Source organism: Pseudomonas fluorescens, from assembly GCF_902497775.2.
Lineage (GTDB): Bacteria > Pseudomonadota > Gammaproteobacteria > Pseudomonadales > Pseudomonadaceae > Aquipseudomonas > Aquipseudomonas putida_F.
In genome coordinates this window covers 3,849,849-3,907,519 of sequence record NZ_OZ024668.1, presented here as the reverse complement: position 1 = coordinate 3,907,519, position 57,671 = coordinate 3,849,849, and the positions used below count along the sequence as shown (strand labels likewise).

At 62.7% G+C, this 57,671-nt stretch carries 45 protein-coding genes and 3 pseudogenes (2 of these 48 cut by a window edge); 26 read left to right on the top strand and 22 right to left on the bottom strand.

All coding sequences use genetic code 11. The features are described from left to right. A protein-coding gene (fadD2, locus tag F8N82_RS17895; protein WP_150776990.1) for a long-chain-fatty-acid--CoA ligase FadD2 crosses the window boundary here: on the top strand, positions 1–68 show its end. The gene continues 1,621 nt to the left of window position 1, outside the view; the window shows 68 of its 1,689 coding nt (coding positions 1,622–1,689); the start codon falls outside the window, past its left edge; it ends in the stop codon at positions 66–68. A gap of 270 nt (positions 69–338) precedes the next feature. Beyond that, entirely contained in the window at positions 339–2,036 is a 1,698-nt protein-coding gene (gene fadD1 / locus F8N82_RS17890; RefSeq protein ID WP_038996530.1) for a long-chain-fatty-acid--CoA ligase FadD1, read from the top strand. Between the two features lie 95 nt (positions 2,037–2,131). Here fadD1 and F8N82_RS17885 read toward each other — a convergent pair whose 3' ends face one another. From F8N82_RS17885 to F8N82_RS17875, 3 genes are all read right to left on the bottom strand, one after another. Next, positions 2,132–3,439, bottom strand: a complete 1,308-nt coding sequence (locus F8N82_RS17885; protein ID WP_038996529.1) for an NAD(P)/FAD-dependent oxidoreductase — start codon at positions 3,437–3,439, stop codon at positions 2,132–2,134. A 29-nt stretch (positions 3,440–3,468) separates the two neighbouring features. Further along, positions 3,469–4,833: a glutamine synthetase family protein gene (locus tag F8N82_RS17880; protein WP_038996528.1), complete on the bottom strand. Its 1,365-nt coding sequence runs from the start codon at positions 4,831–4,833 to the stop codon at positions 3,469–3,471. 96 nt (positions 4,834–4,929) lie between these two features. Continuing rightward, entirely contained in the window at positions 4,930–5,094 is a 165-nt protein-coding gene (locus F8N82_RS17875) for a hypothetical protein (protein ID WP_167336594.1), read from the bottom strand. Positions 5,095–5,280: 186 nt separating this feature from the next. Here F8N82_RS17875 and hrpA point away from each other — a divergent pair, with 186 nt between their 5' ends. The 6 genes from hrpA (at position 5,281) to F8N82_RS17845 (ending at position 14,182) form a co-directional block, all read left to right on the top strand. Further along, positions 5,281–9,186 carry an ATP-dependent RNA helicase HrpA gene (hrpA, locus tag F8N82_RS17870; protein ID WP_038996527.1) on the top strand — a complete coding sequence of 1,302 codons (3,906 nt, stop codon included), beginning with the start codon at positions 5,281–5,283 and terminating at the stop codon, positions 9,184–9,186. A gap of 206 nt (positions 9,187–9,392) precedes the next feature. Continuing rightward, complete coding sequence (locus F8N82_RS17865) at positions 9,393–10,514, top strand: beta-ketoacyl-ACP synthase III (RefSeq protein ID WP_038996526.1); 1,122 nt, start codon at positions 9,393–9,395, stop codon at positions 10,512–10,514. 111 nt (positions 10,515–10,625) lie between these two features. Further along, entirely contained in the window at positions 10,626–11,237 is a 612-nt protein-coding gene (locus F8N82_RS17860; RefSeq protein WP_038996525.1) for an RNA polymerase sigma factor, read from the top strand. Continuing rightward, complete coding sequence (locus F8N82_RS17855) at positions 11,231–11,461, top strand: anti-sigma factor family protein (RefSeq protein WP_038996524.1); 231 nt, start codon at positions 11,231–11,233, stop codon at positions 11,459–11,461. Before F8N82_RS17860 ends, F8N82_RS17855 begins: the two co-directional genes overlap by 7 nt. A gap of 198 nt (positions 11,462–11,659) precedes the next feature. Continuing rightward, positions 11,660–12,973, top strand: a complete 1,314-nt coding sequence (locus F8N82_RS17850; RefSeq protein ID WP_038996523.1) for an OprO/OprP family phosphate-selective porin — start codon at positions 11,660–11,662, stop codon at positions 12,971–12,973. An 84-nt stretch (positions 12,974–13,057) separates the two neighbouring features. Continuing rightward, positions 13,058–14,182 (top strand): GNAT family N-acetyltransferase, encoded by a 1,125-nt coding sequence (locus tag F8N82_RS17845; RefSeq protein WP_038996522.1) that lies wholly within the window; start codon positions 13,058–13,060, stop codon positions 14,180–14,182. Between the two features lie 68 nt (positions 14,183–14,250). Here the strand turns inward: F8N82_RS17845 and F8N82_RS17840 are convergent, their stop codons facing one another. The 4 genes from F8N82_RS17840 to F8N82_RS17825 all read right to left on the bottom strand — a co-directional run bounded on the left by F8N82_RS17840 (position 14,251) and on the right by F8N82_RS17825 (position 18,448). Next, positions 14,251–16,083 carry an ABC transporter ATP-binding protein gene (locus tag F8N82_RS17840; protein ID WP_038996521.1) on the bottom strand — a complete coding sequence of 611 codons (1,833 nt, stop codon included), beginning with the start codon at positions 16,081–16,083 and terminating at the stop codon, positions 14,251–14,253. 63 nt (positions 16,084–16,146) lie between these two features. Next, positions 16,147–16,704, bottom strand: a complete 558-nt coding sequence (locus F8N82_RS17835) for a peptidylprolyl isomerase (protein WP_038996520.1) — start codon at positions 16,702–16,704, stop codon at positions 16,147–16,149. After that, a complete protein-coding gene (locus F8N82_RS17830) occupies positions 16,698–17,510 on the bottom strand; it encodes an alpha/beta fold hydrolase (protein ID WP_038996519.1) in 813 nt (270 codons plus the stop codon). Before F8N82_RS17830 ends, F8N82_RS17835 begins: the two co-directional genes overlap by 7 nt. A 14-nt stretch (positions 17,511–17,524) precedes the next feature. Beyond that, the gene (locus F8N82_RS17825; RefSeq protein ID WP_038996518.1) at positions 17,525–18,448 is read right to left on the bottom strand and encodes a LysR family transcriptional regulator; all 924 of its coding nucleotides are present in this window, start codon (positions 18,446–18,448) and stop codon (positions 17,525–17,527) included. Positions 18,449–18,497: 49 nt separating this feature from the next. Between F8N82_RS17825 and F8N82_RS17820 the strand changes: the two genes are divergently transcribed. The 3 genes from F8N82_RS17820 to F8N82_RS17810 all read left to right on the top strand — a co-directional run bounded on the left by F8N82_RS17820 (position 18,498) and on the right by F8N82_RS17810 (position 20,711). Then, positions 18,498–18,812 (top strand): hypothetical protein, encoded by a 315-nt coding sequence (locus F8N82_RS17820; RefSeq protein WP_038996517.1) that lies wholly within the window; start codon positions 18,498–18,500, stop codon positions 18,810–18,812. 109 nt (positions 18,813–18,921) lie between these two features. Next, complete coding sequence (locus F8N82_RS17815; RefSeq protein WP_038996516.1) at positions 18,922–19,521, top strand: FMN-dependent NADH-azoreductase; 600 nt, start codon at positions 18,922–18,924, stop codon at positions 19,519–19,521. Between the two features lie 311 nt (positions 19,522–19,832). Then, positions 19,833–20,711 carry a carboxylate/amino acid/amine transporter gene (locus tag F8N82_RS17810; protein ID WP_038996515.1) on the top strand — a complete coding sequence of 293 codons (879 nt, stop codon included), beginning with the start codon at positions 19,833–19,835 and terminating at the stop codon, positions 20,709–20,711. Here F8N82_RS17810 and F8N82_RS17805 read toward each other — a convergent pair. Continuing rightward, positions 20,652–21,953, bottom strand: a complete 1,302-nt coding sequence (locus tag F8N82_RS17805; protein ID WP_038996514.1) for a mechanosensitive ion channel family protein — start codon at positions 21,951–21,953, stop codon at positions 20,652–20,654. The two genes, F8N82_RS17810 and F8N82_RS17805, sit on opposite strands and share 60 nt — an antisense overlap. Positions 21,954–22,096: 143 nt before the next feature. Between F8N82_RS17805 and F8N82_RS17800 the strand changes: the two genes are divergently transcribed. Then, the gene (locus tag F8N82_RS17800; protein ID WP_038996513.1) at positions 22,097–23,422 is read left to right on the top strand and encodes a DEAD/DEAH box helicase; all 1,326 of its coding nucleotides are present in this window, start codon (positions 22,097–22,099) and stop codon (positions 23,420–23,422) included. A 91-nt stretch (positions 23,423–23,513) separates the two neighbouring features. Here F8N82_RS17800 and F8N82_RS17795 read toward each other — a convergent pair whose 3' ends face one another. Beyond that, on the bottom strand, positions 23,514–23,783 hold the full coding sequence (locus F8N82_RS17795) for a hypothetical protein (protein WP_038996512.1): 270 nt from the start codon (positions 23,781–23,783) through the stop codon (positions 23,514–23,516). A 126-nt stretch (positions 23,784–23,909) separates the two neighbouring features. Between F8N82_RS17795 and F8N82_RS17790 the strand changes: the two genes are divergently transcribed. From F8N82_RS17790 to F8N82_RS17775, 4 genes and pseudogenes are all read left to right on the top strand, one after another. Continuing rightward, on the top strand, positions 23,910–24,302 hold the full coding sequence (locus F8N82_RS17790) for a hypothetical protein (RefSeq protein ID WP_038996510.1): 393 nt from the start codon (positions 23,910–23,912) through the stop codon (positions 24,300–24,302). 109 nt (positions 24,303–24,411) lie between these two features. Further along, positions 24,412–25,338, top strand: coding sequence for a DMT family transporter (locus F8N82_RS17785; protein WP_038996509.1), 927 nt, complete (start codon positions 24,412–24,414; stop codon positions 25,336–25,338). Then, a pseudogene (locus tag F8N82_RS17780) lies at positions 25,328–25,639 on the top strand (LysR substrate-binding domain-containing protein); the annotation flags it as partial. The gene F8N82_RS17785 and the pseudogene F8N82_RS17780, both read left to right, overlap by 11 nt. Before the next feature lie 124 nt (positions 25,640–25,763). After that, complete coding sequence (locus F8N82_RS17775; protein ID WP_010223057.1) at positions 25,764–25,889, top strand: PA1414 family protein; 126 nt, start codon at positions 25,764–25,766, stop codon at positions 25,887–25,889. 54 nt (positions 25,890–25,943) lie between these two features. On the opposite strand, the gene F8N82_RS17770 is transcribed toward F8N82_RS17775, so the two are convergent. Together F8N82_RS17770 and speB are read right to left on the bottom strand one after the other, a co-directional pair. Then, complete coding sequence (locus tag F8N82_RS17770; protein WP_038996506.1) at positions 25,944–27,323, bottom strand: sodium:solute symporter; 1,380 nt, start codon at positions 27,321–27,323, stop codon at positions 25,944–25,946. A gap of 145 nt (positions 27,324–27,468) precedes the next feature. After that, the gene (speB, locus tag F8N82_RS17765; RefSeq protein ID WP_038996505.1) at positions 27,469–28,419 is read right to left on the bottom strand and encodes an agmatinase; all 951 of its coding nucleotides are present in this window, start codon (positions 28,417–28,419) and stop codon (positions 27,469–27,471) included. Positions 28,420–28,641: 222 nt separating this feature from the next. Between speB and F8N82_RS17760 the strand changes: the two genes are divergently transcribed. The 4 genes and pseudogenes from F8N82_RS17760 to F8N82_RS17750 all read left to right on the top strand — a co-directional run bounded on the left by F8N82_RS17760 (position 28,642) and on the right by F8N82_RS17750 (position 31,914). Continuing rightward, a complete protein-coding gene (locus F8N82_RS17760; protein ID WP_038996504.1) occupies positions 28,642–29,535 on the top strand; it encodes a LysR family transcriptional regulator in 894 nt (297 codons plus the stop codon). 135 nt (positions 29,536–29,670) lie between these two features. Next, positions 29,671–29,982 (top strand): annotated as a pseudogene (locus F8N82_RS27660) (PAS domain-containing protein); the annotation flags it as partial. 279 nt (positions 29,983–30,261) lie between these two features. Continuing rightward, positions 30,262–31,236, top strand: a pseudogene (locus F8N82_RS27655) (methyl-accepting chemotaxis protein); the annotation flags it as partial. Between the two features lie 78 nt (positions 31,237–31,314). After that, positions 31,315–31,914: a tRNA-uridine aminocarboxypropyltransferase gene (locus F8N82_RS17750; RefSeq protein ID WP_038996501.1), complete on the top strand. Its 600-nt coding sequence runs from the start codon at positions 31,315–31,317 to the stop codon at positions 31,912–31,914. 89 nt (positions 31,915–32,003) lie between these two features. Here F8N82_RS17750 and F8N82_RS17745 read toward each other — a convergent pair whose 3' ends face one another. The 3 genes from F8N82_RS17745 to F8N82_RS17735 are packed head-to-tail and all read right to left on the bottom strand — an operon-like array spanning position 32,004 to position 36,931. Continuing rightward, positions 32,004–33,359 (bottom strand): HlyD family type I secretion periplasmic adaptor subunit, encoded by a 1,356-nt coding sequence (locus F8N82_RS17745; RefSeq protein WP_038996500.1) that lies wholly within the window; start codon positions 33,357–33,359, stop codon positions 32,004–32,006. An 11-nt stretch (positions 33,360–33,370) separates the two neighbouring features. Next, positions 33,371–35,518 (bottom strand): type I secretion system permease/ATPase, encoded by a 2,148-nt coding sequence (locus tag F8N82_RS17740; protein ID WP_371857239.1) that lies wholly within the window; start codon positions 35,516–35,518, stop codon positions 33,371–33,373. Between the two features lie 39 nt (positions 35,519–35,557). Further along, positions 35,558–36,931 carry a TolC family outer membrane protein gene (locus F8N82_RS17735; RefSeq protein WP_038996498.1) on the bottom strand — a complete coding sequence of 458 codons (1,374 nt, stop codon included), beginning with the start codon at positions 36,929–36,931 and terminating at the stop codon, positions 35,558–35,560. A gap of 521 nt (positions 36,932–37,452) precedes the next feature. Here F8N82_RS17735 and F8N82_RS17730 point away from each other — a divergent pair. Continuing rightward, a complete protein-coding gene (locus F8N82_RS17730) occupies positions 37,453–46,056 on the top strand; it encodes a retention module-containing protein (RefSeq protein WP_338918797.1) in 8,604 nt (2,867 codons plus the stop codon). Positions 46,057–46,076: 20 nt separating this feature from the next. Here F8N82_RS17730 and F8N82_RS17725 read toward each other — a convergent pair whose 3' ends face one another. Together F8N82_RS17725 and F8N82_RS17720 are read right to left on the bottom strand one after the other, a co-directional pair. Continuing rightward, entirely contained in the window at positions 46,077–46,442 is a 366-nt protein-coding gene (locus F8N82_RS17725; RefSeq protein WP_038996494.1) for a YbaN family protein, read from the bottom strand. 10 nt (positions 46,443–46,452) lie between these two features. Beyond that, the gene (locus F8N82_RS17720) at positions 46,453–47,040 is read right to left on the bottom strand and encodes a YecA family protein (RefSeq protein WP_038996493.1); all 588 of its coding nucleotides are present in this window, start codon (positions 47,038–47,040) and stop codon (positions 46,453–46,455) included. A gap of 245 nt (positions 47,041–47,285) precedes the next feature. Here F8N82_RS17720 and recQ point away from each other — a divergent pair, with 245 nt between their 5' ends. After that, positions 47,286–49,424: a DNA helicase RecQ gene (gene recQ, locus F8N82_RS17715; RefSeq protein ID WP_038996492.1), complete on the top strand. Its 2,139-nt coding sequence runs from the start codon at positions 47,286–47,288 to the stop codon at positions 49,422–49,424. Positions 49,425–49,542: 118 nt separating this feature from the next. After that, positions 49,543–49,977, top strand: a complete 435-nt coding sequence (locus F8N82_RS17710) for a MarR family transcriptional regulator (protein WP_038996491.1) — start codon at positions 49,543–49,545, stop codon at positions 49,975–49,977. A gap of 7 nt (positions 49,978–49,984) precedes the next feature. Here F8N82_RS17710 and F8N82_RS17705 read toward each other — a convergent pair whose 3' ends face one another. Further along, positions 49,985–52,174: a patatin-like phospholipase family protein gene (locus F8N82_RS17705; protein WP_038996490.1), complete on the bottom strand. Its 2,190-nt coding sequence runs from the start codon at positions 52,172–52,174 to the stop codon at positions 49,985–49,987. 70 nt (positions 52,175–52,244) lie between these two features. On the opposite strand from F8N82_RS17705, the gene F8N82_RS17700 reads away from it, so the two are divergent. Then, entirely contained in the window at positions 52,245–52,529 is a 285-nt protein-coding gene (locus tag F8N82_RS17700) for a SelT/SelW/SelH family protein (protein ID WP_038996489.1), read from the top strand. A gap of 3 nt (positions 52,530–52,532) precedes the next feature. On the opposite strand, the gene F8N82_RS17695 is transcribed toward F8N82_RS17700, so the two are convergent. Both F8N82_RS17695 and F8N82_RS17690 read right to left on the bottom strand, forming a co-directional pair. Further along, on the bottom strand, positions 52,533–53,417 hold the full coding sequence (locus F8N82_RS17695; RefSeq protein ID WP_038996487.1) for a DMT family transporter: 885 nt from the start codon (positions 53,415–53,417) through the stop codon (positions 52,533–52,535). Between the two features lie 78 nt (positions 53,418–53,495). Next, positions 53,496–54,260, bottom strand: coding sequence for an AraC family transcriptional regulator (locus F8N82_RS17690; protein ID WP_038996486.1), 765 nt, complete (start codon positions 54,258–54,260; stop codon positions 53,496–53,498). Between the two features lie 135 nt (positions 54,261–54,395). Between F8N82_RS17690 and F8N82_RS17685 the strand changes: the two genes are divergently transcribed. Continuing rightward, positions 54,396–55,235 (top strand): UDP-2,3-diacylglucosamine diphosphatase, encoded by an 840-nt coding sequence (locus tag F8N82_RS17685; protein ID WP_038996485.1) that lies wholly within the window; start codon positions 54,396–54,398, stop codon positions 55,233–55,235. On the opposite strand, the gene F8N82_RS17680 is transcribed toward F8N82_RS17685, so the two are convergent. Beyond that, positions 55,209–55,802 (bottom strand): HD domain-containing protein, encoded by a 594-nt coding sequence (locus F8N82_RS17680; protein WP_038996484.1) that lies wholly within the window; start codon positions 55,800–55,802, stop codon positions 55,209–55,211. The two genes, F8N82_RS17685 and F8N82_RS17680, sit on opposite strands and share 27 nt — an antisense overlap. A gap of 96 nt (positions 55,803–55,898) precedes the next feature. Next, a complete protein-coding gene (locus F8N82_RS17675; protein WP_038996483.1) occupies positions 55,899–56,210 on the bottom strand; it encodes a DUF962 domain-containing protein in 312 nt (103 codons plus the stop codon). Between the two features lie 161 nt (positions 56,211–56,371). Here F8N82_RS17675 and F8N82_RS17670 point away from each other — a divergent pair, with 161 nt between their 5' ends. Next, positions 56,372–57,451, top strand: a complete 1,080-nt coding sequence (locus tag F8N82_RS17670) for an AraC family transcriptional regulator (protein ID WP_038996482.1) — start codon at positions 56,372–56,374, stop codon at positions 57,449–57,451. Here F8N82_RS17670 and F8N82_RS17665 read toward each other — a convergent pair. After that, positions 57,408–57,671, bottom strand: the final stretch of a protein-coding gene (locus tag F8N82_RS17665) for a TrkH family potassium uptake protein (protein WP_038996481.1). The gene runs 1,191 nt beyond the window's last position; 264 of the gene's 1,455 nt are visible here — the last part of the coding sequence; the start codon falls outside the window, past its right edge; it ends in the stop codon at positions 57,408–57,410. The two genes, F8N82_RS17670 and F8N82_RS17665, sit on opposite strands and share 44 nt — an antisense overlap.

Sequence of the window (57,671 nt, the reverse complement as noted above, 5' to 3'; positions counted from 1 at the left end):
TGAGGGACTCGTTGCCGATGACGGCGGTGGGCAAGATCCTGCGCCGGGAGCTGCGCGATATAGCGTGAGGACAAGCTACAAGCTACAAGCACGGCCAGCGTGTGGCTTGTAGCTTGAAACCCAAGGCTTTAGAATTTTTACTCTAAAAATGACTACGTAATTATCAAGAGTCATTTCTGTGACTGTTTTGGCTACTTTAGCTCTAGGCGGCCCTTGGCAAAGCTGCTACTCTCGGCCCGCTTCGGATTATCAGGTTTGCAATAAACCGTAATCTTATATCAATAATAATCGCATCGACTGCGGTGAAGAATTCGCTGTTGCTGGAGGAGTGGGCTTCCATGATCGAAAATTTTTGGAAGGATAAGTACCCAGCCGGGATTGCCTCGCAAATCAATCCTGATGAGTATCCGAATATTCAGGCGGTATTGAAGCAGTCTTGCCAACGCTTTGCCGATAAACCGGCCTTTAGCAACCTGGGCAAAACCATTACATACGGCGAGTTGTATGAGTTGTCGGGGGCCTTTGCCGCCTACCTGCAACAGCATACCGACCTGCAGCCGGGTGATCGTATTGCCGTGCAGCTGCCCAACGTCCTGCAATACCCTGTTGCCGTGTTCGGTGCCCTGCGTGCGGGCCTGATCGTGGTCAACACCAACCCGCTGTATACCGCGCGGGAAATGGAACACCAGTTCAATGACTCCGGCGCCAAGGCACTGGTCTGCCTGGCGAACATGGCGCACCTGGCCGAGAAGGTGGTGCCCAAGAGCCAAGTCAAACACGTTATTGTCACCGAAGTGGCCGACCTGTTACCACCGGTTAAGCGTCTGTTGATCAACAGCGTGATCAAATATGTGAAGAAGATGGTCCCGGCCTATCACCTGCCCAAAGCGGTGAAGTTCAATGAGGCATTGAGCAAAGGTCGCGGACAGGCTGTCAATGAAGCCAATCCGGACAGCAGTGACGTCGCCGTGTTGCAATACACCGGTGGCACTACCGGTATTGCCAAGGGCGCCATGCTGACCCACCGTAACCTGGTCGCCAACATGCTGCAGTGCCGGGCATTGATGGGCGCTGACCTCAATGAAGGTTGCGAGATCCTGATTACCCCGTTGCCGCTGTACCACATCTACGCCTTTACCTTTCACTGCATGGCGATGATGCTGATCGGTAGCCACAACATCCTGATCAGCAACCCGCGTGACTTGCCGGCGATGGTCAAGGAACTGGGCAAGTGGAAGTTCAGTGGCTTTGTCGGCCTCAATACCCTGTTCGTTGCCCTGTGCAACAACGAGAACTTCCGCAAGCTGGATTTCTCCGGCCTGAAGATCACCCTGTCGGGCGGCATGGCGCTGCAGATGAGTGTGGCCGAGCGCTGGAAGGCGGTGACCGGTTGCGCCATCTGCGAAGGCTACGGCATGACCGAGACCAGCCCGGTGGCGGCGGTCAACCCGGTCGATCAGAACCAGATCGGCACCATCGGCATTCCAGTGCCTTCGACCCTGTGCAAGATCATCGACGACGCAGGTGTTGAACTTGCCCTGGGCGAAGTCGGCGAACTGTGCGTGAAGGGGCCGCAGGTGATGAAGGGCTACTGGCAGCGTGAAGACGCCACCAACGAGATCCTCGACAGCGAAGGCTGGCTGAAGACCGGTGACATCGCCTTGATCCAGCCGGATGGCTACATGCGTATCGTCGATCGCAAGAAGGACATGATTCTGGTCTCCGGTTTCAACGTCTACCCGAACGAGCTCGAGGACGTGTTGGCGGCCTTGCCGGGTGTGCTGCAGTGTGCGGCCATCGGCGTGCCGGACGAGAAGTCCGGTGAAGTGATCAAGATCTTCATCGTGGTCAAGCCGGGCATGACCGTGACCAAGGAGCAGGTGATGGAGCATATGCGCGCCAATGTCACCGGCTACAAGGTGCCGCGCTTTGTCGAGTTCCGAGATGCGCTGCCGACCACCAACGTCGGCAAGATCCTGCGGCGTGAACTGCGTGATGAAGAGATGAAGAAGCTGGGCCTGAAGAAGATCGCCTGAGTCACGGCGAGCGCTTCGCGCTCGATTGCTGGCAAGCCAGCCCCACAGGTTCGATGTACACCGTACCTGTGGGGGCTGGCTTGCCAGCGATGGTTTCACCGCAGTTTTTCAAGCATCTGGTAATACCACATCCCCGCCGCCAGCAACGGATTGCCCAGCACATCGCCTATCGGCACCTTGATGTGTTTGCAGCCGGCAAAGGTATCGAACTTTTCCAGCGTCCCGGTCAGGGCTTGGGCCATGATTTCGCCCATGATATGGCTGGTGGCGATGCCGTGCCCGGAATAGCCCTGGCAGTACCAGACGTTGTCCGAAAGCTTGCCCAACTGCGGAATGCGATTGACCACAATCCCCATCGCACAGCTCCACTGGAACTCGATCGGCACGCCCTTGAGCGCCGGAAAGGTGCGCTCGATGCATGGGCGCAGTTCGCCGGCGATATCCCGTGAATCGCGCCCGGAATAGTTGGCGCCACCGCCAAACAGCAGGCGACCATCGGCAGTCAGCCGGTAGTAGTCGAGGACGAAGCGGCAGTCGTACACCGCCAGGTCCTGGGGGTTGATCTGTGCGGCCAGGTCACCCAGCGGCGCGGTGGTGACGATACCGCCCATGGCCGGGAAAATCTTGCCCTTGAGCTGGCGCTTTTCCAGCTTGTGATACACATCGCCGGCCAGCAGGATCTGCTTGGCTTCGACCCGCCCGTGGGCAGTCACCACCGCCGGCCGGTCGCCATGGACGATGTCCAGTACCTCGGAGTTCTCGAAGATCAGTGCGCCCAGGCTGTGCGCGGCGCGCGCTTCGCCCAGGCACAGGTTGAGCGGGTGCAGGTGCAGGTTACGGCGGTTTTTCAGCGCGCCCAGGTACAGCGGGCTTTGCAGGTGTTCGCGCATGGCCTGGTGGTCGAGCAGCTCGACCTGATCACCCATGCCGCGGCGTTCGGCCTCGGCGGCGAAGGCGCGCAGTTCACCCATGTGCGCGTCTTTCATCGCCGCGTGCAGGTGGCCGCGCTTGAGGTCGCAGTCGATGCCGTAGCGCTCGACCCTTTGCTCGATGATCTGGTGGCCGCGCCAGCGCAGGTGCCAGATGAAATCATCGACGTCATCGCCGAGCTTGTCGCGCATCTGCTTGCGCATCGCTTCATCGCCCGAGAGGCTGCCGGTGACCTGGCCGCCGTTGCGCCCGCTGGCGCCCCAGCCGATGCGGTTGGTTTCGACGATGGCGACCTTCAGGCCGCGCTCGGCCAGCTCCACGGCGCTGGCCACACCGGTAAAGCCACCGCCGATGATTGCCACATCAACCTTCACCGTGCCCTTGAGGGTCGGGTACTGGGTGGCGTCGTTCAGGCTCGCGGTGTAGTAGGAGGCACTGCGCTGGGCAGGGCCGGCGTTTACGGCTGCATTCATAACAAAATCCTTGGCGCAAAAATAAAGAGTCAGGCCTGGGTCAGGTACCAGCGCCAGTCCTGTTCGCCGACTTCGGCCATGAACTGGCGGTACTCGGCACGCTTGACCGCAAGATATACACCGAGGAACTCGGCGCCGAAGGCCTCCCGGGCCCAACTCGAACGCTCCAGTGCTGTCAGCGAGGTCAGCCAGTCGGTTGGCAGCAGTTCGGTGGCCTGGGCGTAGCCATTGCCCTCGACCGGTGCGCCCGGGTCGAGCTGTTGGCGGATACCGTGATGCAGGCTGGCGAGGATCGCTGCCGCGGCCAGGTAAGGGTTGGCGTCGGCGCCGCAGATGCGGTGCTCGATGTGCCGGCTATTGGCTGGGCCGCCGGGTACGCGCAGGCTGACGGTGCGGTTGTCGACGCCCCAGGTTGGTGCGAGCGGTGCGTAGCTGTTGGCCTGGAAGCGTCGGTAGGAGTTGGCGTTGGGACAGAACAGCAACAGCGAATCGAGCAGCAGCTTGAGCATGCCGGCCACCGACTGGCGCAGCAATGGCGTGCCGGCCTTGTCTTCGCTGGCATAGAGATTATTGCCCTGGGCATCGGCCAGGCTCACGTGCATGTGCATGCCGGTGCCGGCCAGGTGATCGAATGGCTTGGCCATGAAGCAGGCCTGCATCCCGTGCTTGTGCGCCACACCCTTGACCAGGCGCTTGTAGCGCACCGCCTGGTCCATGGCCAGCAGCGCGTCGCCGTGCTCCAGGGTGATTTCCACCTGGCCCGGGGCGTACTCGGAAATCGCCGTGCGCGCCGGGATGCCCTGGGCTTTGCAGGCGCCATAGAGGTCGGCGAGAAACGGTTCGATCTGCTCCAGCTCGCGCAGGCCATAGACCTGGGTACCGCGCGGGCGGCCGCCGTCGCTGTCCAGTGCCGGCTGCGGGCGGCCATGGCTGTCGCGTTGCTGATCGAGCAGGTAGAACTCCAGCTCGCAGGCCATCACCGGGTAGTAACCATCGGCCTTGAGCGCATCGATGACCTTGACCAGCAGGTGGCGCGGGTCGGCGATGCTTGCCGGCATGCCTTCGCTGGGGTGCATGCTGACCTGCAGCGCCGCGGTGGGAATCTGCCGCCACGGCAGGCGCACCAGGCTGTTTTCCAAAGGGTAGGCGCGGCAATCGATATCGCCGACATCCCAGACCAGCCCGGAGTTTTCCACATCGTCGCCATTGAGGGTCAGGCCGAGGATGGTACTGGGTAATGGCCGGCCGCTTTCGTACACCGCCAGCAGTTCTTCACGGTGCAGCAGCTTGCCGCGTGGCACGCCGTTGGCGTCGAGGATAAACAGCTCGATCATCTCGATGTCGGGGTTGGCGGCCAGGAATGTTCGGGCCTGCTCGATGGGGGCAAATTGCATGGTGCTCTCGCTCGCGCCCTCAGGCGCACAGGACTGTGCAGCCGGTCAGGCGCCAGTCATCGACAAGGAAGGTCGGCCAGAAACTGGCCGCACGGTTCAGTGCAGAGCGAGGCGGGCGTCCGGTGGGCGGGCATGGCGGCAGTGCCACAAGGCCCAGAAGGCGAGAATGATGTGCACCAGCGGATTTTCCCCGGAGCGTGCCCGCACCTTCGGGAACGAAGGGCGCAGCAGCGGGCGGGGCAAACCGGGAGACGAAGTCATGCCTGGATACTCCCATGCCGGGGAAGGTTCATTAAATCAGCCTTTGGGTAACTTCAGATAAGTCTCGACTAAACAATCGTCCGCCAGCCCGCAACCGTGCCGAGCGTCGGCAAATCTGCGACAATCGCAGCCCTTGAAAAGCCGATCATGCAAAAGCAGGCTCACCTGCACGACTAAAAAGCCCCCATGACTGACCACGCGATTGATCAACTGCTGAAAAACCTCGACCACGCCATGATTGCCGAGCGCCACCGCCTGCGCCGGCAGATGCACGAGCTGCGCAAGCGCCCGGATGAGGCCAAGCTCGCGCAATGGGTCGACAAGGTCCAGGCCTCCTGTGCCCAGGTCACTGCGCGCAAGGCCAGTGTGCCAAGCATCCGTTACGACGACAGCCTGCCGATTGCGGCCAAGCGTGACGAGATCAAAAAGGTGTTGGCCGAGCATCAGGTGCTGATCATTGCCGGCGAAACCGGCTCGGGCAAAACCACCCAGTTGCCGAAAATCTGCCTGGAGCTGGGCCGCGGCCAGCACGGCCTGATCGCCCATACCCAGCCCCGGCGGATTGCCGCGCGCAGCGTCGCCACCCGGGTTGCCGAAGAGCTGGGTACGCCGCTGGGGGCGCTGGTCGGTTACCAGGTGCGCTTTGAAGACCAGAGCGATGCCAACACCCTGGTCAAGCTGATGACCGACGGCATCCTGCTGGCCGAAACCCAGCACGACCGTTTTCTTGAGCGCTACGACACCATCATTGTCGACGAAGCTCACGAGCGCAGCCTGAACATCGACTTTCTGCTCGGCTACCTCAAGACCCTGCTGCCGCGCCGCCCTGATCTCAAGGTCATCATCACCTCGGCGACCATCGACCTTGAGCGCTTCTCCAAGCACTTCAACGATGCGCCGATCATCGAAGTGTCGGGCCGCACCTACCCGGTGGAAACCTGGTACCGGCCGTTGACCAGCGAGCAGGACGAGGAGGGCAACCGCGTCGAGGACGACCTCACCGTTGACCAGGCGATCCTTGCCACTCTCGACGAAATTGCCGCCCACGAGCGCAGCCTGGGCAAGGGCCCGGGCGATGTGCTGGTGTTCCTGCCGGGCGAGCGCGAAATCCGCGACGCCGCCGAGATGCTGCGCAAGGCGCAGGTGCGCCATACCGAAATCCTGCCGTTGTACGCGCGCCTGTCGCCGGCCGAGCAGCAGAAGATCTTCCAGTCCCATCCGGGCCGGCGCGTGGTGCTGGCCACCAACGTCGCGGAAACCTCGCTGACAGTGCCGGGCATCCGTTATGTGATCGACAGCGGCACCGCGCGCATCAGCCGCTACAGCTACCGGGCCAAGGTTCAGCGCCTGCCGATCGAAGCGGTGTCCCAGGCCAGTGCCAACCAGCGCAAGGGCCGTTGCGGGCGGGTCGAGCCGGGCATCTGCGTGCGCCTGTACAGTGAAGAGGATTTCAATTCACGGCCGGCCTTTACCGACCCGGAAATCCTGCGGACCAACCTTGCTGCGGTCATCCTGCAGATGCTCCACCTGCGCCTGGGCGAGATCGACGCGTTCCCGTTCATCGAGCCGCCGGATGGCAAGGCCATCAGCGACGGCTTCAACCTGTTGCAGGAGCTCTCGGCGGTCAACCGCGAGAACCAGCTGACGCCCCTGGGCCGCCAGTTGGCACGCCTGCCGGTCGACCCGCGGCTGGGTCGCATGCTGCTCGAAGGCGCCAAGCAGGGCAGCCTCAACGAGCTGCTGATCGTCGCCAGTGCGCTGTCGGTGCAGGACCCGCGCGAGCGCCCGCCGGAGCGCCAGCAAGCGGCGGACCAGGCCCATGCCCAATGGAAGGACGCCGACTCCGACTTCGCCGCGCTGGTCAACCTGTGGCGCGGCTTTGAAGAACAACGCCAGGCCCTGACTGCCAGCCCGCTGCGCAACTGGTGCCGGAAGAACTTCCTCAACTACCTGCGCCTGCGCGAATGGCGCGATGCTCACCGGCAGTTGAGCCTGATCTGCCGCGACCTGCAGTTGAGCATCAACAAGGAACCTGCCGACTACCCGCGCCTGCACAAGGCGATCCTCTCCGGCCTGCTCAGCCAGATCGGCCAGAAGACCGAAGACGGTGATTACCTCGGTGCCCGGCAACGGCGCTTCTGGGTGCATCCGTCGTCCGGCCTGGGTAAGAAGCGTCCGCAGTGGCTGATGACCGCCGAACTGGTGGAAACCACCAAGCTCTATGCGCGCATGGTGGCCAAGATCGATTCGGACTGGATCGAACCGCTGGCTGGACACCTGATCAAGAAAAACCACTTCGAACCGCACTGGGAGAAGAAGCGCGGCCAGGTGGTGGCCTTCGAACAGGTCACCCTCTATGGCCTGATCGTGGTCGGCCGGCGGCCGGTGCATTACGGCCCGGTCGATCCGGTGATGTCCCGCGAGCTGTTTATCCGCGAGGCTCTGGTCGGTGGCGAGATCCAGTCCAAAGCCAAATGCCTGACCGCCAACCGGCGCTTGCTGGAGCAGCTCGACGAACTGGAGGCCAAGGCCCGTCGGCGCGATATCCTCGCCGATGAAGAAACCCTGTACGGCTTCTATGAGGCGCGCCTGCCGGCCGAGATTCACCAGACCGCGACCTTCGACAGCTGGTACCGGGTCAACAGCCAGAAAGACCCGCAGTTGCTGATCATGCGCGAGGAAGACGTGCTGGCCCGCGAGGCCAGTGAAGTCACCGCCGCGCAGTACCCGGACACCCTGCGCCTGGGCGATTTGAGCCTGGCCCTGAGCTACCACTTCGAACCCAACCATCCGCGCGATGGCGTCACCGTACGGGTGCCGGCGCCACTGCTGCCGAGCCTGCCGGGCGAGCGCCTGGAGTGGCTGGTGCCGGGGCTGCTGGAAGCCAAGTGCATTGCCCTGGTGCGCAACCTGCCCAAGGCCTTGCGCAAGAACTTCGTGCCGGTGCCGGATTTCGTCAAGGCCGCGCTGCAGCGCATGGTTTTTGCCGAAGGTTCGTTGCCCCAGGCGCTGGGCCGCGAGCTGCTGCGCATGACCGGTGCGCGGGTCAGCGACGAAGCCTGGGCCGAAGCCGCCGCGCAGGTCGACAGCCACCTGAAGATGAACCTGGAAGTGGTCGACGGCCAGGGCAAGTTCCTCGGCGAAGGCCGCGATCTGGCCGAGCTGACAGCGCGCTTTGCCGCTGCCAGCCAGGCCGCGCTGGCGGTACCGCAGACCGCGCAAAGCCAGCAACCGGTGCAGGCCAAGGCCTTCACCCCGGTGGCCGAGACCGCGCAGCAGAAGTTTGCCGGACTGTCGATGACGGTGTATCCGGCGCTGGTGGAAGAAAACGGCACGGTCAAGGAAGGACGATTCTCGACCCAGGCCGAAGCCGAGTTCCAGCACCGCCGTGCCTTGCAGCGGCTATTGCTGCAGCAGCTGGCGGAGCCGGCCAAGTTCCTGCGCGGCAAGCTGCCGGGGCTGACCGAGCTGGGCCTGCTGTACCGTGAGCTGGGCCGGGTCGAGGCGTTGGTCGAAGACATTCTGCTGGCCAGCCTCGACAGCTGCATCCTCGAAGGTGAGGCCACGCTGCCACGCGATGGCGCCGGCCTGGCTTCGCTGGCCGAGCGCAAGCGCGGTAGCTGGGCCGAGCACGCCGAACGCCTGGCGCGTCTGACCCTGGAAGTCCTCAAGCTCTGGCACGGCCTGCAAAAGCGCTTCAAGGGCAAGATCGACCTGGCCCAGGCCGTGGCCCTCAATGACATCAAGCAGCAACTGGGCAACCTGGTCTACCCGGGCTTTGTCCGTGAAACCCCGGGGCTGTGGCTCAAGGAGCTGCCGCGCTACCTCAAGGCCATCGAGCTGCGCCTGGAGAAGCTCGGCGCCCAGGTGCAGAAGGACCGGGTCTGGAGCGGTGAGCTGGGCAACCTCTGGAGCCAGTACAAAACCCGTCTCGACAAGCACGCCCAGGAAGGCAAGCGCGACGAGCAACTGCAGTTGTACCGCTGGTGGCTGGAGGAATACCGGGTGTCGTTGTTCGCCCAGCAGTTGGGCACCAAGGTACCGGTTTCCGACAAACGACTGAGCAAGCAGTGGAGTCAGGTGGAAGCCTAAACCCCCGCAGTTGTGGCACACTTGGCTGATATACGCCGCGCATCCCGGATTATCCTGCCGGGCCTGCGCGGCTCACGAATGCAGCACTGCGCAATGACCCGGCAAGTTGGGGGCATTGTCAGTCATAGTTGGTACTTTGGTGCCAACTCAAACCGACCGAACAGGCCGTTGCCGGGCTGGCAATGGCCCCGAACAGAGGAACGACCGTGCATAACGTCGTCATCAGCGGCACCGGCCTGTACACCCCGGCCAACAGCATTTCCAACGAAGAGCTGGTGGAATCCTTCAACACCTACGTGCAGCAGTTCAACCGCGACAACGCCGCCGCCATCGAACGCGGTGAGGTCCAGGCCCTGGCCGAGTCCAGCGCCGCCTTTATTGAAAAGGCTTCGGGCATCAAAAGCCGCTTCGTCATGGACAAAGACGGCATCCTCGATCCGCAGCGCATGAAGCCGCGTCTGCCAGAGCGCTCCAACGACGAACCGTCGATCCTTTGCCAGATGGCCGTGGCCGCCGCCGAGCAGGCCCTGCAACGCGCCGGCCGGACTGCCGCGGACGTCGATGCGGTGATCGTTGCCTGTTCCAACCTGCAGCGCCCGTACCCGGCCATCGCCATCGAAGTGCAACAGGCCCTGGGCATCAACGGCTTTGGTTTCGACATGAACGTGGCCTGCTCCTCGGCCACCTTCGGCATCCAGACCGCCTGCAACAGCGTGCAGTTGGGCCAAGCCCGCGCGGTGCTGGTGATCAGCCCGGAAATCTGCACCGGCCACCTGAACTTCCGTGACCGCGACAGCCATTTCATCTTTGGTGACGCAGCCACCGCCGTACTGGTGGAGCGTGCTGACCTGGCCACCTCCAAACACCAGTTCGACATTGTCAGCACCAAGCTGCTGACCCAGTTCTCGAACAACATCCGCAACAACTTCGGCTTCCTCAATCGCGCAGCCGAAGAGGGCATCGGCGCCCCCGACAAGCTGTTCGTCCAGGAAGGCCGCAAGGTGTTCCGCGAGGTCTGCCCGATGGTTGCCGAGCTGATCGGCCAGCACCTGGCCGAGAGCAACCTCAACGTCAGCGACGTCAAGCGCTTCTGGCTGCACCAGGCCAACCTGAGCATGAACCACCTGATCGTCAAGAAACTGCTCGGCCGTGATGCGCTGGAAGAAGAGGCGCCAGTGATTCTCGACAGCTACGCCAACACCAGTTCGGCCGGCTCGGTGATCGCCCTGCACAAGCATCAGGACGACCTGCCACAGGGCGCCCTGGGCGTGCTCAGCTCGTTCGGCGCCGGCTATTCAATTGGTAGCGTGATCCTGCGCAAGCGTTGAGCTGCAACTGCTGACGAAGCGTCCCACGCTGCTGGGGCGCTTCGCTGATAGCGTTAGCTGTAACAAATCCGCCTAATCGGACTCTACTCGCAGAACGATGGATGGAAGGCGATGACTGGCGAACAACAAGCCCGCTTGCTGGAGCGGCTGCTCAAGGGTGAGCAACAGGCGTTCAAGGAACTGGTCGACAGCTATCAGGGCGCCATGCGCGCAGTGGCCTACGCGATTGTCGGCAGCCGACATGCCGACGAAGCGGTACAGGACGCCTGGCTGGCCGTGGTGCGCAACCTCAAGGGATTCGAGCAGCGCTCGAGCCTCAAGACCTGGCTGCTGACCATTACCGCCAACGCGGCCAAGACCCGCTACAAGCAGAATCGTCGCGAAGTGCTCCTCGATGACCTGCCCGGCCCTCATGGCACGGTCGGTGACGAGCGCTTCGCCGCTGACGGGCACTGGCTGCAAGGGCCTTCGGCCTGGCATGAAGACACCCCCGAGGCCATGCTCAGCCGTGAGCAGATGCGCGAATGCCTGGAGCACACCCTGCTGAGCCTGTCGCAGCTGCAACGCAGTGTGCTGGTACTGCGCGAGCGCCAAGGCCTGGAACTGGAGCAGATCTGTAATCTTCTTGAGATTTCCCTCTCCAATGTTCGCGTGCTGCTGCACCGGGCACGCCTGAAGGTCTTTGCCACCCTGGAACATTTCGAGGAAACCGGCCAATGCTGAGCTGCAAGGAACTCGTCGCCCGCTCCAGCGACTATCTCGATGAACAGCTGACCCTGGGCGAGCGCCTGATGGTGCGTCAGCACCTGTTGTTCTGTCGCCACTGCCGGCGCTTTCTCAAGCAGATGCGCGTGGCCCAGGCAACGGTGCGTGCCTTGCCCGAGGCGCCGGTGGTCGAAAGCGATGCCCTGGCCGAGCGCCTGGCGCGCGAGCTGAAAAACTCCTGAATCCGGCTTGGGAGGCTCTGCAACGGAGCTTTCCGGCTTATTTCCTTTCGAAGTAAAAAAGTTCCCCTGTAACAAAACATTTATCTAATAGCCACTGATCTGACATACACCCCCGCCAAGATTCCTCCCCAGCACAAGTGGCCTGAGCCGCGTGTTTTTCCAACATTATCAAGACCATAAAGTAGGGGAGCTTCTTCGATGATCCGTAAGCACTTCGCAGGTTTCGTAGCCAGCGCCTTGGCCATGGCCGTTACCGCCCAGGCTTTCGCGGGTACCGTGACCACCGACGGCGCCGATATCGTAGTCAAGACCAAGGGTGGCCTCGAGGTCGCTACCGCCGACAAAGAATTCAGCTTCAAGCTGGGCGGTCGGATCCAGGCTGACTACAGCCGTTTCGACGGTTTCTACACCAACAACGGCAACACCGCCGACGCCGGTTACTTCCGCCGCGCCTACCTGGAACTGGGCGGCGTGATGTACACCGACTGGGCTTACCAGATCGCCTACGACTTCTCGCACAACTCCGGTGGTGACAACCGTTCCGAAGACGGTTACTTCGACGAAGCCTCGCTGGCCTACAACGGCTTCAAGCCGGTGTCGATCAAGTTCGGCCGTTTCGACCCGGAATTCGGTCTGGAAAAAGCCACTAGCTCCAAGTGGGTGACGGCTCAGGAACGTACCGCCGCTTACGATCTGGTTGACTGGACCAACGCCCACAACGGCGGCCTGGGTATCCAGGCATCGGGTAACGCCGGTGATTCGCTGTATGGCTCGGTCGGTGCCTTCGCCAAGGACGCCACCAACCAGGACAAGGACGGCGACAGCACCAAGCAGTTCAACCTGCGCGGCGTGTTCGCACCAATGCACGAAGCCGGCAACGTCCTGCACTTCGGGATCAACTACGCCCAGCGTGACCTCTCCGACACCGCTTTCGATGGCCGCATCCGCAGCCGTCTGGGCATGCGCGGGGTCAGCACCGACGGTGGCCAGGATGCCGGCAGCAACGGCAACCGCCTGACCCTCGGTGGCCAGAACAACACCCCGGCCGGTGCCTACGACACCGACAAGGCCTGGGGCCTGGAAGCGGCATGGGCCATGGGCCCGTTCTCGGTACAGGGCGAGTACGTCAAGCGTGAGGTCGAAGCCGACAGCGCCGCGTTCTCCGACATCAAGGCTGACGGCTACTACGGCCAGCTGGCCTATACCATCACCGGTGAGGCCCGTGGCTACAAGCTCGGCAAGTTTGACAGCATCAAGCCTTCGAACAAGCAGATCGGTGCCTGGGAAGTGTTCTACCGCTATGACCACCTGAGCGTCGATGACGACAACGGCGCGTTCGCCAATATCGACGACGTCGAAGGCAAGGTGCATAACGTTGGTCTGAACTGGTACGCCAACGAGTCGATCAAGCTCAGCGGCGTCTACGTCAAGGCCAAGGTCGACAACGCCCAGAACGCTGCCGGTGACGACAGTGGCGATGGTTTCGTAATGCGCGCGCAGTACGTGTTCTAAGCAATACCGCTCCTCATCCGTTAGATCTTCAGCCCCGCTTGCGCGGGGCTTTTTTTCGTCTGCGCGACGAGGCAGACTGCGCCAATGCCCAAGCTCATCCTGCAACACCTTACCGAACTCACGCCTGCCACCTGGGATGCCCTGGTGCCGCAGGAGCAGCCGTTCCTGCGCCACGCCTTTCTGACCAGCCTGGAGGACAGCGGCAGCGTCAGTCGCCACACCGGCTGGAGCCCCGCGCATCAGTTGCTGACCGACAGCACCGGCCAGTTGCGCGCGGCCTTGCCGGCGTATGTGAAGAGCCATTCGTTTGGCGAGTACGTGTTCGACCACGGCTGGGCCGATGCCTGTGAGCGGGCGGGAATTGCCTACTACCCCAAGCTGCTCTGCGCCGTGCCGTTCTCGCCGGTGACCGGCCCGCGCTTGCTTGGCGACCCGCAGGCGGCGGCCGAGCTGGTGGATCAGTTGACGGATGAGCTGTTCGAACAGGGGATGTCCGGCGCTCATATCAATTTCACCGATGAGTGCGCTGATGCGCTGATGCGCGAGCGCGATGGCTGGATGGAACGCCTGGGTTGCCAGTTTCATTGGCGTAACCAGGGCTACCGCGATTTTCAGGATTTTCTCGACACCTTGAGTTCACGCAAGCGCAAGCAAATGCGCAAGGAACGCGAGCAGGTGGCGGGGCAGGGCATCGAGTTTCGTTGGTTTCGCGCAGATGAACTGAGTGAAGCACAGTGGGATTTCGTCTTTGCCTGCTATGCCAATACCTATGCCGTACGCCGTCGCGCGCCTTACCTGACCCGGGAGTTCTTCAGCCTGCTGGCTGAGCGCATGCCTGAAGCGATTCGTGTGGTGATGGCGCGCCAGGGCGGGCGCGATGTCGCCATGGCCTTCAGCCTGGTCGGTGGTGGCAGCCTGTATGGCCGTTACTGGGGGTGCCTGGACGAATTCGACCGGCTGCACTTCGAGACCTGTTTCTACCAAGGCATGGACCTGGCGATTGCCGAAGGCCTGCAGCGTTTCGATGCCGGGGCGCAAGGTGAGCACAAGTTGATTCGCGGGTTTGAACCGGTGATTACCCGCTCTTGGCATTACCTGCTGCACCCGGGCTTGCGCCGGGCGGTGGAGGAATTCCTGGAGCAGGAGCGGGCAGGGGTGTTGGCGTATGCCGGGGAAGCCCGTTTGGCTTTGCCTTATCGGCAAGGTTGAGGGCGTCATCGCGGGGCAAGCCCGCTCCCACTGTGGGAGCGCGGGCTTGCCCCGCGATGAGGTTACTGTCAGTCGATCCCGACAAACCCGCCAGTCTGGTGATGCCACAACCGCGCATACAAACCTTGATGCGCAAGCAGCTCAGAATGGCTGCCCATCTCGGCAATCCGGCCTTTTTCCAGTACCACCAAACGGTCCATGCGGGCGATGGTCGACAGCCGGTGGGCAATGGCGATCACGGTCTTGCCCTGCATCAGGGTTTCCAGGCTTTCCTGGATCGCCGCTTCAACTTCCGAATCCAGCGCTGAAGTCGCTTCGTCCATGATCAGGATCGGTGCATTCTTGAGCAATACCCGGGCGATGGCGATGCGCTGGCGCTGGCCGCCAGAGAGCTTGACCCCGCGCTCACCCACATGGGCATCGAAGCCGGTACGACCCTGAGCGTCGGACAGCTGCGGGATGAACTCGTCGGCGCGCGCCCGGCGTACCGCTTCCCACAGCTCTTCTTCGGTGGCGTCGGGCCGGCCATACAGCAGGTTCTCGCGAATCGAACGGTGCAGCAGCGAAGTGTCCTGGGTGATCATGCCGATCTGCGCGCGCAGGCTGGTCTGGGTCACCTGGGCGATGTCCTGGCCATCGATGAGGATACGCCCGCTTTCCAGGTCGTAGAGGCGCAGCAGCAGGTTGACCATGGTCGACTTGCCGGCGCCGGACGGGCCGATCAGGCCGATCTTCTCGCCCGGGCGGATGTCCAGGTTGAGGCCGTCGATGATGCGGCTGCCCTTGCCATAGTGAAAACTGACGTTGTCGAATTTCACCCCGCCGCGATCGACCTTGAGCCGGGGCGCGCTCGGCGAGTCGGTGACGCTGACCGGCTGGGCAATGGTCTGCAGGCCATCCTGGACCATGCCGATGTTCTCGAAGATGCCGTTGACCACCCACATGATCCAGCCGGACATGTTGACGATACGGATCACCAGGCCGGTGGCCAGGGCGATGGCGCCGACGCTGATCAGCGACTGGGTCCACAGCCACAGGGCCAGGCCCGTGGTGCTGACGATCAGCAAGCCGTTGAGGCTGGTGATGACCACGTCCATGCTGGTGATCACCCGGGCGGCCAGCTGGGTTTTCTCGGTCTGCTCGCTGATCGCTTCGCGGGCGTACTGCTGCTCGAAGTCGGTGTGGGCGAAGAGTTTCAGGGTGGCGATGTTGGTGTAGCCGTCGACGATGCGGCCCATGAGCTTGGAGCGGGCATCGGAGGAGATGACGGCCCGGGCTTTGACCCGTGGCACGAAGTAGTAGAGCGCGCCGATGTAGCAGGTGATCCAGGTGATCAAAGGCAGCATCAGCCGCCAGTCGGCCTCGGCAAACAGTACCAGCGAGCTGATCGCGTAGATCAGCACATGCCACAGTGCATCCACCGCCTGCACCGCCGAATCGCGCAGCGAGTTGCCGGTTTGCATGATGCGCTGGGCGATGCGCCCGGCGAAATCGCTCTGGAAGAAGTTCAGGCTCTGCTTGAGCACATAGTTGTGGTTTTGCCAGCGGATCATGCTGGTCATGCCCGGGCTGATGGTCTGGTGCACCAGCAGGTCATGCAGGCCAACGAACACTGGGCGCAGCAATAGCGCCACCACCAGCATCCAGATCAGCTCGCCGGCGTGCTCGCTGAAAAAGTTGATATTCGGCGTGCCCTGGGCCAGGTCGATGATCCGGCTCAGGTAGCTGAACAGCGCCACTTCGATCAGCGCACCGATCAGGCCGATCACCAGCAGGGCGGCAAAGCTCGGCCAGACCTGGCGCAGGTAATACACGTAGAACGGCCATACCGTGGTGGGCGGCGCCGCGGTCGGCGCCTCCCGGAAGATGTCGATCAGTTTTTCGAAACGGCGAAACAACATGAAAACGGTAACTCCTGTTCATTAGACCCTTGGGCCTGGTTCACGTCCCTGTGAAGCCTGGGGTCAGTCGATACGTTTGGCCGACTTGATGAACACCGGGTCGACCGGCACATCGCGCATGCCTTTCTTGGCCGTGGTTGGCGAGTTGACGATCTGGTCGACTACGTCCATCCCTTTGACCACTTTGGCGAACACCGCGTAACCGGCGTCACGGCCCGGGTCGAGGAAGGCGTTGTCGGCGACGTTGATGAAGAACTGGCTGGTGGCCGAGTTGGGGTTCGAGGTGCGGGCCATCGACAGCGTGCCACGGGTGTTATGCAGGCCATTGCTGGCTTCATTGCGGATCGGGTCTTTGGTGTTCTTTTGCACCATCTGCTCGGTGAAACCACCGCCCTGGACCATGAAGCCCGGAATCACCCGGTGGAAGATGGTGTTGTTGTAGAAGCCGCTGTCCACATATTGCAGAAAGTTCTTGCTGCTGATCGGTGCCTTGACGGGGTCCAATTCGACTTCGATCTGGCCAAAACTGGTATCCAGCAGTACATGAGGCGCTTTTTCGGCAGCCATCAGGCTGGTGGCGAAGACGACCGAGCAGGTGGCGAGCAGGAGTTTTTTCAGCATGGGCTCAATGATCCTTGAGAGGTGGTGGACGCCGCCAGGAACTGCAGCAGCGTCTGATTGAATACGTGAGGTTGATCCAGGGGCGTAGCGTGCCGGGAATCTTCGATTACCGCCAGCCGTGCATGTGGAATCAGGGCAACGTAGCGCTCTTTGAGTTGTACCGGGGTGTAATCCTGGTCGGCGCTGATGACCAGCGTAGGACAGCGAATCTGCCCCAGGCGTTCCGCCACGCCCCAGCCGACAATGGCGTCGAAACTGGCGAGATACGCGCGTTTGTCGTTCTTGGCCCAGCGCTCGGCCATCTTGCGGCGCAAATCGGCCTGCTGCGGCTTGGGGAACAGCCGCTCGGCCAGGCCCTTGCCGATGGTTTCAAGGCTCAGCAGCCGCGCCAGGGCCCAGCGCTTGGCCCACCAGATCCAGTCGCTGCGGCTGCGGCGCTTGACCTCCGGGGCGCTGTTGACGATGCACAGGCTGCGCAGCCACTCGGGGTGATCGACGGCAAACTGAAAGCCGACCATGCCACCCATGGACAGCCCGACCAGGTGCACGGGGCCGGTCTGCAATTGCTCGAGCAGGGCCAGCAGGTCGGCGCTGAAGCTGGCGATGCTGTAGCGCTCACGGGGCTTGTCGGAGCGGCCATGGCCACGGATGTCCATGAGGATCACCCGGTAGTGGCGGGCGAGCTCCGGTACCTGCATTTCCCAGTCCTGGCAACTGGAGCCCAGGCCGTGCAGCAGCACCAGCGGCTCGCCCTGGCCGTATTCCTCGTAGTGCAGCGAGCAACCTTCATGTTCGAAGTAGGCCATCGGCGTGATTCCTATCAGGCTTGGGCGGGCGCGGCGAAGGGCACGTCCAGCGGCGCGGTGTCGAAATTGCGCAGCAATTCGACGAGGATTTGCGTCGCCGGGCCCAGGGGTTTGTCCTTGTTGGAGTAAAGGTAGAACAGTGGGTGGCGACTGCCACCCTGATCCAGCGGTAATGGCTTGAGCAGGCCTTCACGCAGCTCGCGCTCGATCAAATGACGCGGCAGCCAGGCAAAGCCCAGGCCGCTGCTGACGAAGGTGGCAGCGGTGGCCAGGCTGCCGACGGTCCAGCGCTGCTCGGCGCCCAGCCAGCCGACGTCGCGCGGCTGCGCGCGGCCGGAGTCACGGATCACTACCTGCAGCTGGCTTTCCAGGTCCTGGAAGTTCAGTTCCCGGCCCAGGCGGTGCAGGCTGTGCTCGGGGTGGGCGACGGCGACGAACTCCACCGAACTGAGTTCGGTGCCCAGGTAGCCGGAAATGTTGAAGCCACTGATGGCAAGATCGGCGACGCCTTCATGCAGCACCTCTTCAACCCCGGACAGCACCTCTTCGCGCAGGCGCACCCTGCAGCCACGGCTTTGCGGCATGAACGCGCTCAGGGCGCGGACCAGGCGGGCATTGGGGTAGGCGGCATCGACCACCAGGCGCACTTCGGCTTCCCAGCCCTGTTCCATGTGATGGGCCAGGTCTTCGAGCTGGCTGGCCTGCTTGACCAGTTGCCGCGAGCGGCGCAGCAACACGTTGCCGGCCTCGGTCAGCACCGCCTTGCGCCCGTCGATACGCAGCAGCGGTACGCCGAGCTGGTCCTGCATGCGCGCTACGGTGTAGCTCACCGAGGATTGCGAGCGGTGCAGGGCTTCGGCGGCCTGGGCAAAGCCGCCGTGGTCGACCACCGCCTGCAGGGTCCGCCACTGATCCAGGGTAACGCGCGGCGCTTTCATCTTCGGCTCCTGTTGTCCTAAGCTGACGCTCTTTCATGGAGAGCGTCGTATGAAGAAATGTTGTGCTGTATTGCTGGCCCTGCTTCCGCTCACGGCCCTGGCCTATCCCATCGACGTGGAAAAGGACATCGACGGCGTCAAGGTCGACTACACCACCTACGACACCGACCGTGACATCGGCTCGATTACCGTCAATAACTATGGCGAGGTTGATGCGCAGTGCAAGGTGACCTTCCGCAATGGCCCGGAAGCGCCACGGGTGCGCCGGGTGAATGTGCCGGCGAAAAAAAGCGTCGATGCCACCGCCAAGTTCAACCGCGAAATCATCAAGTTGCGCATCGCCTTGAGCTGCAAACCGCAATAAAACAATTTAACTGATAGGTTGGACCCAGTTTTTACGCTTTTTTATCGATAGGTCAATCATTAATCTTGCCTCCATCGACTTACCGAACTCGCCGATGGAGGCAAGCCCCATGTCCCGTGTACTCGTCATCGAAAGCAGCGCCCGCCAGCAGGACTCGATCTCCCGGCAACTGACCCGCGACTTCGTCAGCCAGTGGCAAGCCGCCCACCCTGGCGACCAAGTGACCTTGCGCGACTTGGCCGTCAACCCGGTGCCGCACCTGGATGGCAACCTGCTCGGTGGCTGGATGAAACCCGAAGCTCAGCGCAATGCCGAAGAGCTGCAGGCCCTGGCCCGCTCCAACGAATTGACTGATGAAGTGCTGGCGGCCGATGTACTGGTCCTGGCGGCGCCGATGTACAACTTCACCATCCCCAGCACCCTCAAGGCCTGGCTGGACCACGTACTGCGCGCCGGCATCACCTTCAAGTACACCGAAACCGGGCCCCAGGGCCTGCTGACCGGCAAGCGCGCCTACATCCTCACTGCTCGCGGTGGCATCCATGCCGGTGCCAGCAGCGATCACCAGGAACCCTACCTGCGCCAGGTCATGGCCTTTATCGGTATCCATGACGTGACCTTCATCCACGCTGAAGGCCTGAACATGGGCGGTGACTTCCACGAGAAGGGCCTGAACCAGGCCAAGGCACAGCTCGCCGCGGTGGCCTGAGCCAGCAATGAATTTTCCCGCCTGACACCTGTTGCTCCTTTGGGTGTACCTGCCCGGTCACTGCCTTGCGCATGACCGGGCTTTTTTATGGTGATTGCTGTGCGAGCAACTGTCTGTGGGAGCGGCGGTGCGACGACTCGACGTGACCTGCGATGAGGCCAGTACCACCAACACATCAGGTGGCGTCTGGATTGCGACCGCTTCGCGCTCGATCGCAGGCAAGCCAGCTCCCGCAGGCCCGCAAGGCCTTCAGCAGTTGCCGGGTTTGCCGGTAACCGCTAAGGTCGCCGCCTCCACAGCAAGGGGCCAACATGGGCTATTTATTGATCGTCGCGCTGATCCAGGCGTTTTCCTTCAGCCTGATCGGCGAGTACCTGGCGGGGCATGTCGACAGCTATTTCGCCGTGCTGGCGCGGGTGCTGCTGGCCGGGCTGGTGTTCCTGCCGCTGACCCGCTGGCGCCAGGTTGAACCGCGCTTCATGCGTTCGATGCTGCTGATCGGTGCGCTGCAATACGGCATCACTTATGTCTGCCTGTACCTGAGCTTCCGGGTGCTGACGGTGCCGGAGGTGCTGCTGTTCACCATCCTCACGCCCTTGCACGTGACCCTGATCGAAGACGCCCTCAATCGGCGTTTCAACCCCTGGGCGCTGGTGGCGGCGCTGGTGGCGGTCGCCGGTGCGGCGGTGATTCGCTTCGACAGCATCAGCCCGGACTTCTTCATCGGCTTCTTGCTGCTGCAACTGGCCAACTTCACCTATGCCGCCGGGCAGGTGCTGTACCGCCACCTGATCGCGCGCAACCCCAGCGACCTGCCGCATTACCGGCGTTTCGGCTATTTCTACCTCGGCGCCTTGCTGGTGGTGCTGCCGGCCTTCTTGCTGTTCGGCAACACCCAGCACCTGCCGAGCACCGACGTGCAATGGCTGGTGCTGCTGTTTCTCGGTCTGTGCCCGACGGCGTTGGGGTTGTACTGGTGGAACAAGGGCGCCTGCCTGGTTTCAGGCGGCACCCTGGCAGTGATGAACAACCTGCATGTGCCGGTCGGCTTGCTGCTCAACTTGCTGATCTGGAACCAGCATGAGCCGCTGGGCCGGTTGTTCATCGGCGGGGCGGTGATCCTGGCGTCGCTATGGCTCAGTCGTCTCGGCACTCAGCGCCCGCTGCTGGCTGGGCAGGGTCGAGGGTAACAGGCCGGCACGCAGGTCGTTGCCGCTGGGTTGCTGGTACAGGCTCAGGCCGAACTCCGGCAACACTGCCAGCAGGTAGTCGAAGATATCGCCCTGGATCCGCTCGTACTCGGCCCACGCCGTGGTGCGGGTAAAGCAGTAGATCTCCAGCGGTACGCCCTGGGCGGTGGTTTGCATCTGGCGGACCATGCAGGTCATGTTCGGCTGGATGTCCGGGTGACTTTTCAGATACGCCAGGGCATAGGCGCGGAAGGTGCCGATGTTGGTCATCCGCCGGCGGTTGGCCGAGAGCGCCGCCACCGGCCCCTGGGCTTCGTTCCAGGCATGCAGCTCGCTGCGTTTGCGCGCCATGTAATCGCTCAGCAGGCGTACGTTGCCCAGGCGCTGTTGTTCTTCATCGGTCAGAAAACGCACGCCGCCGGCATCGATGAACAGGCTGCGCTTGATCCGCCGCCCGCCCGATTGCTGCATGCCGCGCCAGTTCTTGAACGATTCGGACATCAAGCGCCAGGTGGGGATGGAGACGATGGTCTTGTCGAAGTTCTGTACCTTGACCGTGTGCAGGGTAATGTCCACCACATCGCCGTCGGCGCCGACCTGGGGCATCTCGATCCAGTCGCCGACCCGCAGCATGTCGTTGCTGGTCAACTGCACGCTGGCGACGAACGACAGCAGGGTGTCCTTGTAGACCAACAGGATCACCGCCGACATAGCACCCAGACCGGAGAGCAGCAACAGTGGCGAGCGGTCGATCAGGGTGGCGACGATGACGATGGCGCCGAACACGAACAGGACCATCTTGGCCAGTTGCACATAGCCCTTGATCGAGCGGGTGCGGGCATGTTCGGTGCGTGCGTAGATGTCCAGCAGGGCATCGAGCAGGGCGCTCAGGGCCAGGGTCAGGAACAGGATGGTGAAGGCCAGGGCGACGTTGCCGAGGAAATGCTGGCTGGTGGCGCTCAGCTCCGGCACCAGCTTCAGGCCAAACTGCACCACCAGTGAAGGGGTGGTCTGGGCCAGGCGCTGGAATACCTTGTTCTCGCGCAGGTCATTGACCCAGTGCAGGGCGGGTTGGCGACCGAGCAGGCGGGCGGCGTGCAGCACCAGAAAACGCGCCACGCGGCCGAGCACCAGGGCGATCACCAGCAAGACGCCCAGGCCGATACCGGCGTGCAGCAGCGGGTGTTGATCGAGAGTGCCCCAGAGGTCCAGGGCGTTTTGCCACATCTGTTGAATGTCCATAACCGTGTCGAAGGTGTCCGCAAGTCGAAAACAAGGCTATTAGAGCCCGGATTGGCGCCAAGGTGCCAAAAGAAATTCGGCGCCGACGCCGGAAAACGTTACCCTATGCAACTGAATTTTTTGCACATGCCCGAGGTACACCCGTGTTTTCCCAATTCGCCCTGCACGAACGCCTGCTCAAAGCCGTGGCCGAGCTGAAATTTGTCGAGCCGACGCCGGTGCAGGCAGCGGCCATTCCCTTGGCATTGCAAGGGCGTGACCTGCGGGTGACGGCGCAAACCGGTAGCGGCAAGACCGCAGCCTTCGTCCTGCCGATGCTTAACCGCCTGGTTGACCTCAAGCAGAAGCGTGTCGAGATTCGCGCCCTGATACTGTTGCCAACCCGCGAGCTGGCCCAGCAGACGCTCAAGGAAGTCGAGCGCTTCTCCCAGTTCACCTTCATCAAGGCCGGCCTGATCACCGGTGGTGAAGACTTCAAGGAACAGGCCGCCATGCTGCGCAAGGTGCCGGACGTGCTGATCGGCACTCCGGGCCGCCTGCTCGAGCAGCTCAACGCCGGCAACCTGCACCTGGAGCATGTCCAGGTGATCGTGCTCGACGAAGCCGACCGCATGCTCGACATGGGCTTTGCCGAAGACGTCGAGCGCCTGTGCAACGAATGCCCGAACCGCGAACAGACCATGCTGTTCTCCGCCACCACCGGCGGTGCCGGCCTGCGCGACATGATCGGCAAGGTGCTGAAAACCCCTGAGCACCTGATGCTCAACAGCGTCAGCCAACTGGCCGAAGGCACCCGTCAGCAGATCATCACCGCCGACCACAACCAGCACAAAGAACAGATCGTGCAGTGGCTGCTGCAGAACGAGACCTACGACAAGGCGATCATCTTCACCAACACCCGGGTGATGGCCGACCGCATCTACGGTCACCTGGTGGCCAAGGACTACAAGGCTTTCGTCCTGCACGGCGACAAGGACCAGAAAGACCGCAAGCTGGCCATCGAGCGCCTGAAGCAGGGCGGCGCCAAGATCCTCGTTGCTACCGATGTTGCCGCCCGCGGCCTGGACGTCGACGGCCTGGACCTGGTGATCAACTTCGACATGCCGCGCAGCGGTGACGAGTACGTGCACCGTATTGGTCGTACCGGCCGTGCCGGTAACGAAGGCCTGGCGGTGTCGCTGATCTGCCACGGCGACTGGAACCTGATGTCGAGCATCGAGCGCTACCTCAAGCAGACCTTCGAGCGCCGGGTGATCAAAGAAGTCAAAGGCACCTACACCGGGCCGAAGAAGGTCAAGGCCTCGGGCAAAGCGGCCGGTGTGAAGAAGAAAAAGGCTGACAAGAAAGGCGACAAGAAGGTCGTAGCCAAGCGCAAGCCGACGGCCAAGCCAAAGCCTAACGCCCCGCTGGCCAGCGCCGATGGCCTGGCACCGCTCAAGCGTCGCAAGCCGGCGCCGGCGGCGGAGTAAGCGCAGGCCTCATCGCCGGCAAGGCCGGCTCCCACAGGTTTTCTACAGACCTTGTGGGAGTTGGCTTGCCAGCGATAGCTTCACCCCGATTTCAAGTCTTCTTCTCAGCGGTCTTCAGTTCCTGCAACCGCTTGTCGATCAGCTGGCACTTGTCCGGCAAATCCTTGCTGGCCGTGCCCAGCGCCATCTTCTGCAACTCATCGTTGATCTCCTTGGCCTTCTGCGGGTTCTGTTCGGTGAGCTTGCTCACTTCCCTGGCCAGTTCTTCGCGTTTGGCCGTCGCTTCTTCCAGGGTGCAAGCCCAGCTGGGCAGGGCCAGCAGCAGGCTGGCGGCGGCTGCAATGTTCAACAGGGTCTTCATCGGCAGGCTCCTGTGCAATCACGGTGAAGTCGTGCGGTTGAGCCTGGCACGGCCGCTAAAGTTCAGTCGAACCGCCGCCGCGCGCACCGGTCACAATCTTACCGACCCCTGATTGAGGCTATGCCGATGACCACCTACGACTGGGACCTGATCGAACGCCTGTTGCACGAGGCACAGAACAGCGCCGGGCACAGTTTTACCCCACGGCCCTACGCCGAGCAGCATGCTGCCCAGCTCGCGGCTGAGGGCGCGGCTCCGGGCGATCTCGATCATCTGAAAACGCTGGCATGTGAGTACGAAAAGTTACTGTTCGAGCGCGGTTACTTTGCTTCGCGCCCGGAAGACGAGGGCGGCAACGGCGAGAATTTCATCCTCACCGAGCGCGGCTCGCGGCTGTTGAGCCTGCTGGACAGCAGTATTCCGGGCAACGATCACCCGCGTCAGGTACTGGATGAGCAAGCAGATCCACTCGACGAAGCGACCTTCGATCAGTTGGCCTCCAAGGCGCAGATTGCCTGAAGCTGCTCACACAAGGCTGGCATTGAGCGGTTGCCGCCGCTGATAATCGGCGCTGGATCCACTTCTGCCGAGAGCCTGCCATGTCGTTGCCTGAAACCGGGGGCGCCCGATGAGCGCCAGCCGCCGCAATACCGATGCCTTTGCCCTGCAGGTGATGCTGGTGCTGTGCCTGATCTGGGGCATCCAGCAGGTGATGATCAAGTGGGCCGCGCCGGATATCGCCCCGGTGATGCAGCAGGCCATGCGCTCGGGCATGGCGGCGGTGCTGGTCGGCCTGTTGATGTGTTTTCGCGGCGGCTGGGATCAGGTCGCCAGCACCTGGCGCGGCGGGCTGCTGGCAGGGTCCCTGTTCGGCCTGGAGTTTCTGTTCATCGCCGAAGGCCTGAAGCTGACATCGGCGGCGCACATGTCGGTATTCCTCTACACCGCACCGGTGTTCACCGCCCTGGGCCTGCATTTCATGCTGCCCAGCGAGCGGCTGCGGCCTTTGCAATGGCTGGGCATTCTCCTGGCCTTTGGCGGCATTGCCTTTGCCTTCGCCGGTGGCATTTCCCTTGAGCATCTGGACGGGCGCATGCTGCTTGGCGATGCCTTCGGTGTGCTGGCGGGCCTGGCCTGGGGCGCAACCACTGTGGTGGTGCGCGCCTCGCGGCTGTCCGAAGCGCCGGCGACCCTGACCCTGTTCTACCAATTGGCGGTGGGTTTCGCCGGCTTGCTGCTGATTGCTGTCGCCAGTGGTCAGGTCACCCACGTGCAGTTCACCCCGCTGGCGCTCGGCAGCCTGCTGTTTCAGGGCCTGATCGTGTCGTTCTTCAGCTACCTGACCTGGTTCTGGCTGCTGCGCCGCTACCTGGCCTCGAACCTGGCAGTGTTCTCCTTCATTACCCCGTTGTTCGGGGTGACCTTCGGTGTGCTGTTGCTCGGCGAGCCACTGAGCCTGAACTTCGTCCTCGGGGCGGTCATGGTGCTGCTCGGGGTGACGTTGGTCAGCGCTGAGCAGTGGGTGCGCCGACGCCTGCGCAGCCTGCTCGGCTAGCCTGCGGGCGCAACAGCTGCAGGCCCGCGAGCAACAGGCCGCTGGCCAAATCGAGTCGTATCCGAGCATGCAGGCCTGTGTGATTGCCGGGGCCGGGGTGGCGCTAATGGCGCAGTCGATGCTCGACAGCCTGCCGGGGCGGGAGCGGGTGGCGGTGCATCGTTTGCGGGCGCCGTTCGATCAGGCCACCACTTGGTTGATGTGGCGCGAGGGCATGCGTGGGGCGAACTTGAGCGCCTGGATCGATTTGCAACAAGGGGAAACAGTTACTCATGCAGCGCAGATGGCGCAGGAGGCTTGATTGAGATCAAACTTGCCCCCACCTCATGCTGTAGAGACATGCGCATTGCAATACTTGGGACTATGATCTGTATGAAGCATCGCAGGATTTATTCGCCGTGCAGGCTGACCCGTAAGGGGGAGTTATGAGAAACCATCTGTTCAACTGGCTCCACGACCTGGCCGCTGCCTTGGGCCTGATCCCGCCACCGCTGCAGCCGGTGCCGATCCCAACCGACGAAGAACAGCGCAAGCGCCAGCCACGTCGCTAAAACACGTAGGCCGCCGCATCATTGCTGATGCGACGGCCGTTGTGCACCTATCGGTCAGGCCAGGTTGACGGCGCCTACCGGGCGGCGCGACAGCAGGCTGACTACCACAAAGCTCACCAGGCCGATCGCAAGGCTGTAGTAGATCGGCGTGTTGGCATCCATCCCATCCTTGATCATGAACCCCAGGGCAGTGACGAAGCCCAGGGTCATACTGGTGATTGCAGCACCGGTGGTGGCGCGCTTCCAGTAAATAGCGCCGATCAGCGGAACCAGCATGCCGCCTACCAGCAGGTTGTAGGCCAGGGTCAGGGCGCTGATCACATCGGTCACCACCAGGGCGATACCCAGCACGGCAATCCCGGTCAGCAGGGTAAACAGGCGGTTGATGCCCAGGCTCGACTGTTTGCCGCCGCGCAGTTTTGGCAGCAGGTCTTCGGTCAGCACGGTCGAGGCTGCCAGCAGGCCGGCACTGGCGGTGGACATCATCGCGGCCAGTGCAGCGGCAATTACCAGGCCACGGATGCCATCGGGCAGGGTGGATTTGACGATGGCGGCGAAGGCGTTGTTGGCGTTGTCCAGGTCCGGGAGGAGGATGTGCGCGGTCATGCCGATCAGCGCGCAGACCAGGCCGTAGATCACGCAATAGACACCCGCAGTGGTACCCGCGTACTTGGCGACCTTCTCGTCACGGGCGGTGAACACCCGTTGCCAGATATCCTGGCCGATCAGGATGCCGAAGAAGTAGATCAGGAAGTAGGTGATGATGGTGTCCCAACCGATGGTGGTCAGGCTGAAGTTGCTGGCCGGCAGCTTGGCCACCAGTTGATCCCAGCCACCAACCTTGTACAGGCAGATGGGCAGCAGGACGAACATCAGGCCGACGGTCTTGATCACGAACTGGACGATGTCGGTCAGGGTCAGCGACCACATGCCGCCAATGGTCGAGTACACCACTACTACGCCACCACCGAGCAGAATCGCGCCCCAGAACGGCAGGTCGAACAGCACTTGCAGGACAGTGCCGATGGCCAGGGTCGAGGTCACCGCGATCATCAGTGCGTAAGCCAGCATGATCACTGCGCTGGCCTGGCGGGCCATGGGGTTGTAGCGCTTTTCCAGCACCTGGGTGACGGTGAAGATCTTCAGGCGCAGCAGCGGCTTGGCCAGGAACAGGTTCAGGGCAATGATGCCCAGGCCCAGTGCCGCGCACAGCCAGAATCCGGAAATCCCGTGGACATAGCCCAGGCGCACGGTGCCGACGGTCGAAGCGCCGCCCAGGACCGTGGCGGCCATGGTGCCCATGTACAGACTTGGGCCCAGGTTACGCCCGGCCACCAGGTAATCTTCATGGGTTTTTGCCCGGCGCATGCCGAACCAGCCGAGCGCGAGCATGCCGGCCGCATAGATCAGAACAACGAATATGTCCAAGGCCATGGGTGTCTCCAATTATCTTTATTATGGTGAGATCGACCCCGGCGCCAGGCAAGCCTGACGCCAGGTCATTCGTCTACTCAGCGGGCCGTCGTTGCGGCCCGACTGTCATGGCTCCTGCCCTGTTGCAACTCCTTGTGTACAACCGTTAGCGGCGAACCACGCCCGGCAGTGCACAGAGCATTTCGTACAGCAGGTTGGCACCCAGCAGCGAGGTGTTGCCGGTGGTGTCATAAGGTGGCGAGACTTCCACCAGGTCGCAGCCGATCAGGTCCAGGCCCTGGCAGCCGCGGATGATTTCCATCGCCTGGATGGTGGTCAGGCCGCCGATTTCCGGGGTGCCGGTGCCGGGCGCCCAGGCTGGGTCGATACCGTCGATGTCGAAGCTCAGGTACACCGGGCCGCCACCGACTTTCTCGCGCACTTCAGCCATCAATGGCGCCAGCGACTTGTGCCAGCACTCTTCGGCCTGGACCACACGAAAGCCCTGCTTGCGGCTCCAGTTGAAGTCCTCGGCGGTATAGCCCTGGGCGCGCAGGCCGATCTGTACCACGCGGTCGCAGTCCAGCAGGCCTTCTTCGACGGCGCGGCGGAAGGTGGTGCCGTGGGCGATCTTCTCGCCGAACATGTGGTCGTTGACGTCGGCGTGGGCATCGATATGCACCAGCCCGACCTTGCCGTGCTTCTTGTGGATCGCCCGCAGGATCGGCAGGGTGATGGTGTGGTCACCGCCCATGGTCATGGGGATGACGTTGTGTTCGAGGATCTCGTCGTAGGCTTCTTCAATGATCCGCACGGCGTCGAGCAGGTTGAAGGTGTTGATTGCCACGTCGCCGATATCGGCAACCGACAACGAATCGAAGGGTGCAGCGCCAGTGGCCATGTTGTACGGGCGGATCATCACCGATTCGGCGCGGATCTGCCGCGGGCCGAAGCGGGTGCCGGAGCGCAGCGAGGTGCCGATGTCCAGGGGGATGCCGATAAATGCGGCATCCAGGCCTTCGGCGCTTTGCAAGTGAGGGAGACGGAGCATGGTGGCGATGCCGCCGAAGCGCGGCATTTCGTTGCCGCCCAGTGGTTGGTGCAGAATCTTGTCCACGGTCGGGCCTCATCGATTCGATTGTTGTAGTTGTTGGAACCTGTCTGGCTGGCCCGGGACAAACCCTTAAAGGCCGGCAAGCAGGTGGATTGCGGCAGAGTCTGCAAAAGGTAGTGGATGAAAAGAATCGCTACAGGCAAATACTTAGTTCAGGTTTTCCTGAACTAATGCCGTCGGTGGGGTTAGAATCCGGCCATCTGTTGCCCTACGGACCGCTCTCAGATGGCCTCTGCCTTGCCCGACCTGAAACTCCTGCGCATCTTCGTCAGCGTCGTGCGTCATCAGGGGTTTGCCAATGCCCAGCGCGAACTGAACCTGTCGACTTCGGCGATCAGTACCTACATGAGCCAGCTGGAGGCGGCATTGGGCATTGTCCTCTGCCATCGCGGCCGCGGCGGTTTCAGCCTGACCAGCAAGGGCGAACTGTTCCACCAGGAGACCTTGCGCCTGTTGGCGGAAATGGACGGTTTCGAGCAATACGCGGCGGCGCTCAAGGGCGAATTGCGCGGCACTCTCAACCTGGGAGTAATCGACTCCACTGTGGGGGATCGGGCCTTGCCCTTGGCCGAGGCCATCGGTGCCTACAGCCAGGAACACCCGGCGGTGCATTTGCACCTGTCGGTATCGAGCCCCTACGAGCTGCAACTGGGGGTGCAGGACAACCGCCTGGACCTGGCCATCGGTGCCTTTTCCACCCGTATGAGCGGCCTGGTCTATCAGCCGTTGTACCGCGAGCAGCACTGGCTGTATTGCAGCAACCGTCACCCGCTGTTCAACGAGCGGCGCATTCCCGAGCAGGTGATTACCCAGCAGCGCATGGTCGGTCGCGGTTACTGGAGCCAGGCCGAGCTCGCTCGCCATGGCTTCAAACACAGCGCGGCAACGGTGGAGAGTATGGAGGCGCAGCTGATCCTGGTGTTGTCAGGCGCCTACATCGGCTACCTGCCGGAGCACTACGCCCAGGCCTGGGCCGACAAGGGGGATTTGCGCGTGCTATCGCCGGCGACCTTCGGCTATCAGGCGCCGTTCTCCATGATCATTCGCCGTGGCCGCAGCCGAGAACCTTTGATTCAGACCTTCCGCGATCTGCTCAAGGCGCAACTCACTCCTGCCTGAACGAAACCGCCACTGAAAAATTGAGTCGCGGCTGCAAAAAAACCTGAAAATATCGGCCGCAGCCCCGTAATTGCTCTGCTAAACCTGTATTGGCTTGATGAAATTCCCATCATCTCCTAAGCAGGGATCGCCCAGATGCGCATGAATTTGCCCGTCACTGAGCATGAAAGAACCTTTGCGAGCGAACAGCGGCTGATTTCCACTACCGACCTCAACAGCCGCATCACCTATTGCAACGACGCCTTTGTCGCCATCAGCGGTTTTACCTATGAAGAATTGCTCGGTCAGCCGCACAACCTGGTGCGTCATCCGGACATGCCGCCCTCAGTGTTCGGCCATATGTGGGAAACCATCAAACAAGGCAAACCCTGGATGGGCGTAGTGAAAAACCGCGCCAAGAACGGCGATTTCTACTGGGTCAGTGCCTACGTCACGGCGATTTACGAGAACGGCCGGATCAGCGGCTACGAGTCGGTGCGCTCGGTACCGACCCGCGAGCAGATCCGCCGGGCCACAGCGCTGTATGCGCGGTTGCGTCAGGGGCGAAGCCCGGTGCCGTTGGCGGCGCGGCTTGGCGGGAGCCTGGAGCATGGCTGGCCATTGGTGGGGGCGGGCATGCTGTCGGCGATCAGCTACCTGTGGCTGCCGCAGTACGCCGCGTTGGGCGTATTGATGACCAGTTTGCTCAGCGCCTGGTACCTGATCGAGGCACGGCAGAACCGGGTGATCCGGCGTACCCTGGACGAACACCCGAAAGCCTTCACCAGCCCCCTGGTAGCCCTGACCTACAGCGACAACAGCGGCCTGCAAGGCCAGCTGGACCTGGCGATCATCAGTGAAGAAGCCCGGTTGCAGACAGCGCTGACGCGCCTGGTCGATGCCGGTATCGGGGTCAAGGCGCGCGCCGCGCAATCCTCGGACCTGTCCGGGGCCCAGGCGCAGATGCTCGACAAGCAGCGTAGCGAAACCGACCAGTCGGCCACGGCGATTGCGCAAATGGCGGCGACCATCCAGGAAGTGACGCACAACGTGCAGAACACCGCCATAGCTGCCTCTGACGCTGATCACCTGGCCCAGCAGGGCAGTGACCTGGCGCAGCAAAGCCTGCGCGCCATGGGCAGCATGGCCGAGGCGGTCAGCGACATCGGCCAGGCGGTCAATGCCCTGGCCGACCAGACCCAGTCGATCGGCAGCGTGGTCGATGTCATCACCTCGATTGCCGAGCAGACCAACCTGCTGGCGCTCAATGCGGCGATTGAAGCGGCGCGCGCCGGGGAGCAGGGCCGGGGCTTTGCCGTGGTCGCCGACGAGGTGCGCTCGCTGGCCCAGCGCACCCGCACCTCGACCGAGGAAATCCACCAGATCATCGCCTCGTTGCGTGCCGGGGCCGAGCGAGCGGTGTCCAGTGCCAGCAAGGGCGAGCAGATCTCCCGTGACAGCGTGCACAGCGTCGAGGCGGTGCAGTCGGCGTTGGTGGGGATCACCCAGGCGGTCAGCCGCATCACTGGCATGAGCCAGCAAATGGCGACGGCGTCCGAACAGCAAAGCCATGTCGCCGAAGACATCAACCAGCAGATCACCCGCATCGCCCAGCTTTGCGATCACAGCGCCGGGCAGGCCAAGCAGGGCGCCGAGATCAGCCAGGACCTCGAACGTATGGCCGATTACCTGTACAGCCTGGCTGAACGTTTCAACCGCTGAAGCTTTTCGTCTATCCCACAGGGAAGTGGGCTTTTTTCGGGACTGCTGTGGCACACTTTGCCCGCTCAGGAGAACCCGATGTCCAGAATTCACTGCGAGCGCTGTTTGCGCCCACACGCTCATTGCCTTTGCCCGTTGATCCCGTCCCTCGATAGCCGCACCCGCGTGCTGTTGCTGCAACATCCCAGCGAAGTGCGCCATGCCCTCAATACCGCCAAGCTGGCGGCGCTTGGCTTGCGCAATGCCGAACTGCAGGTGGGCGAAGTGTTCGAGGATCTGGCGCAACTGCTGCAGGCGCCGGGTTACCGCAGTGCCTTGCTGTTTCCGGGCGATCAAGCGCAGCCGCTGGTGGCGTATACCGACGGCGAGGATCAGCGGCCGTGGCAACTGGTGGTACCGGATGGCACCTGGCGCAAGGCGAGCAAGCTGCTGCATGTGAATCCGTTGTTGGCCGCCTTGCCGCGGGTGACCCTGGCCCAGGTGCTGCCTTCGCGCTATCGCCTGCGCAAGGCGCCGCAGGCGGGGGCGTTGTCCACCCTTGAGGCGGTGGTGCAGGCATTGAACGTGCTGGAGGCGCCGCAGAACTTCGATGCGCTACTACGACCGTTCGAGGCGCTGATCGAGGGGCAGATTGCGGCGATGGGGCGCGAGACGTACGAGCGTAATCATTTGCGCTGACCTGGCTGATCGCGGGGCAAGCCCTCTGCCACCTTGGATCTGCAGGCGGCAATTCTGTGGGAGCGGGCTTGCCCCGTGATGCGAACGCCTCAGCGTTCGCGCATCGCTTCGGTACGTGCCTTGAGCACCGGCTTGAGCAGGTAATCGAGCACGCTCTTGTGCCCGGTGATGATATCCACCGTGGCGGTCATGCCGGGGATGATCAGCAGCGGTTTGTTGTCACCGCCCAGGTGGTTTTTGTCGGTACGCACCTGGATCAGATAAAAGGCGTTGCCCTTGTCGTCGGTGACGGTGTCGGCACTGATCAGTTCGAGTTTGGCCTTCAGGCCCCCATAGATGGTGTAGTCGTAGGCGCTGAACTTGACCATCGCCGACTGCCCAGGGTGCAGGAAGGCGACATCTTGCGGACGCACCTTGGCCTCGATCAGCAGGTTGTCTTCCAGCGGCACGATCTCCAGCAGGTCGCTGCCGGGCTGGACCACGCCGCCGATGGTGTTGACCTTGAGCAGCTTGATGATCCCGTGCACCGGCGAAACCACGGTGGTGCGGGTTACCCGGTCATCGATGGCGATGCTCGAGGCGGTGATCTTCGACAGGTCGGTGCGTTTCTCGTTGAGCTCCTTGGCTGCTTCCGAACGAAACCCGGCCTCGGACTCTTCGATCTTGCTCTTGATCTCGGCCACTGCCGCTTCGGCGCGGGGGATCGCCAGGCTGGTGGCGTTGAGCGAGCCGCGGGCTTCAACGGTGCTGCGCTTGAGGCGCAGGATCTCCACCGGTGAAATCGCCCCGGTGCCGACCAGCGGCGTCGACATGTTCAGCTCCTGCTGCAACAGGGCCAGGGCCGAGCGGTACTGTTCGACCTTGGAGCGGAATTCGGCCAGTTCCTGAGTCTTCTGCCGCAGCTGTTCGTTGAGGGTCTGCTTCTCGCTGATCAGCCGGCGTTGGCGCGACTGGTACAGCGACAGCTCGTCCTCAGCCACCTGCGGCGCCTTGCTGCGCACTTCTTCGGAGAGTTGGAACGGCCGGCCTTCGGCTTCGGCGGAAAGGCGCTCGACCTGGGCGGTGAGGGCAAAGCGGTCGGCTTCGCTCTCACCCTTGTTGGACAGAAAACGCGTGTCGTCCAGGCGCAGCAAGGTATCGCCCTTGTTCACCATCTGCCCTTCGCGTACGAAGATCTCGGTGACGATGCCGCCTTCAAGGTTCTGGATCACCTGGACCTTGCTTGATGGAATGGCCTTGCCTTCGCCCATGGTCACTTCATCGAGCACGGCGAATTTGGCCCACAGCAGCGCCACCAGCAACAAGCCCGCAGCCAGCCACACAGTGATGCGTGACAGGCGCGGCGAGTCCTGCAGGGTGGCGCCGGCCACTTCGGGCATGAACTCGCGTTCGGCGGTCTTGCCGAAACTCTGGAAGTAACTGCGCAGGCCTTGGCTTACGGACATGGATGGACCCCCTAGAGTGCCGCGCCAACGCGGCCTTTGCGCAGTGCATCGATGACCGCTTCCTTCGGCCCGTCGGCAACGATCTTGCCGTTGTCCAGCACCAGCAGCCGGTCAACCAGGCTGAGCATCGAGGTGCGGTGGGTGACCAGCAGCAGAGTCTTGCCCTGGACCCAGCCATGCAGGCGCTGGCGCAGCTGGTCTTCGCTGCTGTTGTCCATATGGCTGGTGGGTTCGTCGAGGATCATGATCGGCGGCTCGAGCAGCATCGCCCGGGCCAGCAGTACCGCCTGGCGCTGGCCGCCGGAGAGCAACTGGCCGCGCTCGCCCACCGGGCGGTCGAAGCCTTGCGGGTGCTGGCGGGCCAACTCGCTGACGCCGGTCAGTTCGGCGACTTCGAGCATGCGCGCGTCACTGACATAGCGCGCGCCGAGGGTCAGGTTGTCGCGCAGGCTGCCGGCCAGCAAGGGCAGGTCATGGGCGACATAGCCCAGTTGGTGGCGCAGGTCGGCGATGTCCAGCTGGCGCAGGTCGAGGTTGTCGAGCAGGATCTGCCCTTCGTCCGGGGCATAAAAGCCCATCAGCAGCCGCGCCAGGGTGCTCTTGCCCGAGCCGCTGCGGCCGATGATGCCGATGCGTTCGCCCGGCTTGACGCTGAAGCTGATGCCGTTGAGGGCGGCGGCGTTCTGCCCGTGGTAGCGAAAGCTCACATGGCTGACGTCGAGCGCACCATGCAACTGCGTACGCTCCAGTGGCTGCTGGCCGGCCTGGCGTTCCTGCGGCAGGGCCATCAGCGCATCGGTGCTGCGCATGGTCAGTTGCGCCTGCTGGTAGCGGGTGATCAGTCCAGCGATCTGCCCCAGCGGTGCCAGCACGCGGCTGCCAAGCATATAGCTGGCAACCAGGGCGCCGACGCTGAGGTTGCCGGCGATGATGCTGTAAACCCCGGCAACAATGGTGGCCATGCCGCAGAACTGCTGGATGAACAGCGTGCCGTTGGTGGCCAGCGCCGACAGGTTGCGGGCGTGGGCGTCAAGGCGGGTGAGGGCGCCATGGGTGCTTTCCCATTGGTACTGGCGCTCGCTTTCGGCGCTGCAGGCCTTGAGGGTTTCCAGGCCGCCGAGGGTTTCGATCAGCAAGGCCTGGCGCACCGCGCCCAGGGCCAGGCTTTTTTGCACGGTGTCGCGCAGGCGCACCTGAATGAACAGGGCAAAGAAGATGGTGACCGGAAAGGCGATCAGCGGGATCACCACCAGCCAGCCGCCAAGCAGGCCGATCACCGCCAGCATCAGCACCACGAACGGCAGGTCGATGATACTGGTCAGGGTCACTGCGGTAAGAAATTCACGCAAGCCCTGGAAGTCATGAATGCTCTGGGCAAAGCCGCCGACGGTGGCCGGGCGGGCTTTCATCGACATGCCGGTGATGCGTTCGAACAAGGTGGCGGAGAGGATCAGGTCGGTCTTTTTCCCGGCCTGGTCGAGCAGGTGGGCGCGAACCACGCGCAGGGTCAATTCGAACAGGGTGCCGATCAGCAGGCCGGCGCTCAGTACCCACAGCGTCGAGGTGGCCTGGTTGGGTACCACGCGGTCGTAGGTCTGCATCACGAACAAGGGCACCATCAGCCCCAGCAGGTTGATCAGCAGGCTGGCGAGAATGGCGTCGCTGTACAGCCAGCGTGACAGCTTCAGGGTGTCGCGAAACCAGGCGTTGACCCGTGGCATCAACGGCGCCCGCAGGTCTTCGAGTTCGTGGCGGGGGCGGGCGAACAGCGCCTCGCCGGCGTAGGCTTCAAGCAACTCATCGCGGCTGACCCACTGCTCGCCACCTTCGGCCTCACAGGGCAGGATCAGCGCCCGGCCGTCATCGCCCCAGCGGCGCAGCACCGCGCAGCGACCGTCCTTGAGCAGCAACAGCACCGGCAGGTTGAGCGCCGAGATCGCTCCCAGTTCACGCCGTAGCACCCGCGCCTGCAGCCCGGCCCGAGCGGCTGCGCGGGGCAGCAGCTCAAGGCTCAGGCGTTGCTCGGGCAGGGGCAGACCGGCACTCAGGCCGGCGCGGCTGACAGAGCAACCATGCAGCTTGCAAAGGATCAGCAAGCCATCGAGTAACGGGTCATCGAAACTCTGGCGCGGATCTATTGCCGAGCTCGCAGGTTGCATGCTGGTCACAGTCGCCTACTCCTGCAGCGGGTGAGAGGGTTAGCGCATATCGGGCAAACGCGCCTCGCTCTTCACTTCGCTCTTGGCGATCGCCTCGGGCGGCAGCGAGATGCGCTGCTTGTTCAGCAGCTCACCCATGTTGGCCAGGACCCGGTACATGGAGAACTCTTCGGTGTAGCGCACTTCGGTGTAGCGGCGGTTGGCGTTGTACAGCTCGTTTTCACTGTCGAGCAGGTCGAGCAGGGTGCGCTGGCCGAGGCCGAACTGGTCCTGGTAGGCCGCCCGTACGCGGGTGCTGGTCTCGGCGTACTCGCGCGCCACTGGCAACTGCACCCGGGCGTTGTTCATGGCGTTCCACGACAGCGCCAGGTCTTCGTTGAGCTGGCGCAGGGCGTTATTGCGGATGTCCATGGCCTGGTTGATCTTGTGCGCATCGGACTGCAGGCGGGCCTTGTCGCTGCCGCCGCGGAACAGGTTGTAGCTGAGCTCGACACCGGCCTGCCAGTCGTTGTTGTCGTGGCCGACCTGGCCTGCGGTGTTGTTGTTGGCACCGGTGGCCAGCACCGCGTCCAGGCGCGGGTAGAACGGCGACTTGGCCACTTCGTATTGCTGCTCGGCGGCATTGACGTCGGCCTGGGCGGACTTCAGGTAGGGGTTGTTGTCGAGCATGTCCTGGCGTGCAGCGCCCAGGTCGCCAGGCACTTCGCCCTTGATGGTTACCGGGGTTTCCAGTTCATCGGCTGGGCGGCCAACGACACTGTAGAAGTTGGCTTCAGCATCGGCCAGGTCGACCTCGGCGGTGTACAGGTTGTTTTCCGCCAGGGCGCGACGGGCAGTGGACTGGTCGCGGTCGGCGATGCTGCCGACGCCGCGCTCGCTGCGCAGGCCGATCTGGTCGTTGACCCGCAGGTGCGCCTGCAGGTTGTTCTTGGCCAGGGTTACCAGCTCGCGGCGCTTGAGCACTTCCAGATACACCTCGATGGCGCGCAGGGCGATGGACTGGGCGGTGGCCTGTGTGTAGTAGGCGCGCGAATTCACCACCGCTTCGGTACGTCCGACTTCATTGGGGGTGTTGAAGCCATCGAAGAGCATTTGCCGCAGACGCAGGTCGGACTGGGTGTAGGTCAGTGTCTCTTTATTGTGGTTGCGCGTGCCGTCGGCGTTGAAGCCACGGGTATTGGTGTTGTCGGAACGCTGCCGACCATAACCGGCCACCAGGTCGACGGTCGGGAAGTAACCGCCTCTGGCGAACTTCACGTCTTCATCGGCCGACAGCCGGCTGTTCCTGCTGGCATTGATCTCCGGATGATTATCCACGGCGTTTTGCACAGCTTCATTAATTGACATCGCCTGGGCATTGGCACATGCCATGGCCAACAGAATCGCGCTGGTGATGGGGGTCAAAACGCGCATGGGGTACTTCTCCCTGAATTCCTAATAATGGTCCTGCAGTTCGTCAAAAAAGTGACGAAAACCTGAGGTCAAACCGTATCAGGCTTGTAACAACAGAGCTAAGAACATTTACGTGCACAGCTAAGAAGATTTTTTCATAAGAGTTATGCGAAAAAAAACTTATGCGGTCTAAGAAATCCAAGACATTGTTCATATCAGGCAGCCCGTGGAATCAGCGCTAGGGTGCTTTTTTCGGGCGTCAGAGAAAGTTCCCGTGTTTTTGCAGCATAGGGCATGGATGTAGCGGAGGGGATGGAGGCGGGGCGAAGTTTGTCGACAATTTATTGACAGGTGTCACTAGGCCACTTCGTTCAATCACTTTCACCGCAGCACTGGCAGGCGAAGTTATTGATTTCATTGAAATCATCTCGCATTGCCAGGCTGTTTCAGCGTTGGCCCGGGGTAATACCACCGGGTTGGCCACGCGATAGTTCAGCGCACGTTTGCTGCAATCATCCGATTTGCAGTGGAGGAGTGTGCTCATGGCTAAGTTAATCGGTATCGTCAGCAAGGTGGTGGGTGAAGTCTTCGCTGTCGGCAGCGATGGCAGCCGCCGGCCGCTGGTCGAAGGCGATAAGGTATATGCCGGCGAGCAGTTGGACACAGGCCTGGCGGGCGCTGTTGCCGTCCACCTGCAAAACGGTAACGAACTGACCCTCGGCCGTGGCAGCAGTCTGACCCTGACTCCTGAGCTGCTGGCCAACCAGGCGCCGCATGTCGACACCCCGGAGTCATCGACCCCCAGCCAGGCGCAACTGACCGATGTCGAGAAACTCCAGCAAGCCATCGCCGCTGGCGCCGACCCGAGCCAGGAAGCCGATCCCACTGCAGCGGGGCCAGGCAGCGGTGGTGCGCCAGGGGCATTGGGCGGTGGGCATACCTTCGTCATTCTCGACGAGGTGGCCGGGCGCGTTGATCCACACATTGGCTTTCCCACTGCAGGCTTCAACGGCTTTCCCGAACTGCCGGAGCTGGATGTTGGCCTGATCAACAATAATGACGATGCACCGCCGCTGCCGGCGGTCGACAATCCGGTCGGCCTTCAAGGGCTTGACGTCGAGGGTGGTGAGCTGTCGTTGAACGAGGCCAATCTGGCTCAGGGTTCTGCCAGCGATGCCGCAGCCCTGACCCAGGTGGGCAGCTTCACGGTGCAGGCACCGGATGGTGTGTTCAACCTCAATGTTGGTGGCATCAATGTTGTCACCGCAGGGGCGGTGACGGGTGTTGGCCAGTCGATCACCACGGGCCTTGGCAATGTACTGACCATCACCGGTTATGACCCTGCTACTGGCGTGGTCAGCTACAGTTATACCCTTGGCGTTGCCGACACTCACCCGAGCGGTGCTGGCGCCAATGGGCTCGGCGAACGCATCGCGGTACTGGTCAGTGACACCGATGGCGACGTAGCCGGTGGCTCGCTGGACATCACGGTGATTGACGACGTACCGCGGGCGGTGGCCGATACCAATGCCGTCACCGCGACGGAAAACCAGCTGACCCTGACCGGCAACGTGCTGACCAACGATGTGCAGGGCGCGGACCGGGTACCGACCGGGCCGATAGCTGCCGGCACCTTCGTCGGCACCTACGGCACCCTGGTGCTGGCCGCCGATGGCTCCTACACCTATACGCTCAATACTGCCGATCCGGACTTCGTCAATCTGCATGGCGGTGGTAACGGTGTTGAGACCTTTACCTACACCCTGACCGATGCCGATGGTGATGTCTCCAGCGCCAACCTGGTGCTCAACGTCACCAACCTCAATGATCCGGTGGAGCTCAACGGGCTGAGCATCAACGGCGGCGAGCTGGTGCTGTTCGAGAAAAACCTGACGGCAGGCAGCGGCCCCGATGCGGCGGCGCTAACCCAGGGCGGGACCTTTACCGTGACTGCAGCCGACGGCCTGCAATCGCTGACGGTTGGCGGCATCAATGTGATCAGTGGCGGGGTGGTCAATGGCTTCCCGCAATCGCTCACCACCGCCCTGGGCAATACCCTGACCATCAGCGGCTACAATCCGGCCACCGGTGAAGTGACCTACAGCTATTCCCTCAACGTCAGCGAAGCGCATGCCGCAGGCAATGGCAGCAACTCGCTTGGCGAGAGTTTCAATGTGATTGCCACCGACACCGATGGCAGCAGCGCGAGCATGAGTATCGATGTTTCCATTGTCGACGATGTGCCGACTGCGGCAGGGGATACCAACGCGGTTACTGCCACCGAGAACCAGCTGACCCTGACCGGCAACGTGCTGAGCAACGACGTGCAGGGGGCGGATCGGGTTCCGACCGGTCCAATTACTGCCGGCACCTTCGTCGGCACCTACGGCACCCTGGTCCTGGCCGCCGACGGCTCCTACACCTACACCCTCGACACCACCGACACAGACTTCAAGAACCTGCACGGTGGCGGCAATGGCATCGAGACGTTTACCTACACCCTGAAGGACGCCGACGGCGACATCAGCACCGCCAACCTGGTGCTGAATATCAGCAACCTCAACGACCCGGTCACCCTTAATGGCTTGAACGTCAACGGCGGCGAGCTGACTGTCTTTGAGAAAAACCTCGGCGATGGCAGCAGCCCGGGCAGTGCGGCGCTGACCCAGAGCGGCAGCTTTACCGTGACCGCGCTTGACGGTGTACAAACCCTGACCGTTGGTGGCATCACCGTGGTCAGCGGCGGCGTATCCAGCGGCTTCCCGCAATCGGCGACCACCGCCCTGGGCAACACCCTGACCCTCACCGGCTATAACCCGGCGACCGGCGTGGTGACCTACAGCTACACCTTGCTGGACAATGAAAATCACCCGACGGCAAATGGCGCCAACAGCCTCAGCGAAAGCTTCACCGTAACCGCCACCGATACTGACGGCAGTACCGCCAGTGGTTCGATCGACGTGAATATCGTCGACGATGTGCCGACTGCGGCAGGGGATACCAACGCGGTTACTGCCACCGAGAACCAGCTGACCCTGACCGGCAACGTGCTGAGCAACGACGTGCAGGGGGCGGATCGGGTTCCGACCGGGCCAATTACTGCCGGCACCTTCGTTGGTACCTACGGCACCCTGGTCCTGGCCGCCGACGGCTCCTACACCTACACCCTCGACACCACCGACACAGACTTCAAGAACCTGCACGGTGGCGGCAATGGCATCGAGACGTTTACCTACACCCTGAAGGACGCCGACGGCGACATCAGCACCGCCAACCTGGTGCTGAATATCAGCAACCTCAACGACCCGGTCACCCTTAATGGCTTGAACGTCAACGGCGGCGAGCTGACTGTCTTTGAGAAAAACCTCGGCGATGGCAGCAGCCCGGGCAGTGCGGCGCTGACCCAGAGCGGCAGCTTTACCGTCACCGCGCCGGACGGCCTGCAAACCCTGACTGTAGGAGGGATCACCGTGGTCAGCGGCGGTGTGGCCAGCGGCTTCCCGCAATCGGCGACCACCGCCCTGGGCAACACCCTGACCCTCACCGGCTATAACCCGGCGACCGGCGTGGTGACCTACAGCTACACCTTGCTGGATAATGAAAATCACCCGACGGCAAATGGCGCCAACAGCCTCAGCGAAAGCTTCACCGTAACCGCCACCGATACTGACGGCAGTACCGCCAGTGGTTCGATCGACGTGAATATCGTCGACGATGTGCCGACTGCGGCAGGGGATACCAACGCGGTTACTGCCACCGAGAACCAGCTGACCCTGACCGGCAACGTGCTGAGCAACGACGTGCAGGGGGCGGATCGGGTTCCGACCGGGCCAATTACTGCCGGCACCTTCGTTGGTACTTACGGCACTCTGGTCCTGGCCGCGGACGGTTCCTACACCTATACCCTCGACACTGCCGATCCGGACTTCTTCAACCTGAATGGTGGTGGGAATGGCATCGAGACCTTTACCTACACCCTGACCGATGCTGACGGCGATGTGTCCAGCGCCAACCTAGTGCTCAACGTCACGAACCTCAATGATCCGGTGACCCTCACTGGTTTGAACGTCGGAGGCGGCGAGCTGACCGTGTTCGAGAAGAACCTCGGCGATGGCAGCGACCCGGGCAATGCGGCGCTAACCCAGACCGGCAGCTTCACGGTCACAGCGCTTGACGGTGTACAAACCCTGACCGTTGGTGGCATCACCGTGGTCAGCGGCGGCGTATCCAGCGGCTTCCCGCAATCGGCGACCACGGCGTTGGGCAACACCCTGACCATTACCGGTTACGACGCCTCGACGGGTGTGGTGACCTACAGCTACACCTTGCTCGATAACGAAGCGCACCCGAGCGCCAACGGCACCAACAGTTTGGGTGAGAGCTTCACGGTCAGCGCCACCGATACTGACGGCAGTACCGCCAGTGGTTCGATCGACGTGAATATCGTCGACGATGTGCCGACTGCGGCAGGGGATACCAACGCGGTTACTGCCACCGAGAACCAGCTGACCCTGACCGGCAACGTGCTGAGCAACGACGTGCAGGGGGCGGATCGGGTTCCGACCGGGCCAATTACTGCCGGCACCTTCGTTGGTACCTACGGCACCCTGGTCCTGGCCGCCGACGGCTCCTACACCTACACCCTCGACACCACCGACACAGACTTCAAGAACCTGCACGGTGGCGGCAATGGCATCGAGACGTTTACCTACACCCTGAAGGACGCCGACGGCGACATCAGCACCGCCAACCTGGTGCTGAATATCAGCAACCTCAACGACCCGGTCACCCTTAATGGCTTGAACGTCAACGGCGGCGAGCTGACTGTCTTTGAGAAAAACCTCGGCGATGGCAGCAGCCCGGGCAGTGCGGCGCTGACCCAGAGCGGCAGCTTTACCGTGACCGCGCTTGACGGTGTACAAACCCTGACCGTTGGTGGCATCACCGTGGTCAGCGGCGGCGTATCCAGCGGCTTCCCGCAATCGGCGACCACCGCCCTGGGCAACACCCTGACCATTACCGGTTACGACGCCTCGACGGGTGTGGTGACCTACAGCTACACCTTGCTGGACAATGAAAATCACCCGACGGCAAATGGCGCCAACAGCCTCAGCGAAAGCTTCACCGTAACCGCCACCGATACTGACGGCAGTACCGCCAGTGGTTCGGTCGACGTGAATATCGTCGACGATGTGCCGACTGCGGCAGGGGATACCAACGCGGTTACTGCCACCGAGAACCAGCTGACCCTGACCGGCAACGTGCTGAGCAACGACGTGCAGGGGGCGGATCGGGTTCCGACCGGGCCAATTACTGCCGGCACCTTCGTCGGCACCTACGGCACCCTGGTCCTGGCCGCCGACGGCTCCTACACCTACACCCTCGACACCACCGACACAGACTTCAAGAACCTGCACGGTGGCGGCAATGGCATCGAGACGTTTACCTACACCCTGAAGGACGCCGACGGCGACATCAGCACCGCCAACCTGGTGCTGAATATCAGCAACCTCAACGACCCGGTCACCCTTAATGGCTTGAACGTCAACGGCGGCGAGCTGACTGTCTTTGAGAAGAACCTCAGCGATGGCAGCAGCCCGGGCAGTGCGGCGCTGACCCAGAGCGGCAGCTTTACCGTCACCGCGCTTGACGGTGTACAAACCCTGACCGTTGGCGGCATCACCGTGGTCAGCGGCGGCGTATCCAGCGGCTTCCCGCAATCGGCGACCACCGCCCTGGGCAACACCCTGACCATTACCGGTTACGACGCCTCGACGGGTGTGGTGACCTACAGCTACACCTTGCTGGACAATGAAAATCACCCGACGGCAAATGGCGCCAACAGCCTGAGCGAAAGCTTCACCGTAACGGCTACAGACACCGACGGCAGTACCGCCAGCGGCTCGATCGACGTCAATATCGTCGATGATTTGCCAGCCGCGGTTAACGACACCAACGCAGTCACCGCCACTGAAGTGCAACTGACCTTGACCGGTAATGTGCTGACCAATGACGTGCAAGGTGCTGACCGGGTAACTGGGCCGATCACCGCGGGCACCTTCGTCGGTACCTACGGCACTCTGGTGCTGGCCGCCGATGGTTCCTACACCTACACCCTGAACCCCAACGACCAGGACTTCATCAACCTGCACGGTGGTGGCACTGGGGTCGAGAGCTTCACCTACACCTTGCGCGATGCCGATGGCGACACCAGCACGGCGACGCTGAAACTCAATGTCAGCAACCTCGACAACCCGGTGACCATTGACGGTTTGAACGTCAACGGTGGCGAGCTGACCGTCTATGAGAAGAACCTCAGCGACGGCACCAGCCCGGACGCTCCGGGCCTGACCCAGAACGGCAGCTTCACCGTGACGGCGCCCGATGGCCTGCAGAGCCTGACCGTGGGTGGCATCAGCGTCGTCAGTGGTGGTGTGGTCAGTGGCTTCCCGCAGACGGGTACTACGCCGCTGGGTAACTCCATCACCATCACCGGGTACAACCCGGCCACCGGGGTGGTCAGTTACACCTACACCTTGCTCGACAGCGAAAACCATCCGAACGCCAATGGCATCAACAACCTGAACGAGAGCATCAATGTCGTCGCCACCGATACCGATGGCAGCTCCGCCAGCGCCACGATAGACGTGAAGATCGTCGACGACGTGCCGAACGCAACGGGGGCCGAGCGCTCGGTTACACCGGGGCAGGTGGACTCCAACCTGCTGCTGGTCATCGACGTGTCCGGCAGTATGGCGGAAGCCTCTGGTGTACCCGGGCTGACGCGCATGCAACTGGCCAAGCAGGCAATCAATGCCTTGCTCGACAAGTATGATGAAATGGGCGATGTGAAGGTCCAGTTGGTGACCTTCTCCACAGGGGCCAACCAGCCGTCAGCCGTGTGGGTAACCGTCGATCAGGCCAAGGCTATCGTCAATGGCCTCAGCGCCGGTGGCTCGACCTATTACGACTCGGCAATCAACTCGGCGCAGTCGGCCTACACCACCAATGGCAAAATTACCGGCGCGCAGAACATCGTGTACTTCTTCTCCGATGGCGAGCCGACCTCGGGGCACTCCATCACTGCGCCGCGGGAAACAGTCTGGGAGAACTTCCTCGACAGCAACGGTATCAAGTCCTACGCCATTGGCCTGGGTGGCGGTGTCAACGCCGGCAACCTCAACCCGTTGTCCTACGATGGCAGCACCCATACCGACACCAATGCGACCGTGGTCACCGACCTCAACCAGCTCAACTCGGTGCTGTCCGGCACCGTACAGGGCGCGCCGATTACCGGCAGCCTGATGAGTGGCGGGCAGTTTGGCGCTGATGGCGGCTTCATCAAGTCGCTGGTGATTGACGGCACCACCTACACCTACGATCCGAAGGGCAACGGCGGTGCAGGCTCTTATGCCACCAGCGGTGCAGCGGATCGGGGCACCTTCGATACCGGCACCAACAGCATTACCGTGAAGACGGCGATAGGCGGCAGCATCGTGGTCAACATGGACACCGGCGATTTTACCTACACGCCGCCCAAAGACTCCGGCAGCGGCCAGGTCGAGCAGATCGGCTTCGTGGCCAGTGACAACGATGGCGATACCGCCAGTGCCAACCTGGTGATCAATGTCTACGCCAATACCGCGCCGGTTGCCGGGGCCGACCATATCATCAGCAACATTAACTCGAGCAGTATCACCGTGCCCGCCGAGGCGCTGCTGGCCAATGACAGCGATGCCAACAACGACCGACTCAGCGTGCCTTCGACGACCACCTTCGATACCGGTTGGGCGGCCAAGGGGGCCGGCTTTACGGTGGGCAGTGCTACACCGCCGACCGTTAGCTTCAATGGCACCAACAACAGCAGCGGTAACCAGTTGCGGGATTTACCGCGTAGTGCCTTCAGAGGCCCTGCAGATGCCATGACTGCCGCGCTGGTCGTCAGTGGTTACCTGGGAATGGTGACTAACGCCAATGCCAACGATGAGGACGTATTGACCGTCACCCTGAAAAAAGGCGAGACCCTGACCCTCGATCACAATCTGACGGCTGGCAACATCCTGATGGAATGGAAGGATGAAACCGGCAGCTACCAGACCATCGCTGACGGCGGCTCCTTCACTGCCAGCCATGCCGGCCTGTACAGCATCCACCTGGTCAACCTCACCAACCCTTCAGGTGGCAACGCCAACGGTTTTGAAAACTACGCATTGACCATGACCGTCGACTATTCCAACGCCCAGAACGAAACCGCCTACGGCACCTACACCCTCAGCGACGGGCATGGCGGCAGCAGTACCGGCAATGTCGATTTTGCTTACCAGGAGGGCAATACCCTTACCGGCACCAGCGGCGACGATACCCTGCTGGCGGGTACCGGCGACGACACCCTCAATGCCGGGGCGGGTAACGACGTGCTAGTCGGCGGAGATGGCAACGACTTCCTCTACGGTGGCGATGGCAACGACCTGTTGATCGCAGGTGCCGGTAATGACCTGCTCGACGGTGGCGCGGGTATCGACACCGCCAGCTATGCCGGCGCCGGCAGTGCGGTGACGGTCAACCTGAATACTGGCGGTGCGCAGAATACCGGTGGTGCGGGTAGCGACAACCTGATATCGATCGAGAACCTGATCGGTTCGGACTACAACGACAACCTGACCGGTAACGACAACGCCAACGTGCTCAACGGCGGGTTGGGCAATGACACCCTGATCGGAGGTGGCGGCGACGATGTGATGATCGGCGGCCGGGGTAACAACACCCTGACCGGCGGGGCTGGCAGCGATACCTTCCTGTATCAGCAGGGCAACACTGGCCACGATGTGGTCACCGACTTTACTCCGGGTACCGATCACCTGGACCTGTCGCAACTGCTGCAGGGTGAAAATACGACGACAGCATCGCTGGATGACTACCTGCACTTCAAGGTCACCGGCAGTGGCGCCAGTGTGGTGTCGACCATCGAGGTCAGTTCGGTGGCGGGGGCTGCACCGACCCAGACCATCGACTTGGCAGGGGTCAACCTGGCTCAGCACTATGGTGTGACCGCAGGCGCGGGCGGAGTGATTGCGGCGGGGCAGGACACGGCGACGATCATCAACGGCATGCTCAATGATCATTCGCTGAAGGTGGATACCGTATGACCCTGTAGATCTGGGGGGGCTCAGGACGGTCGCCGCAGGGTCTTCTGGCGCAAGATGTAGATGCTCACCAGCACCGCGCTGGTGAGCATGAACCCCCGTGCCCAGATCAACGGCACCAGATAGCACGACAGGCCGATGCTCAGCCACATCAGGCCGATGGCGTAGACCTTGCCTTTGAGGGGAATGCCTTCGCCACTGAGGTAGTCACGAATCCACGGCCCGAGCCGCGGGTGGTTGACCAGCCAGTGGTGAAAGCGCGGCGAACTGCGTGCAAAGCACGCAGCGGCCAAAAGCAGGAACGGGGTGGTGGGCAGTACCGGCAGGAAGATCCCGATCACCCCCAGCGCAACGCTGAGCCAGCCGATGGCCAGCAGCAGGTAGCGCATAGACGCCGACTCAGTGGTGGCGTGGCTTGAGCAGCGCCGGTTTTTCGTCCGGGGCGTGCAGCAGCAGGTACAGTGCGGTCAGCGCTTCCGGGATCTGCACGATCATGTCGTCCTGCAGGTTGGCGTCCTTGGCGATGTCTTCGAATTCTGGCTGTTCATCGAACAGACCGGAACCGACCATGATCGGCAGGAGCATTTCGCTGACTTCTTCTTCAGCGGTCTCGAACCAGGCCTCTTCGCGCATGAACACGCCTTCCATGAAGCCGATGCACCAGCCGCGCAGGTCGGAGTCGTCCGGGTCTTCACCGAGGTCGAGGTCGCAAGGCAGTTCGAATTCCTCGTCGCTGGCCAGTTGGCGGGCAACGTGGGCTTTGAGCTGGATCAGCGTGGTTTCGATGTCCTGACGCTGGGCGTCATCCTTGTAGTGCGGCTCTTCTGCGAACAGGGCATCGATCCATTCGCGCTCGGGGACTTCCTCGGCACCAATCGACAGCGCGGTCAGAAAGCCGTGAGCGGCCACGTAGTCCAGCGCCTCTTCGTGCAGCTCGTCGGCGTCGAGGAAGGCTTGCAGGCGGGTCAGTTGCTCGGCGAAGGACATTACGGGGCTACCTTGGGAATAAACGATACTGAATTCTAGCACCTTGCAGCGCAAACGAGGCAAAGGAAGACGTCTATCGCAGAGCATCCTGCAAGGCCGCAGGCTCCGGTATAATGCCCGGCTTTTATTCCAGGGCCCTTGCAACTTGGGGGTCGGGTAAAAGCCGCTTACGCATTTTCGGGTGTCGCCAGCGGGTTTTTCGTCCAGCCTGTGCCCAGGATGGTTCTGCGATTTTTGGAGTTTTTATGCTCGAACAGGCTCAGCGCGTCCTCAAGGACATCTTCGGTTACGACAGTTTTCGGGGTCGCCAGGGCGCGATCATCGAATGCGTGGCCAAGGGTGGCGATGCGCTGGTACTGATGCCCACCGGCGGCGGCAAGTCGCTGTGCTTCCAGGTTCCGGCCCTGTTGCGCCCGGGACTGGCGGTGGTGGTGTCGCCCTTGATCGCGTTGATGGATGACCAGGTCGCGACCCTCGACGAGTTGGGCGTGGCCGCCGCATCGCTGAACTCCACCCTCAGCGCCGAGCAGCAGCGCGAGCTGGCCGGGCGTATCCGCCGAGGCGAAGTGAAGATGCTCTACCTGGCGCCAGAGCGCCTGGTGCAGCCGCGCATGCTCGACTTCTTGCGCACACTCGACATCGCCCTGTTCGCTATCGACGAAGCCCACTGCGTGTCGCAATGGGGCCATGACTTCCGTCCCGAATACCTGCAACTGGGGCAACTGGCCGAACTGTTCCCGAATGTGCCGCGCATCGCCCTGACCGCCACTGCGGACATGCGTACCCGCGAAGAGATCGTCACCCGCCTGCACCTGCAGAACGCCGAGCGCTTCCTGTCGAGTTTCGACCGGCCGAACATCTTTTACCGCATCGTGCCCAAGGAACAGCCGCGCAAGCAGTTGCTGGCGTTCCTCGGCGAGCGGCGCGGCAACGCCGGTATCGTCTATTGCCTGTCGCGCAAGAAGGTCGATGACGTCGCCGCCTACCTGTGCGAGCAGGGCTTCCCGGCCTTGCCCTACCACGCCGGCCTGCCTGCCGAGACCCGCGCGTCGAACCAGCGGCGCTTCCTCAACGAGGAAGGCCTGATCATGGTCGCCACCATTGCCTTTGGCATGGGCATCGACAAACCCAACGTGCGCTTCGTTGCCCACCTGGACCTGCCCAAGTCGCTTGAGGCCTACTATCAGGAGACCGGTCGCGCCGGTCGTGACGGCTTGCCTGCCGACGCCTGGATGGCCTACGGCCTGCAGGACATGGTGATGCTCAAGCAGATGCTGCAGAACTCCGAAGGCGACGAGCGCCACAAACGCATCGAGCAACACAAGCTCGACGCCATGCTCGCCCTGTGCGAAGAAACCCGCTGTCGGCGCCAGACCCTGCTCAATTATTTCGACGAAGAGCTGCCCCAGCCGTGCGGTCACTGCGACAACTGCATCGATGGCGTGCAGACCTGGGATGCCACCGAGCCCGCGCGTCAGGCGCTGTCGGCGGTGTACCGCACCGGTCAGCGCTACGGCGTTGGCCACCTGGTGGATGTCTTGCTGGGCCGCGACAACGAAAAGATCCGCAACTTCGGCCACGAGAAACTGGCTGTGTACGGCGTTGGCAAGGACCGCTCCGAGCACGACTGGCGTTCGCTGTTCCGCCAGCTGGTCGCCCGTGGCCTGGCCGATATCGACCTGGAAGGCTACGGCGGCCTGCGCCTGTCCGACACCTGCCGGCCGTTGCTGCGCGGGGACGTCAGCCTCGAGTTGCGCAAGGACCTCAAGCCACAATCCAGCAGCAAGGGTGGCAGCAGCAGTGGCGGCAGCCCGGCCAGCCAACTGGTGCGTGGCGATGAGCGCGAGCAGTGGGAAGCCCTGCGCACGCTGCGTCGCAAGCTGGCCGAAGAACATGGCGTACCGCCGTATGTGATCTTCCCCGACTCGACCCTGCTGGAGATGCTGCGCAGCCAGCCCACCAGCCTCAGCGAGATGGGCCGGGTCAGTGGTGTCGGTGCGCGCAAGCTGGAGCGCTACGGCGAAGCCTTCCTCGAAGTGCTGGGTGGCGGCGTCGAGGCGCCGAAAATCGTCACCGACCTGCGCCACGAGCTGGTCAGCCTGGCCCGCGCCGGCATGACGCCGATGCAGATCGCCGGGCAGCTGAACTGCAGCGAAAAGAACGTCTACAGCTTGCTCGCCGAAGCCATTGGCCGCCAGGAACTGTCGCTGGACCAGGCCCTGGACCTGCCGGAAGACCTGTTGGGCGAGATACAGGATGCCTTCCTCGATGGCGAGGGCGAGTTGCCGCCGGTGTCGGCCATTGCCGAGCAGTTTGGCGGGCGAGTGCCCGAAGGCGTGTTGTATTGCGTGCGGGCTGCGCTGGCCGCCGAATTCGAGATGTAAACCCGGCTTTGTCATCATTTATAACGATTATCGAGTCACCGGCAGCTGTATGAGCCTTGCCTGTGGCTCAAGGTCATGGTTAGCTGACTAATAATTAGTTCTGATGATGAGTTTTACTATGCCGTTGACCGACCAACATAAATTCGGGATGCAGCTGGCACACATGTCCCGCGGCTGGCGCGCCGAACTCGATCGCCGCCTGGCCGGGTTGAATCTGTCCCAGGCCCGCTGGCTGGTGTTGCTGCACCTGGCCCGTTTCGACGAGGCGCCAACCCAGCGTGAGCTGGCCCAGAGCGTCGGCGTCGAAGGCCCGACCCTGGCCCGCCTGCTCGACAGCCTGGAAACCCAGGGCCTGGTCCGCCGTCAGGCGGTACTGGAAGATCGCCGGGCGAAAAAAATCCTCCTTTGCCCGCCGGCCAAGCCGTTGATCGACCAGATCGAAACCATCGCCAACGCCTTGCGCGCCGAACTGTTCGTCGGTGTCGACGAAGAGGAACTGCGCATTTGCATGCGCGTCCATGCGCGGATCCTGGCCAACCTGGAAAAGTCCTGAGCACGCCTCAGAAGGTGTGGCCCAGGTTCAGGTACATCGCCTTCTGATTCTCGCTGTTGGCCCCGTAGCTGAAGTTCAGCGGCCCAAGGGGCGTCTCGAAACCGACGAAGATGCTGGCTGCATTGATGTAGCCACTGTCGAACTCGTTGTCGTTGTTCCAGGCCCGACCGCGTTCCAGCGAACCGCCCAGGTACAGCGGGAAGTCCAGCGGCAGGTAGGCACGCGGGGTCAGGCGGCGGTAGTAGACCACGCGCATCAGGCTGACGTTCTGCCCGGACACCGAATCCTGGCGAAAGCCCGACAGTTGCCGGGCACCGCCGAGCACGAAGCTTGAGGTGACCACCTCGGCATCATCCAGGGTCCTGCCGTAACGACCGCCCACCACCCAGGTGTTGGGCCCGCTGCTCATGGCCTTGTCCAGTTTGAGATCCCATTGCCGGTAGCGTTGGTCCGAACCCAGGCTTTCTTCGTACTGGCGCAGGGTCAGGTTGATGTCCTCGCCGCTATGGGGGAAGTAGACGTTGTCGAGGGTGTCGAACGAGTACTTGAGCTCGTAGAAGCCTTCGTTGAAGCTGAAGCTTGGCAAGTCCTGATCACCGATACGCACGTCAGCCTTGCCCCAGGCCTGACCTACGCCGAAACGCACTTCGCCGCTGTTGCCGATCTGCCGGCCCAGATTGAGGCCGAAGCCGTAGCGTTCCAGGCGGTACTCGGCAATCGGGTCGTCGTCCAGAGTGGCTTCGATGTTTTGCGAGCCCAGGTCAATGTACGGCGCGATGAAGTAGCGCGAGCCGGCATCCAGCGGTTGGTAGAACTCGCTGTACAGCTCCTGCTGGTCGCCGATCTGCGCGCGGGTCAGCCATTCGGCGCCGAGGGTGTTGATACCGTTGACCCGGTAGCTGGCGCCGATGTTGAAGGCGCTGTCGCCGCGCATGTCGTCCGACAGGTTCAGGCCCAGGCGCAGGTAGTCGGTGCCGCCACGACGGCCACGGGCGTTGATCACCAGGGTGTTGTCGTCACCCTTGTGGACCACGCGGTACTGCACCCGGTCGAAGTAATCGAGGCCGTACAGCGTGCCCATGTCGGTCTGCAGGCGGCCCAGTTCCAGCGGCTCGCCGATCGGTTGGCGAATGTAGTAACGGATCACGTCGTCGCTGACTTTCGAGTCGTTCTCGATGCGGATCGAGGTGATTACCGGGGTGCGCTGATTGGGAGAGCGTGCGGCCAGCAGCTCTCCATCGGTAGCCTGCGGGCGCTTGAGCACCGCCAGGCGAGCGTCCAGGGCGCGGGCGGCGCGGTAGCCGGCGTCGATCATTTCCTGGGCGCGACCGAAGTCGGTGACGCCAAAGCTCGACAGCGGTGGCTGGATGAGGATGTCGTCGCGGTGCAGGGCGGCCAGTTGCTCTTCGGAGTTGCGTCGGGTCATCAGGGTGATTGACTGGTTGAGCACATCGACCACGGTCGCCAATTGCTTGCGGTTGCGCAGCGGGGTGCCGATATCGACGACGATGGCCACGTCCACGCCCATTTCCCGCGCGACATCCAGAGGGATGTTGTCGACCATGCCGCCATCGACCAGCAGCCGGCCATCGAGCTCGACCGGGGCGAACACCGCCGGGATCGACATGCTGGCGCGAATCACCTGGGGCAGGTGGCCACGGCGGAACACCACTTTTTCGCCGCTGGCGATGTCGGTGGCCACGGCGCGGAAGGGGATCGGCAGCTTGTCGAAGTCGCGAGTGTCGCTGGTGTGGGCGAGCATGCTTTCCAGCAGCAGCGCCAGGTTCTGGCCCTGGATCACCCCCAGCGGCAAGCCCAGGCTGCCGTCGTCACGAAAGCTGAGCTTCTGTTTGACGAGAAAGTCGCGGTCGTCCTGTTTGCGCCGGAACGGCACGTCCTTGCGCGGCGGGGCATCGGACAGCGCCTGCTGCCAGTCGATGTTCAGGGCGAGTTTCTCCAGCTCGTCGATCTTGTAGCCGGAAGCGTACAGGCCGCCGATTACCGCGCCCATGCTGGTGCCGGCAATGGCATCGACCTTGATGCCCTGTTCCTCCAGGGCCTTGAGTACGCCGATATGGGCCAGGCCACGGGCAGCACCGCCGGAGAGCACCAGGCCGACTTTCGGTCGGGGCGCTTCGGCTGCCAGCAGCGGGAAGCAAACGAACATCAGCAGCAGGGATAACAGCAGGCGGTGCATCATGGCTCTCGGAGCGAAGGCTAAAGACCGCTAGTATAAGCGCGCCCACCTGTCAGGAGACCTTCAGAGTATGTCTGCGCCTAAACCGGAAATTGTCATTACCTATTGCACCCAGTGCCAGTGGCTGCTGCGTGCCGCCTGGCTGGCCCAGGAACTGCTGAGCACGTTCAGTGACGACCTGGCCCGGGTGGCCCTTGAGCCCGCCACCGGCGGCACCTTCCGGATCACCTGTGATGGCGTGCAGATCTGGGAGCGCAAGGCCGATGGCGGCTTTCCCGAAGCCAAGGTGCTCAAGCAGCGGGTCCGCGACCAGATCGACCCGCAGCGCGACCTTGGCCACAACGACCGCCCCTGAGCCTCAACCGCTGGCGGCAGCGGCTTTGACCGGCGGGTTGCTGGCTGCCAGCCGACTGGAAATGACAATGGCGAGGATGATCAGTGCGCCGCCCAGGAGCATGCGCAGGGTCGGCGTTTCGGCGAAAATCAACCAGGCCAAGGCAATGCCGTAGACCGGCTCCAGGGCAAATACCACGGCGGCGGTGCGGGCCTTGATCACCGCCAGGCTGGCGACGAACAGGCTATGCGCCACGCCCGTGCAGAAGACGCCGAGCAGGCCTATCCACAGCCAGTCCATGGCGCTGACGGCGCTCAGCGCTGGCGCTGCCGCGGGCAACAGGCACAAGGCGACCACGGCGTTTTGGCACAAGGCTGCCTGCACCGCCGGAATCCGCCCGGAGCCGGCGCGGTTGGTCAATGACAGCAGTGAAAACAGCAGGCCCGAGAGCAGCGCCCAAAGCAGTCCGCCGGTGGCCTGGCTGGCCAGGTCGAAGTCCGGTGTCACCAGCACCAGGCCGATGCTCACCAGCAGCACCAGAACGATCTCGTTGCTGCGGATACGTTCGCGAAACAGCAACCCTTCAAGGATCACGGTGAAGGCCGGGAAACTGGCGAAACCCAGGGTGGCGATGGCGACGCCGGCGACTTTCACGGCGATGAAAAAACTCACCCAGTGCCCGGCCAACAGCACGCCACCGAGTAGCAGGCGGCGCCAGTCCTGAGCCTGCAGGGGCTGCCAGGCCTTGCGTGCAAAGCCTGCGAACACGGCCAGGGCCAGTACGGCGAAGGCGGCACGGCCGAAGACGATGATTGCAGGTGCGGCGCTGGCCAGCTTGCCGAACACGCCGGTGAGGCCGAAGAACAGTGCGCCGATGTGCAGGGCGCCGAGGGCAGTGCGGTGATTCATGGTGATCCTTGTGATAGAGCAGGGCAGCGGCGCCAGTTTACGGGGGCGGCTCTGCCACTGTCTGTCGCGGTCCTCGCGTCAATTGTCTGCACAATCGCGGCGCAGGGCGCCGGGGGAGCGGCCAAAGGCCTTGAGCATGGCGGCGGCAAAAGCGCTTTGCGAGCTGTAGCCGACCTGGCAGGCAATCTCGCCGATCGGCAAGCGGGTATCGCGCAGCAGTTGCCGGGCACGCAGCAGGCGGCGCTGGCGCACATAGTCCATGGGCGTGACCCCGCATTCGGCCATGAACCGCGCATGCAGGCGTGCGCTGGACAGCCCCGCCAGTCGCGCAAGGTCGGCCACCTGCAGCGGGTAGGCGGCGTTCTGCTCGATATAGGCGTCGAAGCGGGCGTAGGGCAGTAAGGTGGTCGCCGCAGTTGGTATCGCGCCGCGGTTCAGGCTGGCCAGCAGCAATATTGCGCCCTGCTGGGCAATCAGCGGGTCGTCGATCGGGCTGGCGGCCAGCCAGTCGACCAACTGCTGCTGGCGATGGTCCAGGTTCAATGGCCCGGCGCGGTCCAGCAGGCGCTGGCTAGCATCCAGGTGCCCGCCCAGAGATTGGCTCAGCCAATTGTCGGCGGGGACATCCAGCACCAGGCAGTCGCTGCCGACGGCACTGCCGCAGGTGTGATGGCTGCCAGCCGGAACCACCATCAGGTCCTGGCGGTGCAACTGCGCGCCGCGGCCTTCAACCTCGAACTCCAGGCGCCCGCGCAGGCCGAACACCAGTTGTGGGTGTTCGTGGCTATGGGCAATCAGGTCGTGGCGATAATGGCGCAGGGAAAGTATCGGGCCGCTGCTCATCGAAGGTTCCTCCGGCAATCGCAGCAGTGTACAGGCAAGCAGGCGGGCCGGGCATGTCATCAGACCGACACCTGGCGGTCACGTTCGATTCACTGCTGCTTGGCAAGCTGGCGCAAACCTTTCCGGAGCCTGCCGATGACCCGTGCCGAGCTTGCCAGACCCTCGCGCAAACAGCGCGTGCGCACCCTGTGGATCTCGGATGTGCACCTGGGCACCCGGGATTGCCAGGCCGAACACCTGTCGCAGTTCCTCAAGGGCTACCAGGCCGATCGCATCTACCTGGTCGGCGACATCATCGATGGCTGGAAGCTGCGTGGCGGTATGTACTGGCCCCAGGCGCACACCAACGTGATCCGCCGGCTGCTGACCATGAGCAAGCGCGGCACTGAGGTGATCTACGTCACCGGCAACCATGACGAGTTCCTGCGCCGCTACTCCAAATTGGTGCTGGGCAATATCCAGCTGGTCGACCAGGCCGAGCACCTGACCGCCGATGGCCGGCGCCTGCTGGTGATCCATGGCGACCAGTTCGACGTGATCACCCGCTATCACCGCTGGCTGGCGTTTCTCGGCGACTCAGCCTACGAGTTCACCCTGACCCTCAACCGCTGGCTCAACCACTGGCGTGCGCGCTATGGCTACGGCTACTGGTCGTTGTCGGCGTACCTCAAGCACAAGGTCAAGACCGCGGTCAGCTTCATCAGCGACTTCGAGGAGGCCATCGCCCATGAATGCGTCAAGCGCGGTTTTCACGGCGTAGTCTGCGGGCATATCCACCACGCCGAGATCCGCAAGGTCGGCGAGGTGGACTACCTCAACTGCGGCGATTGGGTCGAGTCGTGCACGGCGCTGATCGAGCACTGGGACGGCAACATCGAACTCTATCGCCTGGCCGACGCTCAGGCCGAGGCCGCCCGGCGCCTGGCCGGGCTTGAGGAACTGGTTGATTCAGGCGGTGGCGGCGGGCTGCTCTAGCGCGGCCTTGTAGATCGATTGCCGAGGCTGGGCGAACAGGCGCTGCAGCATGGGCTCGAAGAAGCTCAAGGGCAGGCTGTCGTAGCCTGGATCGAACGCCGCAGCATCGTAACGGGCGCAGAATTCGATGGTTTGCTGGTACTGCGGGTGGTCCTGGAATTGCTCGCGCAGGTGCCGGTCCATGCCCAGGTGATGGAAGAAGTAGTAGCCCTGGAAGATCCCGTGTTTTTCCACCATCCACAGGTTTGCCGGGCTGATGAAGGGCTTGAGGATGGCGGCGGCGATGTCCGGATGGTTGTAGCTGCCGAGGGTATCGCCGATGTCGTGCAGCAGCGCGCAGACCACGTATTCTTCATCGCGGCCGTCGCGCCAGGCACGGGTCGCGGTTTGCAGGGAGTGGCTGAGGCGGTCGATGGGGAACCCCCCGAAATCACCGTCGAGCAGGCGCAGGTGCGCCAGGATGCGATCGGCCAGCTGGCTGGCATAGGCCCTGAAGTCCTCGGCGATGATCGCCCAGTCCTGTTCGGTACCGTCCTGCATGTGGTTGAAACGGGCCTGCTGATTCATCGGCGCTCCGAAACGCGAGGTTTCAGGGCACTGTACCCGTACCGTTGGTCGGGGCAGTGGCCGCGCGGGACGGGTTTCTGACCTTGTGGGCCGAAATCAGAAGCTGACCTTGCCGCGCAGCATGTCGCGGTACATGGCGAAGTCGCCGATCAGGCTGTACAGCGGGTGTTTGAAGGTAGCCGGGCGGTTTTTCTCGAAGAAGAAGTGTCCGACCCAGGCAAAGCCGTAGCCGGCAAACGGCAGTGCCAGCAGCAGCAACCAATTACCGCTGCCCAGGGTAAAGGCGAGCAAGGCGATAACCAGGCTGGTACCGACGAAATGCAGGCGGCGACAGGTGGGATTACTGTGCTCACCCAGGTAGTAGGGGTAGAACTCGGCAAAACTGCGAAATTGCTGAGGGCTGGTCACGACACTGCTCCAGGGTCTGGTCGATCTGACGAAGATACACGGCGTGGAGCCTGATCTGAGTCTAGAGTGAGTAACACTACAGAGCAGTGACAATAGGCGCCAATTGAGTATCCTTTGAGTTCGCCGCAGGAGCGGCTTGTCGGTAAGAAAAGAAGCCAGCCATGAGCGAAAGAACCACTTCAGCAAGCTGGGCATCAGGGATCGTCAAGGCACTCGAACTGGAAGGGCTCGATTGCCGCGCCATGTTCAAGCAACTTGGCCTGGATTTCGCCGCGCTAGACGACCCCGACGCACGCTTCACCCAGGACTCCATGACCCGTCTGTGGCAATTGGCGGTCGAGCTTTCCGGCAACCAGGCCATCGGCCTGAACATGGCGCGAGTGGTGCGCCCGGCGTCCTTTCATGTGGTCGGCTATGCGCTGATGTCGAGCCGGACCCTGGCCGAAGGCTTCGAGCGGCTGGTGCGTTACCAGCGGATCATCGCCGAAAGCTCCGACCTGAGTTTTCGCCTGGAGCCCGACGGCTATGCGCTGATTCTGACCGTTCATGGCGATCACCTGCCACCCACCCGGCACAGTGCCGAGGCCTCGCTGGCCTGCGCCCTGTCGCTGTGCAGCTGGCTCAGCGGGCGGGTGATCCAGCCGCGCCGGGTGCTGATCCAGGGGCCGCAGCCCAAAGACCTTACGCCGTACAAGACCGCCTTCCATGCGCCGCTGGTGTTCAGTGCGCCTTACGATGCGCTGGTACTCGAACGCGCCGACATGGAGGCGCCGCTGCCGACCGCCAATGAGGCCATGGCCACGTTGCACGACCGCTTTGCCGGCGAATACCTGGCACGGTTTTCGGAAAGCCGCGTGACCCACCGCGCGCGCCAGGTATTGTGTCGGGTGCTGCCCCAGGGCGAGCCCAAGCGTGAAACCATCGCCCAGGCCCTGCACCTGTCCCAACGCACTTTGCAGCGGCGTTTGCAGGAGGAGGGTACGAGCTTTCAGACGCTGTTGGACGACACCCGCCGCGAACTGGCCGAGCAATATCTGGCCCAGGCCAATATGACCCTGCTGGAGGCGGCCTATCTACTGGGTTTCGCCGACCCGAGCAATTTCTTCAGGGCCTTCCGCCGCTGGTTCGATGTCACCCCCGGCGAGTACCGGGCACGCTTGAACGGGGCCGTGGCGGCCCCGGTAGAGAGTGAGCCGGTCAGTGACGCCAGAACGCCGGCATGCACAGCACCAGCACCGTAATGATCTCCAGGCGCCCGAGCAGCATGCCGAAGGCCAGGATCCACTTCGCGGCATCCGGCAGGGTAGCGAAGTTGCCCGCCGGACCGATGGTTTCGCCCAGGCCCGGGCCGACGCCCGACACGGTACTGGCCGCGCCGGTCAGCGCAGTCATCCAGTCCACGCCCAGCAGCGACAGGGCCAGGGCGATGACGCAGATGGTGATGGCGAAGAAGAACGAGAA

What these genes read in the sequence shown, in the direction of transcription:
- F8N82_RS17690 (WP_038996486.1), bottom strand. Translation starts at nt 54,260, where the DNA reads ATGAGCAGCGGCCCGATACTTTCCCTGCGCCATTATCGCCACGACCTG.
- F8N82_RS17710 (WP_038996491.1), top strand. Translation starts at nt 49,543, where the DNA reads ATGCCGTTGACCGACCAACATAAATTCGGGATGCAGCTGGCACACATG.
- F8N82_RS17725 (WP_038996494.1), bottom strand. Translation starts at nt 46,442, where the DNA reads ATGCGCTACCTGCTGCTGGCCATCGGCTGGCTCAGCGTTGCGCTGGGG.
- F8N82_RS17670 (WP_038996482.1), top strand. Translation starts at nt 56,372, where the DNA reads ATGAGCGAAAGAACCACTTCAGCAAGCTGGGCATCAGGGATCGTCAAG.
- F8N82_RS17850 (WP_038996523.1), top strand. Translation starts at nt 11,660, where the DNA reads ATGATCCGTAAGCACTTCGCAGGTTTCGTAGCCAGCGCCTTGGCCATG.
- fadD1 (WP_038996530.1), top strand. Translation starts at nt 339, where the DNA reads ATGATCGAAAATTTTTGGAAGGATAAGTACCCAGCCGGGATTGCCTCG.
- F8N82_RS17735 (WP_038996498.1), bottom strand. Translation starts at nt 36,931, where the DNA reads ATGCGCGTTTTGACCCCCATCACCAGCGCGATTCTGTTGGCCATGGCA.
- F8N82_RS17750 (WP_038996501.1), top strand. Translation starts at nt 31,315, where the DNA reads ATGTCCAGAATTCACTGCGAGCGCTGTTTGCGCCCACACGCTCATTGC.
- F8N82_RS17790 (WP_038996510.1), top strand. Translation starts at nt 23,910, where the DNA reads ATGACCACCTACGACTGGGACCTGATCGAACGCCTGTTGCACGAGGCA.
- F8N82_RS17775 (WP_010223057.1), top strand. Translation starts at nt 25,764, where the DNA reads ATGAGAAACCATCTGTTCAACTGGCTCCACGACCTGGCCGCTGCCTTG.
- F8N82_RS17830 (WP_038996519.1), bottom strand. Translation starts at nt 17,510, where the DNA reads ATGGCCTACTTCGAACATGAAGGTTGCTCGCTGCACTACGAGGAATAC.
- F8N82_RS17810 (WP_038996515.1), top strand. Translation starts at nt 19,833, where the DNA reads ATGGGCTATTTATTGATCGTCGCGCTGATCCAGGCGTTTTCCTTCAGC.
- F8N82_RS17840 (WP_038996521.1), bottom strand. Translation starts at nt 16,083, where the DNA reads ATGTTGTTTCGCCGTTTCGAAAAACTGATCGACATCTTCCGGGAGGCG.
- recQ (WP_038996492.1), top strand. Translation starts at nt 47,286, where the DNA reads ATGCTCGAACAGGCTCAGCGCGTCCTCAAGGACATCTTCGGTTACGAC.
- F8N82_RS17740 (WP_371857239.1), bottom strand. Translation starts at nt 35,518, where the DNA reads ATGCAACCTGCGAGCTCGGCAATAGATCCGCGCCAGAGTTTCGATGAC.
- F8N82_RS17825 (WP_038996518.1), bottom strand. Translation starts at nt 18,448, where the DNA reads ATGAAAGCGCCGCGCGTTACCCTGGATCAGTGGCGGACCCTGCAGGCG.
- hrpA (WP_038996527.1), top strand. Translation starts at nt 5,281, where the DNA reads ATGACTGACCACGCGATTGATCAACTGCTGAAAAACCTCGACCACGCC.
- F8N82_RS17835 (WP_038996520.1), bottom strand. Translation starts at nt 16,704, where the DNA reads ATGCTGAAAAAACTCCTGCTCGCCACCTGCTCGGTCGTCTTCGCCACC.
- F8N82_RS17855 (WP_038996524.1), top strand. Translation starts at nt 11,231, where the DNA reads ATGCTGAGCTGCAAGGAACTCGTCGCCCGCTCCAGCGACTATCTCGAT.
- F8N82_RS17770 (WP_038996506.1), bottom strand. Translation starts at nt 27,323, where the DNA reads ATGGCCTTGGACATATTCGTTGTTCTGATCTATGCGGCCGGCATGCTC.
- F8N82_RS17695 (WP_038996487.1), bottom strand. Translation starts at nt 53,417, where the DNA reads ATGAATCACCGCACTGCCCTCGGCGCCCTGCACATCGGCGCACTGTTC.
- F8N82_RS17760 (WP_038996504.1), top strand. Translation starts at nt 28,642, where the DNA reads ATGGCCTCTGCCTTGCCCGACCTGAAACTCCTGCGCATCTTCGTCAGC.
- F8N82_RS17720 (WP_038996493.1), bottom strand. Translation starts at nt 47,040, where the DNA reads ATGTCCTTCGCCGAGCAACTGACCCGCCTGCAAGCCTTCCTCGACGCC.
- F8N82_RS17795 (WP_038996512.1), bottom strand. Translation starts at nt 23,783, where the DNA reads ATGAAGACCCTGTTGAACATTGCAGCCGCCGCCAGCCTGCTGCTGGCC.
- F8N82_RS17700 (WP_038996489.1), top strand. Translation starts at nt 52,245, where the DNA reads ATGTCTGCGCCTAAACCGGAAATTGTCATTACCTATTGCACCCAGTGC.
- F8N82_RS17875 (WP_167336594.1), bottom strand. Translation starts at nt 5,094, where the DNA reads ATGACTTCGTCTCCCGGTTTGCCCCGCCCGCTGCTGCGCCCTTCGTTC.
- F8N82_RS17745 (WP_038996500.1), bottom strand. Translation starts at nt 33,359, where the DNA reads ATGTCCGTAAGCCAAGGCCTGCGCAGTTACTTCCAGAGTTTCGGCAAG.
- F8N82_RS17705 (WP_038996490.1), bottom strand. Translation starts at nt 52,174, where the DNA reads ATGCACCGCCTGCTGTTATCCCTGCTGCTGATGTTCGTTTGCTTCCCG.
- F8N82_RS17880 (WP_038996528.1), bottom strand. Translation starts at nt 4,833, where the DNA reads ATGCAATTTGCCCCCATCGAGCAGGCCCGAACATTCCTGGCCGCCAAC.
- F8N82_RS17730 (WP_338918797.1), top strand. Translation starts at nt 37,453, where the DNA reads ATGGCTAAGTTAATCGGTATCGTCAGCAAGGTGGTGGGTGAAGTCTTC.
- F8N82_RS17885 (WP_038996529.1), bottom strand. Translation starts at nt 3,439, where the DNA reads ATGAATGCAGCCGTAAACGCCGGCCCTGCCCAGCGCAGTGCCTCCTAC.
- F8N82_RS17815 (WP_038996516.1), top strand. Translation starts at nt 18,922, where the DNA reads ATGTCCCGTGTACTCGTCATCGAAAGCAGCGCCCGCCAGCAGGACTCG.
- F8N82_RS17820 (WP_038996517.1), top strand. Translation starts at nt 18,498, where the DNA reads ATGAAGAAATGTTGTGCTGTATTGCTGGCCCTGCTTCCGCTCACGGCC.
- F8N82_RS17680 (WP_038996484.1), bottom strand. Translation starts at nt 55,802, where the DNA reads ATGAATCAGCAGGCCCGTTTCAACCACATGCAGGACGGTACCGAACAG.
- F8N82_RS17860 (WP_038996525.1), top strand. Translation starts at nt 10,626, where the DNA reads ATGACTGGCGAACAACAAGCCCGCTTGCTGGAGCGGCTGCTCAAGGGT.
- F8N82_RS17785 (WP_038996509.1), top strand. Translation starts at nt 24,412, where the DNA reads ATGAGCGCCAGCCGCCGCAATACCGATGCCTTTGCCCTGCAGGTGATG.
- F8N82_RS17845 (WP_038996522.1), top strand. Translation starts at nt 13,058, where the DNA reads ATGCCCAAGCTCATCCTGCAACACCTTACCGAACTCACGCCTGCCACC.
- F8N82_RS17685 (WP_038996485.1), top strand. Translation starts at nt 54,396, where the DNA reads ATGACCCGTGCCGAGCTTGCCAGACCCTCGCGCAAACAGCGCGTGCGC.
- F8N82_RS17805 (WP_038996514.1), bottom strand. Translation starts at nt 21,953, where the DNA reads ATGGACATTCAACAGATGTGGCAAAACGCCCTGGACCTCTGGGGCACT.